At 70.8% G+C, this 56264-nt stretch carries 49 protein-coding genes; 21 read left to right on the top strand and 28 right to left on the bottom strand.

What is annotated here, in order from left to right:
• Positions 1–595 precede the first annotated feature (595 nt).
• Positions 596–1414, top strand: coding sequence for an urease accessory UreF family protein (locus CcI49_RS37805; protein WP_076834437.1), 819 nt, complete (start codon positions 596–598; stop codon positions 1412–1414).
• 11 nt (positions 1415–1425) lie between these two features.
• Here CcI49_RS37805 and CcI49_RS37800 read toward each other — a convergent pair whose 3' ends face one another.
• On the bottom strand, positions 1426–1638 hold the full coding sequence (locus CcI49_RS37800; RefSeq protein ID WP_131831291.1) for a hypothetical protein: 213 nt from the start codon (positions 1636–1638) through the stop codon (positions 1426–1428).
• Between the two features lie 337 nt (positions 1639–1975).
• Between CcI49_RS37800 and ureG the strand changes: the two genes are divergently transcribed.
• Together ureG and CcI49_RS37790 are read left to right on the top strand one after the other, a co-directional pair.
• Entirely contained in the window at positions 1976–2698 is a 723-nt protein-coding gene (ureG, locus tag CcI49_RS37795) for an urease accessory protein UreG (protein WP_116437614.1), read from the top strand.
• 64 nt (positions 2699–2762) lie between these two features.
• Entirely contained in the window at positions 2763–3653 is an 891-nt protein-coding gene (locus CcI49_RS37790; RefSeq protein WP_054564594.1) for an urease accessory protein UreD, read from the top strand.
• A gap of 106 nt (positions 3654–3759) precedes the next feature.
• On the opposite strand, the gene CcI49_RS37785 is transcribed toward CcI49_RS37790, so the two are convergent.
• The 3 genes from CcI49_RS37785 to CcI49_RS37775 form a co-directional block, all read right to left on the bottom strand.
• On the bottom strand, positions 3760–4422 hold the full coding sequence (locus CcI49_RS37785) for a response regulator transcription factor (protein ID WP_054564595.1): 663 nt from the start codon (positions 4420–4422) through the stop codon (positions 3760–3762).
• A 1-nt stretch (position 4423) separates the two neighbouring features.
• On the bottom strand, positions 4424–5875 hold the full coding sequence (locus CcI49_RS37780) for a HAMP domain-containing sensor histidine kinase (protein ID WP_235497545.1): 1452 nt from the start codon (positions 5873–5875) through the stop codon (positions 4424–4426).
• Positions 5876–5996: 121 nt separating this feature from the next.
• Complete coding sequence (locus CcI49_RS37775; protein ID WP_158230882.1) at positions 5997–6542, bottom strand: hypothetical protein; 546 nt, start codon at positions 6540–6542, stop codon at positions 5997–5999.
• A gap of 205 nt (positions 6543–6747) precedes the next feature.
• Between CcI49_RS37775 and CcI49_RS37770 the strand changes: the two genes are divergently transcribed.
• Positions 6748–7446 carry a hypothetical protein gene (locus CcI49_RS37770; RefSeq protein ID WP_076834431.1) on the top strand — a complete coding sequence of 233 codons (699 nt, stop codon included), beginning with the start codon at positions 6748–6750 and terminating at the stop codon, positions 7444–7446.
• 236 nt (positions 7447–7682) lie between these two features.
• The gene (locus CcI49_RS37765; RefSeq protein ID WP_241840500.1) at positions 7683–8252 is read left to right on the top strand and encodes a class F sortase; all 570 of its coding nucleotides are present in this window, start codon (positions 7683–7685) and stop codon (positions 8250–8252) included.
• A gap of 14 nt (positions 8253–8266) precedes the next feature.
• On the opposite strand, the gene CcI49_RS37760 is transcribed toward CcI49_RS37765, so the two are convergent.
• Positions 8267–9730: a glycosyltransferase gene (locus tag CcI49_RS37760; protein WP_076834429.1), complete on the bottom strand. Its 1464-nt coding sequence runs from the start codon at positions 9728–9730 to the stop codon at positions 8267–8269.
• A 403-nt stretch (positions 9731–10133) separates the two neighbouring features.
• On the opposite strand from CcI49_RS37760, the gene CcI49_RS37755 reads away from it, so the two are divergent.
• Positions 10134–11735, top strand: coding sequence for an MDR family MFS transporter (locus CcI49_RS37755; RefSeq protein WP_054564600.1), 1602 nt, complete (start codon positions 10134–10136; stop codon positions 11733–11735).
• Between the two features lie 7 nt (positions 11736–11742).
• The gene (locus CcI49_RS37750; protein ID WP_054564601.1) at positions 11743–12411 is read left to right on the top strand and encodes a TetR family transcriptional regulator; all 669 of its coding nucleotides are present in this window, start codon (positions 11743–11745) and stop codon (positions 12409–12411) included.
• A gap of 84 nt (positions 12412–12495) precedes the next feature.
• Here the strand turns inward: CcI49_RS37750 and CcI49_RS37745 are convergent, their stop codons facing one another.
• Complete coding sequence (locus CcI49_RS37745) at positions 12496–13161, bottom strand: helix-turn-helix domain-containing protein (protein WP_054564602.1); 666 nt, start codon at positions 13159–13161, stop codon at positions 12496–12498.
• 152 nt (positions 13162–13313) lie between these two features.
• On the opposite strand from CcI49_RS37745, the gene CcI49_RS37740 reads away from it, so the two are divergent.
• The 4 genes from CcI49_RS37740 to CcI49_RS37725 are packed head-to-tail and all read left to right on the top strand — an operon-like array spanning position 13314 to position 15675.
• A complete protein-coding gene (locus CcI49_RS37740) occupies positions 13314–14021 on the top strand; it encodes a hypothetical protein (RefSeq protein ID WP_076834427.1) in 708 nt (235 codons plus the stop codon).
• On the top strand, positions 14018–14794 hold the full coding sequence (locus tag CcI49_RS37735) for a hypothetical protein (protein ID WP_054564604.1): 777 nt from the start codon (positions 14018–14020) through the stop codon (positions 14792–14794). Before CcI49_RS37740 ends, CcI49_RS37735 begins: the two co-directional genes overlap by 4 nt.
• Complete coding sequence (locus tag CcI49_RS37730) at positions 14791–15378, top strand: cytochrome c oxidase subunit 3 (RefSeq protein ID WP_076834425.1); 588 nt, start codon at positions 14791–14793, stop codon at positions 15376–15378. The genes CcI49_RS37735 and CcI49_RS37730 overlap by 4 nt, the downstream gene beginning before the upstream one ends.
• Before the next feature lie 3 nt (positions 15379–15381).
• Complete coding sequence (locus CcI49_RS37725; RefSeq protein ID WP_054564606.1) at positions 15382–15675, top strand: cytochrome C oxidase subunit IV family protein; 294 nt, start codon at positions 15382–15384, stop codon at positions 15673–15675.
• A 131-nt stretch (positions 15676–15806) separates the two neighbouring features.
• On the opposite strand, the gene hpnH is transcribed toward CcI49_RS37725, so the two are convergent.
• The 10 genes from hpnH to CcI49_RS37675 form a co-directional block, all read right to left on the bottom strand.
• On the bottom strand, positions 15807–16814 hold the full coding sequence (gene hpnH / locus CcI49_RS37720) for an adenosyl-hopene transferase HpnH (protein ID WP_054564607.1): 1008 nt from the start codon (positions 16812–16814) through the stop codon (positions 15807–15809).
• 517 nt (positions 16815–17331) lie between these two features.
• Complete coding sequence (gene ispH / locus CcI49_RS37715) at positions 17332–19212, bottom strand: 4-hydroxy-3-methylbut-2-enyl diphosphate reductase (protein WP_076834423.1); 1881 nt, start codon at positions 19210–19212, stop codon at positions 17332–17334.
• A complete protein-coding gene (locus CcI49_RS37710) occupies positions 19209–21410 on the bottom strand; it encodes a terpene cyclase/mutase family protein (RefSeq protein ID WP_076834421.1) in 2202 nt (733 codons plus the stop codon). Before CcI49_RS37710 ends, ispH begins: the two co-directional genes overlap by 4 nt.
• A gap of 91 nt (positions 21411–21501) precedes the next feature.
• On the bottom strand, positions 21502–22518 hold the full coding sequence (locus tag CcI49_RS37705) for a polyprenyl synthetase family protein (RefSeq protein ID WP_054564610.1): 1017 nt from the start codon (positions 22516–22518) through the stop codon (positions 21502–21504).
• Complete coding sequence (gene hpnE, locus CcI49_RS37700) at positions 22515–24230, bottom strand: hydroxysqualene dehydroxylase HpnE (RefSeq protein ID WP_063792969.1); 1716 nt, start codon at positions 24228–24230, stop codon at positions 22515–22517. The genes CcI49_RS37705 and hpnE overlap by 4 nt, the downstream gene beginning before the upstream one ends.
• Entirely contained in the window at positions 24227–25129 is a 903-nt protein-coding gene (gene hpnD / locus CcI49_RS37695; protein ID WP_076834418.1) for a presqualene diphosphate synthase HpnD, read from the bottom strand. The genes hpnE and hpnD overlap by 4 nt, the downstream gene beginning before the upstream one ends.
• A complete protein-coding gene (gene hpnC, locus CcI49_RS37690; RefSeq protein ID WP_076834446.1) occupies positions 25126–26250 on the bottom strand; it encodes a squalene synthase HpnC in 1125 nt (374 codons plus the stop codon). The genes hpnD and hpnC overlap by 4 nt, the downstream gene beginning before the upstream one ends.
• 562 nt (positions 26251–26812) lie before the next feature.
• Positions 26813–27541 (bottom strand): SDR family NAD(P)-dependent oxidoreductase, encoded by a 729-nt coding sequence (locus CcI49_RS37685; protein ID WP_054564613.1) that lies wholly within the window; start codon positions 27539–27541, stop codon positions 26813–26815.
• 513 nt (positions 27542–28054) lie between these two features.
• Complete coding sequence (locus CcI49_RS37680; protein WP_235497548.1) at positions 28055–28537, bottom strand: DUF192 domain-containing protein; 483 nt, start codon at positions 28535–28537, stop codon at positions 28055–28057.
• Positions 28538–28651: 114 nt separating this feature from the next.
• A complete protein-coding gene (locus tag CcI49_RS37675) occupies positions 28652–29737 on the bottom strand; it encodes a TetR/AcrR family transcriptional regulator (RefSeq protein ID WP_076834444.1) in 1086 nt (361 codons plus the stop codon).
• A 224-nt stretch (positions 29738–29961) separates the two neighbouring features.
• Between CcI49_RS37675 and CcI49_RS37670 the strand changes: the two genes are divergently transcribed.
• Entirely contained in the window at positions 29962–32199 is a 2238-nt protein-coding gene (locus CcI49_RS37670; protein ID WP_076834416.1) for an MMPL family transporter, read from the top strand.
• Positions 32200–32423: 224 nt separating this feature from the next.
• Complete coding sequence (locus CcI49_RS37665; protein ID WP_076834414.1) at positions 32424–33698, top strand: glycerate kinase; 1275 nt, start codon at positions 32424–32426, stop codon at positions 33696–33698.
• Here the strand turns inward: CcI49_RS37665 and CcI49_RS37660 are convergent.
• Together CcI49_RS37660 and CcI49_RS37655 are read right to left on the bottom strand one after the other, a co-directional pair.
• Positions 33679–34668, bottom strand: a complete 990-nt coding sequence (locus CcI49_RS37660; protein ID WP_076834412.1) for a hypothetical protein — start codon at positions 34666–34668, stop codon at positions 33679–33681. The genes CcI49_RS37665 and CcI49_RS37660 overlap by 20 nt on opposite strands.
• On the bottom strand, positions 34665–35348 hold the full coding sequence (locus CcI49_RS37655; RefSeq protein WP_054564618.1) for a SigE family RNA polymerase sigma factor: 684 nt from the start codon (positions 35346–35348) through the stop codon (positions 34665–34667). Before CcI49_RS37655 ends, CcI49_RS37660 begins: the two co-directional genes overlap by 4 nt.
• 484 nt (positions 35349–35832) lie before the next feature.
• On the opposite strand from CcI49_RS37655, the gene CcI49_RS37650 reads away from it, so the two are divergent.
• Positions 35833–36798, top strand: a complete 966-nt coding sequence (locus CcI49_RS37650) for a phosphatidylinositol-specific phospholipase C domain-containing protein (RefSeq protein WP_116437613.1) — start codon at positions 35833–35835, stop codon at positions 36796–36798.
• Between the two features lie 150 nt (positions 36799–36948).
• On the opposite strand, the gene CcI49_RS37645 is transcribed toward CcI49_RS37650, so the two are convergent.
• Positions 36949–38118 carry an ABC transporter substrate-binding protein gene (locus tag CcI49_RS37645; RefSeq protein ID WP_076834410.1) on the bottom strand — a complete coding sequence of 390 codons (1170 nt, stop codon included), beginning with the start codon at positions 38116–38118 and terminating at the stop codon, positions 36949–36951.
• A gap of 109 nt (positions 38119–38227) precedes the next feature.
• Entirely contained in the window at positions 38228–39016 is a 789-nt protein-coding gene (locus CcI49_RS37640; RefSeq protein ID WP_241840498.1) for an NUDIX hydrolase, read from the bottom strand.
• Positions 39017–39348: 332 nt separating this feature from the next.
• Here CcI49_RS37640 and CcI49_RS37635 point away from each other — a divergent pair, with 332 nt between their 5' ends.
• Positions 39349–40203 (top strand): RNA pseudouridine synthase, encoded by an 855-nt coding sequence (locus CcI49_RS37635; protein WP_063793007.1) that lies wholly within the window; start codon positions 39349–39351, stop codon positions 40201–40203.
• A 338-nt stretch (positions 40204–40541) separates the two neighbouring features.
• Here CcI49_RS37635 and CcI49_RS37630 read toward each other — a convergent pair whose 3' ends face one another.
• Complete coding sequence (locus CcI49_RS37630; protein ID WP_235497551.1) at positions 40542–41033, bottom strand: transcriptional regulator; 492 nt, start codon at positions 41031–41033, stop codon at positions 40542–40544.
• Between the two features lie 454 nt (positions 41034–41487).
• Positions 41488–41823, bottom strand: coding sequence for a YnfA family protein (locus CcI49_RS37625; RefSeq protein WP_054564624.1), 336 nt, complete (start codon positions 41821–41823; stop codon positions 41488–41490).
• 963 nt (positions 41824–42786) lie between these two features.
• Between CcI49_RS37625 and CcI49_RS37620 the strand changes: the two genes are divergently transcribed.
• From CcI49_RS37620 to CcI49_RS37610, 3 genes are all read left to right on the top strand, one after another.
• A complete protein-coding gene (locus tag CcI49_RS37620; RefSeq protein ID WP_235497554.1) occupies positions 42787–44271 on the top strand; it encodes a hypothetical protein in 1485 nt (494 codons plus the stop codon).
• Positions 44272–44372: 101 nt separating this feature from the next.
• On the top strand, positions 44373–45182 hold the full coding sequence (locus CcI49_RS37615; protein WP_054564625.1) for a crotonase/enoyl-CoA hydratase family protein: 810 nt from the start codon (positions 44373–44375) through the stop codon (positions 45180–45182).
• Between the two features lie 150 nt (positions 45183–45332).
• On the top strand, positions 45333–47636 hold the full coding sequence (locus tag CcI49_RS37610; protein WP_076834441.1) for a glycoside hydrolase family 3 C-terminal domain-containing protein: 2304 nt from the start codon (positions 45333–45335) through the stop codon (positions 47634–47636).
• Positions 47637–47677: 41 nt separating this feature from the next.
• On the opposite strand, the gene CcI49_RS41825 is transcribed toward CcI49_RS37610, so the two are convergent.
• Positions 47678–48226 (bottom strand): hypothetical protein, encoded by a 549-nt coding sequence (locus tag CcI49_RS41825; protein WP_152991244.1) that lies wholly within the window; start codon positions 48224–48226, stop codon positions 47678–47680.
• Positions 48227–48646: 420 nt separating this feature from the next.
• Here CcI49_RS41825 and CcI49_RS37605 point away from each other — a divergent pair, with 420 nt between their 5' ends.
• From CcI49_RS37605 to CcI49_RS37595, 3 genes are all read left to right on the top strand, one after another.
• Entirely contained in the window at positions 48647–49003 is a 357-nt protein-coding gene (locus CcI49_RS37605; RefSeq protein ID WP_235497556.1) for a TetR family transcriptional regulator C-terminal domain-containing protein, read from the top strand.
• Positions 49004–49114: 111 nt separating this feature from the next.
• Complete coding sequence (locus CcI49_RS37600; RefSeq protein ID WP_054564627.1) at positions 49115–49321, top strand: AbrB/MazE/SpoVT family DNA-binding domain-containing protein; 207 nt, start codon at positions 49115–49117, stop codon at positions 49319–49321.
• Entirely contained in the window at positions 49318–50025 is a 708-nt protein-coding gene (locus CcI49_RS37595) for a Fic family protein (RefSeq protein ID WP_054564628.1), read from the top strand. Before CcI49_RS37600 ends, CcI49_RS37595 begins: the two co-directional genes overlap by 4 nt.
• A 76-nt stretch (positions 50026–50101) precedes the next feature.
• Here the strand turns inward: CcI49_RS37595 and CcI49_RS37590 are convergent, their stop codons facing one another.
• The 5 genes from CcI49_RS37590 to CcI49_RS37570 all read right to left on the bottom strand — a co-directional run bounded on the left by CcI49_RS37590 (position 50102) and on the right by CcI49_RS37570 (position 55850).
• Positions 50102–50812: a response regulator gene (locus tag CcI49_RS37590; RefSeq protein WP_054564629.1), complete on the bottom strand. Its 711-nt coding sequence runs from the start codon at positions 50810–50812 to the stop codon at positions 50102–50104.
• A gap of 78 nt (positions 50813–50890) precedes the next feature.
• Positions 50891–51787: a potassium-transporting ATPase subunit C gene (locus CcI49_RS37585; protein ID WP_076834406.1), complete on the bottom strand. Its 897-nt coding sequence runs from the start codon at positions 51785–51787 to the stop codon at positions 50891–50893.
• 3 nt (positions 51788–51790) lie between these two features.
• Positions 51791–54052 carry a potassium-transporting ATPase subunit KdpB gene (gene kdpB / locus CcI49_RS37580; protein WP_076834404.1) on the bottom strand — a complete coding sequence of 754 codons (2262 nt, stop codon included), beginning with the start codon at positions 54050–54052 and terminating at the stop codon, positions 51791–51793.
• Positions 54052–55761: a potassium-transporting ATPase subunit KdpA gene (gene kdpA, locus CcI49_RS37575; RefSeq protein ID WP_076834402.1), complete on the bottom strand. Its 1710-nt coding sequence runs from the start codon at positions 55759–55761 to the stop codon at positions 54052–54054. The genes kdpB and kdpA overlap by 1 nt, the downstream gene beginning before the upstream one ends.
• Positions 55761–55850 carry a K+-transporting ATPase gene (locus CcI49_RS37570; protein WP_035953673.1) on the bottom strand — a complete coding sequence of 30 codons (90 nt, stop codon included), beginning with the start codon at positions 55848–55850 and terminating at the stop codon, positions 55761–55763. The genes kdpA and CcI49_RS37570 overlap by 1 nt, the downstream gene beginning before the upstream one ends.
• Positions 55851–56264 lie beyond the last annotated feature (414 nt).

Below are 56264 nucleotides of genomic sequence, written 5' to 3'. Positions count from 1 at the left end.
CCTCGGCCGGCGGCAGGTCACCAGACCCGCACACCCAACGATCACCCGAATCCCCGCCACCAATTTGCTACAGGCTCCCTGACGACCAAAATCCTTCACTCTTGCGACTCGCCAAACCGGGCCACCGAGCTGCCGGGGTCTGGGGGGCCGGGGTCTGGGGGCCGGGCTGCCGGCTATCGGGAGTCCGGCCGCGTTGCCGGCGGTCAGCGCCGCTTCGACGATCGGTGCGAACCACCCGAGCCCGACGATTTCGACGAGCTCGAGCCCGAACTCTTGCGGTCGCACTCCCACTCGTGGTCGTCGTCGTCCCAGTCCGCCACGTAGCCGGCCTTACAGGTCGGCTTCGGCGGACGATCCGAGCAGGCGGCCACTCCCGAGGACACCGCCAGTGCCCCCACCAGGGCCAACGCGACGCGCGCATTTCCGCTGCGGCGCAGGCCCGGACGGTGTCTCTGCTGCATCGACATCGGCCGAGACTGGCATGGCCGGGCGCCGAGCGTGGGCGACATGTCGCAGAAGCGACCTGACGCCGATCCGTCCACGCAGGCCGGGGGCGGGCCGAACGGCCCGAGCGTGGTGGACAAGGATAGGTGGCATGAATGCGGATCCGACCACGACAGGTCACGTAGAGGCACGGGCCGCCTTGCTACTGCTGGCAGACGGTCGACTGCCCGCGGGCGGCCATGCGCATTCCGGCGGGGTGGAGGCCGCCGTGCTCGGTGGCGACATCACCGGGCTCGACGACCTCGCCGAGTTCCTGCGCGGCCGGCTCGCGACCGCGGGCCTGCTCGCCGCCTCCTTCGCCGCAGGGGTCTGCCGCGCGGTCCACGCCGCCGCCTCGGCCGCCGCAGCCGCCTCTGCCGGCCCCGCCAGCCCCGCCGGCCCGGCCAGCCCGGCCCACGCGGCCGGCCCCGCCAACCCGGCCGGCCCCGCCCACGCGGCCGGGACGAAGGGCGTGCCGCTGCTGGATGTCCTGGCGGCGTTCGATGACGAGGTCGACGCCCGCACTCCGTCGCCGGCGCAGCGTGCCGCCAGCCGGGCGCAGGGCCGGGCGCTGATGCGGGTGGCCCGGGCCGCCTGGCCGGTACCCGCCCAGCCGAGCGCACCGCATCACTGTGTGGCGCTCGGCCTGGTCGCCGCCGCCGCCGGCCTCGAACCACGCGACGCGGCCCTCGCCGCCGCCCACGCCTCGGTCAACGGCCCGGCGACGGCGGCCGTCCGGCTCCTCGGCCTCGACCCGCTGGCCGTCACCGGCCTGCTCGCGGAGATCGCCGCCTCGGTGGACAGCACCGCCTTCCAAGCCGACCAGGCGTCCCTCGGCTCCCCCGCCAGCCTTCCCGCCGGCAGCGCACCGCACCTCGACCTGCTCTCCGAACGGCACCGGACAGCCCAGGTCCGCATGTTCACGTCCTGAGAGCCTGGTCTTCAGGTCGGGCCGGGGCTGCCGGACGGTGCGCTCGCGGCGAAGGCGGCCGAGGCCAGCTCGCGGAAGCAACGCAGCGCGTCGTCGCCGTCCCGAGGACCGAGTACAGGACGGTGGCCGACGCGCCGATCGCCGTCGTCACCAGGCCGGGACGGCGCCTGAAGCCGGGACAGGGCGACGCCGGCCGGGATGCAGACATCGCCGCGTGCAGACATCGCCGCGGCACCAGCGTTCGGGCCGCGGGTGCCACCCGAGGGGCTCCCCGTGCTCATCCGGTCGGACGAACACGGCACCGCCGGTGTCCCGAATGCTATTGATCATGTACGCGTGTCCGTCCCCAGGGGCACGTGAGAGAGGCATGTGAGTCGGGCTGGTGCTGGCGGGCGTTACGCTTCGCACGCAGGGCCGGAGCAGGCAGACGGGCAAACACGCAGGCAGGCGGGCCACCCAACGCAGCACACCGAGCACCAGCGGGACACCCGGCACAGGCAGGAACAGGAGCGACGACCGGTGCACCTTGATCACGATCGACGTGGCGCGGTAGGCGGCTCACTGGTCGACGGGGTAGGCCTACCCTCGCCCAGCTCCGCGACCGAGTCGGGGCCACGCTGGCAGAGCCCGCCCGGCACGCCCGCCGGGCCGCCGCCGACCGACCGCGCGCTTCGCGTCGGAGTCGGCGGTCCGGTCGGGAGCGGCAAGACGGCGCTGGTGGCGGCGCTGTGCCGGGTACTGGCAGGCCGGGTCCGCCTCGCGGTGGTGACGAACGACATCTACACCACCGAGGATGCCGACTTCCTGCGCGCCGCCGGGGTCCTCGACCCCGTCCGGATCCGAGCCGTCGAGACGGGCTGCTGCCCGCACACGGCGATCCGGGATGACATCACGGCCAACCTCGACGCGGTCGAGGACCTGGAGGCCGAGCTCGGCCGGCTCGACCTCATCCTGGTCGAGAGCGGCGGTGACAACCTCACCGCGACGTTCAGCTACGGCCTGATCGACCGGCAGATCTTCGTAATCGACGTCGCGGGCGGCGACAAGGTGCCCCGCAAGGGCGGGCCCGGCGTCGCCAACAGTGACCTGCTGGTCATCAACAAGACCGACCTCGCCCCGCTCGTCGGCGCCGACCTGGAGGTCATGGCCCGCGACGCGGCCGCCATGCGCGGCGAGCGCGCGGACCGCCCGGTGCTGTTCACCAACCTCCGCTCCGACACCGGGGCCGCGGACGTCGCCGACTGGGTGCTCGCCCAGCTGCCGTCGCCTGCCCACCCCCGCTGAGCCCGCGCCGGTGACAGCAACGGCGGCGCCAGCGACGGGAACGCCGGCGACGGCGACGGCGAGAGTGACGACGCCCGATCCCGCCCCGACGACCAGGCTGTCGACCCCGTCCCGCACAGCCGTTCGGGCACGCGCGGCCCTGCGCGTCGAGCTGGACGCCGACGGCACCGCCAGGATCGCCGAGCTGCGGTCCGCGGTGCCTGTGATCCTGCGGCGCACCGGCGGGTCGGGGCGAGTGGTGGTGATCCACCTCGTGGGTGGTGCCGGCGGCCCGCTCGCCGGCGACGACCTCGGCCTCGACATCGCCGTGGGCGCGGGGGCGCACCTGGTCGTGCGGTCGGTGGCCGCGACCGTGGCGCTGCCCGGTCACGGCGCCGGTCCGTCGACGTTCGCGGTGCACGCACAGGTCGGCCCGGCGGCGGCGCTGAGCTGGCTCCCCGAGCCGACCGTGGTCGCCGCCGGCGCCCGGCACCGGATGACCACCGAGATCACCCTCACGCCGGACTCGTCGCTGCGCTACCGCGAGGAGATCCTGCTCGGCCGGTTCGGGGAGCCGGGCGGCAGCCTGACGACCTCACTGCGCGTGGACGTCGACGTCGACCGGGAAGCACCCCCGGCACCATCAGTGCACCCGGCGTCTTCGGTGCCGCGGCGGCGGCCGCTGCTGTGCCAGGAGCTCCGGCTGGGCCCGGACCTGCCCGGGGCAGCCGGTCCGGCCGTGCTCGCCGGCGCGCGGGCCATTGGCTCGGTCCTGGTCGCGGGCCCCGCTACCAGCTTCGATTCGGCTGCCGGTTCCGGCTCGGTGGCGGACGGGGTCGCTGCGCTGCGGCTGGCCGGACCGGGTGCGCTCGTCAGCGCGCTGGCAGGCGACGCGGTGACGCTGCGCCGCCGCCTCGACGCACTGGCCGGACCGCTCACCGGCGACCTGGCCGACACCCCCGCCGACACCCGGTAACGCCTACGCCTTGAACTGCCGGCTCCTGGCACTGCCGGCTCCTGGCAGCGCCGGCTCCTGGCAGCGCCAGGACCGGTGGCCGCGACGGGCCCGCGAGCCGGGTCTGTCAGGCTTCCAGCCGGTACCCCATGCCACGCAGGGTGGTGATGCAGCCCGCACCGATCTTGCGGCGGAGGTAGCCGACGTAGACGTCCACGATGTTGCTGCCGGGGTCGTGGTCGTAGCCCCAGACCGCCGAGAGGAGCTGTTCGCGGGCGAGCACCTGGCCCGGGTGGCGCAGGAACATCTCTGCGAGCAGGAACTCTCTGGCCGTCAGGTCGATCGTCCGGCCGCCCACCTGCGCCTGGCGGGTGCGCAGGTCGAGGCTGACATCCCGGACCCGCAGCACGGTCGGCTCCGGCGCCCGGTCGCCCCGCAGCCGCAGCCGGACGCGGGCCAGCAGCTCCTCGAAACGGAACGGCTTGGTCATGTAGTCGTCGGCTCCGCCTTCCAGCGCCGCCACCGTGTCACGCACGCCGTCCCGCGCGGTCAGGACGACCACGGGAGCGGCCACGCCGGCCCCGCGCAGCCGCCGCAGCACCGAGAAGCCGTCGATGTCCGGCAGGCCCAGGTCGAGGACGACCAGGTCGATGCCGCCCTGCAGGACGAGGTCCAGCGTGGACGCCCCGTCGCGGGCGCAGACCGTCAGGAACCCGTTGGCGCGCAGGCCCTTCTCGATGAAGGAGGCGATGCGGGACTCGTCCTCGGCGATCAGTACCCGGTGGGCCACGTCAGTCACCCTCCCGAGCCAGGTCACGCCCCCGGGCGGTACCCACCCGCGCCCCACCGGCCGGCCCCTGGCGAGGCACGGTCAGCTCGAAGGTCGCGCCGTCGCCGGGCTCACCGAGCACGCGGACGTCCCCGCCGTGCGCGATCGCGATGGCGCGCACGATGGCCAGGCCGAGCCCGGCGCCCTCGGACGACCCACGACCGGGCTGACCGCGCGCAAACCGCTCGAAGATCCGCTCCCGGTCCCCGGGCACGACCCCCGGCCCGGTGTCGGTGACCCAGAAGCACACCCCGTCGGCGTACGGGCGGGAGCCGAGGCGCACCTCGTCGCCGGTGTCGGTGTTCTGCACGGCGTTCTGCGCGAGCTGGACGACCGCCTGCGTGACACGGTGGCGGTCCATCACCGCAGTGCCCGGGCACGTCCCCGCCAGTCGCCACCGCCGCGACGCCAACGCGCAGACCCGCGACATCAGGTCATCGGTGAACGCGGTCAGGTCGACCTCCGCGACCTGGAGGAAGTCGGGCCGCCGGGCCTTCGCGAGCGTCAGCAGGTCGTCGACCATGCGGCTCATCCGGTCAAGCTCGTCGGTGACCAGGGCGACGGTCTCCGTGCGTTCCGCCGGGTCGTCGGAGAGCAGTTCCAGATGCCCGCGGATGATCGTGATCGGGGTACGCAGCTCGTGCCCGGCGTCGTCGACGAACGCCCGCTGGGTCGCGAAGGCGTCCTCCAGGCGATCGAGCATGCCGTTGAACGTGCGCGCCAGCTCCGCGATCTCGTCCCGGCCCGCCACGGGGATCCGCCGGGAGAAGTCCGTGTCACTGATGACCTGGGCGGTGCGGCGCAGCTCCCGGACCGGAGCGAGTACCCGGCCCGCCACCAGCCAGCCCCCGGCTCCGGCCAGGGCGAGAGCCGCGAACCCGACGATCGCCAGCACCCGGACCACCTCCCCGACCTCGGCCCGCTCCCGGTCGACGAAGACCGCCGCGGCGAACACTCCCCGCTCCGGCGCGCCCGCCACCTGGACCGGGACCGTGGCGAACCGAACCTCGCCGGCCGGCGTCCGGATCGTCCCGTAGCGCGGCTGCGGGTCCGCGGCGAACGTCGCGACCACCTGCCGGTCGCTGTCCAGGCGATAGACCGGCTCCTCGGCGCTGCGCCGGAACGGCGCGCCGTCGACGAGCGCGAGCATGGTCTCGTTGGGCCCCGGAATCGTGCGCTCCAGATGTGCCTGGAGCAGGTCACGCACGTTCGAGAACGGCTGGGACGTGCGCGGGTCGACGGAGGCCGTCGCGAGCCGGCGCAGCTCGGCGACCTGGCGGGCCAGGCCACGGTCGACCCGCTCGTCCACCCGAGCCAGCAGCACCTCGCGCGAGACCAGCACCGACCCCGCAAGGGCCACGGCCACCAGCAACACCTGCCAGCCGAGGATCCGCAGGCGCGCCGAGGTCGTCACGTGCCGCGTGGCACGGCGTGTCCGGAACGGCCTCACGGCCCACCAGCCTGGTCGAGGCAGCCCTCGGCGCGCATGTGACGCTGATGAGAACTCACTCATCTCCGCGTCGTGAACAGCTCGGTCACGGGGTCGGGCTGGCCGGCGGGGACGGCACCGTGACCGCCGGCTCGGGCCAGGCCGCCGGCTCCGGCGCCGCCGACGGCTCGGGCGCCACGGCGGCCGGCAGCGGACGGACCGTCACCGCCGGGACTCCGCCGAGGGCACCGGCGCGCGCCAGCTCCTCCGTGCCCTGGCGCGACTCGGCCATCTCCGCGAGCCGACGCCGAGCGTCCTCGTCCGGCACGGCGCCGGGCACCGCCTCGGTAGGCATCGGCACCGGCTCGGCGGAGACACCGCCCGGCCCCGGCGTCGGCGTCGGGACGCCCGCGGGCAGCAGGATCGGGCCGCCGAGATCAGGCGGCGGCGGCATGCTGCCGCCGGTGACCGCGACTCCGAACCCGGGTACGACGATCGCCGCCGCGACCACCGCGGCCAGCACGACACCCGGGGCCGCCGTCGGCAGCCTGCGGCGGATCTCCCTGGAGGTGGCACGGACTCGGGTGGCCGGCCGGTGGCGCCCGTCACGCCGAATGCGCCTCATAGCCACAAAGGCTAACGGGATGTTCACAGACGTCTCCACCGCACACGCTTCTCCGGCACCGCGCCGCGGACACTCCGTCAGGGCGCCGCGGACTCGCCGCGCCAGGCGGCCCCGGAGCCGATGAGAAGGCTCTCACCGGGGGCTCACCCCCAACCCACGGTCAGCGACGAGCGTCGTTCCCATGCCGGGGGTCGACGCGGCACGCGGACTATCGAAGCGAGGTCATGACTCGATGGGTCACAACACTGATGCTGACGATCGCGCGGTTCATCGGCGCACCGGCACCGGGCACGGCCGGGGTGCCGCGGGGCGCAGGGTGCCGCGGGCCGGGTCCAGGCTGCTGGGCACGGTCGGGCTGGCCGCGGCGCTGGTCGGTGCCGGCGCTGGTGCCGCACACGCCGCGGGCACCACGGCCGCCCCCAGCCCGGCACCGAGGCCGGCCTCGGTAGCCGGGCCGGCCGCGGCCCCGCCTTCGGTTCCCGCCAGCGCCGGCGACGCGGCTGCCGGGGCCACCACCGTCCCCAGCCCCCGGGCCGAAGCGCCCCTGCCCACGGCGCGAGACGCCGCCCCGGTGCCGACGGAGGTGGCGGTCCCGCCCACCTGCGATCGGGCGGGTGCGGGGGCGTCCCCGGCGGAGCAGGCCGCGGCCCGTCAGCGCTGCGCCGACGCGGCCCTCGACGGCGACTCGGCCCTTCCGGTCGGCGGCATCGACACGGGCGCCGGTGGCACAGCGAGCACGAGCACGGGCACGGCGACCGCACCCGCCACCCTCGCGGCCGGCCGGGCCGGCGCGACCGACGCGGCCGACGCGGCCGGCCAGACAGGTCTCGCACTGGCCGCGGGCGGCACTGGTCTCGGCGCGCTCGCTGCCGTCGGCGCCACGCTCACCGGCCTCGGCCTACGGCGGCGCCGGGCCGGGGCCGCCGACTGATCGTGGCCGGAACGGGAGCCGGGCACGCGCCCCGGGGCGAAAGCTGGGCGCGGCCCCGAGACATGGCCGGGACCGGGCGCGAAAGCCAGAGCGGAACCGGGGGCGGAAGCCGGAACGCGGCGGAACCGGGCCGGCCATGGCGGCGGCGCTGGCTGCCCGCGGCGGCGCTCGCGGCCCTGCTCCCCTGGTCGGTGTGCTGCGGTGCGCGGCCGGCGGAACGGCCGACCGCACCATCGGTGAGCGGGACCGTTCCGGCCAGCCGGCCGGTGCGGGACGCGGCCCCCACCGGCGGCACGCAGGCCGCCGGTGGGGGCCTCACCCCGGGCACAGCCGCACGGACTAGCACGGGCCTGGGCGCGGGTCAGGTCGCCGAACCGGTGCGGGTCCGGATCCCGGCGATCAACGTCTCCGCGCCGGTCGTGTCGCTGACCCTCGACGACAGCGGACGGCTGCGAGCCCCGTCCAGGTTCGAGGAGACCGGGTGGAACGCCGCCGGCCCGGAGCCGGGCGAGCCGGGCACAGCGGTGATCGCCGGCCACGTGGATTCGCGGACCGGCCCGGCGGTGTTCTTCCGCCTGCGGGAGCTCGCCRCCGGTGATCGCGTGGAGGTCGAGCGGGCCGACGGGACGTCCGCGGTCTTCGTGGTGCGCCGGCGGGCCTGGTTCCCGAAGGATGCCCTGCCCGCCGCCGAGGTGTACGGCCCCACCGGCGCGCCGGAGCTGCGGCTGATCACCTGCGGCGGTGTCTTCGACCGGGCCCGGTCAAGCTACCGGGACAACCTGGTGGTGTTCGCCGACCTGCCCTGACCCGGCCGGCCGGGTCAGGGCTCCTCGCCGGTCCGCCGGCCGGCCTCGATGCGATCATCAGCCCGGTCCGGGACGGGGCCGCCCTCAGGCTGCTGCGACGTCCCGGTGTTCTCGGTGTTCTCGGTGCTCTCGGTGTCGTCGTCCGCGCGCTGGCGGACGACGACGTTCCCTGCCTGCGCCGCCGGCTCGGCCCGCTGGCCGGCCCGCTTTCCTTCGGGGGCCGCGTAGGTGCGCCCCTTCCACGCGGCGCCCCGGCCGGCCCGGTGCCGGCGGGCGGAGTCGATGGTCATGGCGAGGTAGAGCGCGGCGGTGAAGGGCAACGCGAGTGCGCTGCGCGCCGGCTGGCCGTAGTACCGCAGCATCGGCGTGTAGGTGGTGATCATGATCGACCAGGCCAGCAGGCCGGCGGCGGCGACCGCGACGTCACCCGCGACGATCCCGACCACGGTCGCGGCCACCGGCGCCACGAAGACCACGGCGAGCCCGAACACGGTGCCGACCAGCAGCAGCGGAGACCAGAAGAGCTGCGCGTAGGCGGTACGCGCCACCATGTCCCACAGGTCCGCCAGACGCGGGTACGGCCGCCGGCTGGACACGTGGTCCGCGAGCCCAAGCCAGGTTCGCCCACGCTTGTTCTTGATCAGCCGAGCGAGCGTGACGTCGTCGATCACGGCGTCCCGGATCGCCTCGATGCCACCGGCCTCGATCAGCGCCCGCCGGCGGACGAGGGAACATCCCCCGGCCGCCGCGGCGACCCGTGATCGCGGATTGTTCGACCACCGGAACGGATAGAGCATCGCGAAGAAATAAACGAAGGCCGGGACGATCAGCTTCTCCCAGCCGGTGCTGACCCGCAGCCTGGCCATCTGCGAGACGAGATCCAGCCGATGGTCGGTCGCCGCCCGGACCAGCGCGCGGACCGAGCCCGGTTCATGGCCGATGTCAGCGTCCGTGAGCAGCAGGAAGTCCGCCGGGCCGGCCGCGGCGACGCCGTGCCGGAGCGCCCAGAGCTTGCCGGTCCAGCCGGCGGGCGGCTCGCTGGACCCGATGACGGTCAGGGTCACCGCGCCCCCCGAGCCGGCATCGTCCGGACCGGCATTGTCCAAGCCGGCACCGTTCAGGCCGGCACCGTTCAGGCCCGCACCGTTCAGGCCCGCACCGTTCAGGCGGTCGGCCGCGGCCTGCGCGGCCAGCTTCTGGGCGATCTCGCCCGTCCCGTCCGTACTGGCGTCGTCCACCAGGACGATGCTCAGCGGGCCTGGGTAATCCTGGGTCAGCAGCGAGGTCAGCGTGAGGGGCAGTACGTCGGCCTCGTCCCGGGCGGGGACCACCGCGACGACCGATGGCCACTCGCCGGACGGTTCCGCCCCGTCGGCACGCGGCAGCCGCTGATCCGTGCGCCAGAAGAACCCCCAGCCCAGCGCCAGAAAGACCCACGAAGCGAGCGAGATCAGCGCGATCACCAGCAGTGGAAGCACGCCAGGCAGGATGCCACACGGCCACGCCCCCCGAACTCGCCAGGACGGATCAGTCCCGCACCGTCCCGGCTGGTGCGCCATGGCGCTGTCACACCCCGCTTCCCCCAGTCCGCCCGGGTTCCGAACGGGCTCCGAACGGGGTTGCGCGAGCGCAAGGTCACACCGAGAAGGGCCCTGATTTTCGGTTTTGGGCTCGCTATCGACTCAGACAGATGCTTTACTAAATTTAGTTGTATGAACCAACCAAGGGAGGTTCGTCACGTCGACCTCGACGACTTCGCCCGACCTGCCGGGCGGCCGCAGCCCCAGCGCGACCAAGCGCGCACCGAAGACCCGCAGGGACACACCGGAGGAGCTGCGCCAGCGGAAAGCCAGCCCGGCCGGGCTGACGCACAGGGAGACCATGCTGGCCCTCACCGGCCTGCTGCTCGCCCTGTTCGTCGCCATGATCTCGTCGACGGTCGTGACGAACGCCCTACCGAAGATCATCTCTGATCTGCACGGCAGCTCGACCAGCTACACCTGGGTGGTCACGGCGACGCTGCTCGCGATGACCGCCACCACACCTATCTGGGGCAAGCTGGCGGACCTGTTCAACCGCAAGCTCCTGGTCCAGACCGCACTCACGATCTTCGTCCTGGGCTCGGTGCTCGCCGGGATCTCGACGTCCACCACCATGCTCATCTCCTTCCGGGTGGTGCAGGGCATCGGCGTCGGCGGGCTGTCCGCTCTGGTGCAGATCGCGATGGCCGGCATGATCGCCCCGCGGGAGCGGGGCCGCTACAGCGGCTACCTGGGCGCGACGTTCGCCGTCGCCACCATCAGCGGCCCGCTGATCGGCGGCGTGATCGTCGACGTCCCCGGGCTGGGCTGGCGTGCCTGCTTCTACCTGGGCCTGCCCATCGCCGTGGTCGCGTTCGTGGTGCTCCAGCGCACGCTGCAGCTGCCGTCCGTGCGCCGCGACGTCTCGATCGACTACCTCGGCGCGACGCTGATCGCCGCCGGCGTCAGCTGCCTGCTCATCTGGACGTCGCTGGCGGGATCGAGCTTCGGCTGGGTCTCGGGTGAGTCCGCGCTCCTGCTCGGCGGCGGTCTGGCCCTGCTCGCGGTCGCCGTGGCGGTCGAGGCGCGGGCGAAGGAGCCGATCGTCCCGCTGCGGCTCTTCCGCGACCGGACCATCGTTCTCACGATCATCGCCAGCGCCTGCGTCGGCACCGTGATGTACAGCGCCAACCTGCTGTTCAGCCAGTACTTCCAGCTGGGCCGGGGCAAGAGCCCGACGCTGTCGGGTCTGCTCACCATCCCGATGGTCGGCGGCCTGGCGATCGCCTCCCTGATCGCGGGGCGCATCATCACCGAGACCGGCCGCTGGAAGCGCCTCCTGGTCCTGGGCACGATCCTCATCGGCGCGGGCCTGGGCCTGCTAGGCACGGTCAGCGACCACACGCCGCTGGTGACGGTGTCACTGTTCGCCTGCCTGATGGGCGCGGGGCTCGGAATGGTGCAGCAGAACCTGGTGCTCGCCGCCCAGAACTCCGCCTCCGCGGAGGATCTGGGGTCCACGAGCTCGGCCGTGGCGTTCTTCCGCAGCCTCGGTGGTTCGGCCGGTGTGGCGGCCCTCGGCGCGGTGCTCAGCACCCACGTCAGCAACGCCACGATCTCCGGGCTGCGCGCAAACGGTCTGCCCGCCGACACTCTTGGGGACGGACGCTCCGTACCCGACCCGTCCAGGCTGCCCGACGCGGTGGCCTCGGTCGTGCATCACGCCTACGGCCTGGGCGTCGCGGATGTCTTCCTGATCTGCGTCCCGCTGGCTGTGTTGGCGCTGCTCACGGTCCTGTTCATCCCCGAGGTGCAGCTGAGGTCCGGCGCGGGGGTTGAGAAGGTCGAACGTGTAATGACGAAGCTGCCGGCCCGCGACCGCCACGACGACGGTCTCGATCCGGATGTGGAACTGGCCGCCTGGCGGCCGACGGCCGGTGCATCGCCAGAACCTGCACCATAATCAAGGGGTGACACGCAGCCGTCGGCCCGAACAGACGGGCGATACCCGTCAGGTACTGCTGGCTGCGGCCCGCCGCAGGTTCGCCGAACAGGGCTATGCCGCCACCGGCACCGAAGAGATAGTCGCGGACGCACGGGTCACCCGAGGAGCGCTGTACCACCACTTCCGGGACAAGGCCGACCTGTTCCGGACCGTGATGGAACAGGTCGCCATGGAGGTCGCCGAGCAGCTTGTCGCGGGTGAGCTCGCCCGCGGTGCCGAGCTGCCCAGCGACGCCTGGACGCAGCTGCGCACGGGCTTCCAGTCCCTGCTCGACATCTCGACCACGGACAGTGACTTCCAGCGCATCGTGCTCATCGACGGCCCGGCGGTCCTCGGCAACGACGCCTGGGACCAGCTGGTCGAGCAGCACGGCTACCGGCTGCTCTCCGAGTGGCTCGAGCGGGCGGCGGCCGAGGGCCGCATCGATCCGCTGCCGGTCGCTCCGCTCACCCGACTGGTCGCGGCGCTGCTGTCCGAGGCGAGCCTCTACACCGCGCGGGCCGCGGATCCCGACCGGGCCCGAACCGAGGTCGGGATCGTGCTGGACCGCCTGCTGCGCGGTCTCGGTCGCCGTGGCGGCGACCTGGCCGACCAGCCAGCGGTCAGCGCCGGCGCCCCACATGGCCACGTCTGATGCCTGACGACTGACTCCCACCGACGACCGACCCCCCACCCGGGCGGGGTTCGGCCGGTCGGGTGCCTGCGTCCGCCGAGCGGCTCAGTCGGGCAGGTTCAGCAGGCGGCAGGCGTAGCGGAAGACCTGTTCCCGCAGGATCCGCGGATCGATCGCGGCGAGGCCGGGCTGGCCGACCGCGGTGATGACCCCAACCAGTATCGCGGCGGGGATGCGCGAGTCGTTCTCGCGCTCCTCGCCGTCCACGCCGGCGCGGTCGGCGCGGTCGGCGCGGTCGGCGCCGGCGTCCACGCCGCCCGCGCCGGCGTCCTCGTTGACGAGCAGCGTGTAGATGCGCTCCGTCAGCCCGCGGAACGGCTCATGCTTCATGAGGATCCGCGTCATCACCGGGTCACCGCGCCACGCGCTGACCCCCGCGCGGTTTCGCACCGCGAAGTCGATCAGCTGCTGTAGCAGCACTCGACGCGCCTCGACCCGGTCCTGCGCCGCCTCGGCCCGCTCGACGGCGGCCTCGAGCGGGACCGAATGGTAATCGGCCGTGGCGATGACGATCTCTTCCTTGGTCCTGAACTGGTGGTAGATCGCCGCCTTCGTGACCCCCATCCGGTCGGCGATCATCTGCAGCGTGGTGCCGGCGACCCCGTTGTCGGCAAAGAGGTCGAGGGCGGCGGTGAGGACGCGGACCTGCGCCGGGCTGTAGCTGATCTCAGCCAGGCGGAGGGCGGGCCGGGCCGTGGTGGTCGGGCGCATCGCCCCAGGCTAGTTGCCCGGCGAAACAGCTGGATAGCCGGTCAGCTAGTCGACTGCCCCAGGACCGGTGACCTGCATTTGTTGCCGGCTACCCGGGCCGGATAGCCGATCAGCTAGACAGCTGGATAGCCGATCGACTACTCTGCCGCCCCATGAGACCTGTGAACGGCGAGCGGATCATCTTATGGACGCTGCCCGCAGCTGCGGTCCTGTGGGTCGCCGCGTTTTTCCTCTTCCCCGGTTTCCTACCGCCGATGTCGCCGCGCTCCTCGGCCGACGAGGTCGCGGCCTTCTACCGCGAGAACACCGCCCGCGTCCGCTACAGCATGATTGTTTTCAACTGGTTCTGCGTGGCGCTGATCCCGATCCTGATGCTGATCGTGGAGCGGATGCGCGGTATGGCGCAGCGAACCCCGGTCCTGCGCTACTGCATGATCGGCTGCGCCGGCGCCGCACCCATCGCCTTTCTCACCGCGAGCGTGTTCTGGCTCCTGGCTGCCTTCCGGCCCGAGCGCGCACCGGAGCTCACCCACCTCTACAACGACCTCGCCTGGATCACACTGACCTGCGGAGTTCCTTTTCTGGTGGCGCAGAGCCTTTTCCTGGCGGTCGCCATCTACCTGGATCGGCAGGAGACCCCGGTCTTCCGGACATGGATCGCGCATTTCAACATCGCGGTCGCAGTCGCGCTTGTTCCGGCGGGTTTCGCGGRCCTGGCGCACAACGGCGTTTTCGCCTGGGACGGATTCCTGTCGTTCTGGGTCCGGAACAGTGCCATCGCACTCTGGATCATCGTGATGTCGGTCGTTCTGGCCCGGGCGGTACCGCGTGACGGCGCCGCGGCCGAGGCCACCGCATGAGGCCCTTCGCCCGGGGCGACAACCCGAAGCGTGAGCTCTGGCTGATGTGGTTCGCGGTCCTCGCGTTCTACCAGCTGTACACAGTCGTCTTCTTCGTGCTCACCCGCACCCAGCCACCCGGCAGCCCGTCGTACACCGCGGCCGAGGTCCCCGGCTGGTTCGCGAGCCATCATGACGGGCTGCTCGTGGGGCTCGCGCTGATCTTCGTTCTCGGCGGCCTCTCGGCGACGTCCATCGCCCTGATCACCTACACGATCCGGCGGATGTCGGTCAGCCGCGCGTTCGCCTACTCCTACCTGATTCTCTACTCGGTGAGCGCGGTCCCGGGCTTCCTGTTCATCTGCGTGGCGCTGACCGCCGGAGCCATGCGGCCGGAACGCGACCCGCGGTTGCAGCAGTGGCTCTACGACCTCGGATTCCTGTCGTTCTCCGGCACCATGGGCGTCTTCCTCGTCGGCTCCCTGATATGGATGGCGGCGATCCTCCTCGACCGCAACCGGGTCTTCCCGAAGTGGTTCGGCTACCTGAACCTCTGCAACGCCGTCACCGAGGTCGTCGTCGCACCGGCCTGGATCTTCGACCGCGGTGTCTTCGCCTGGAACGGGCTGATCGCCTGGTGGATCAATGTGGTCGTCTTCGGGATCTACACCGGCGTCTTCATCAACCTGCTGCGAAACGTGATCATCCGCGAGGACTTCGGTACCGGCCCGCTGCCCGACCTCCCGCCCAGGCGGGCCCGCCGGAACACGGCGGCGGCGGAGGCGGCCTCATGACGACCACGCAGGCGCCGCCAACCGAGGCGGCGAAGGCGCGGCGGGTGCCCGGCCAGCCGGACATGTGGGTCCTCGTTCTCGTCGAGTCCCTCATCTTCACGTCCTACTTCGGCGTGTACCTCTTCTACCGTGCCCAGCACGAGGCGGCCTTTCTCCAGGAGCAGGCGCACCTCGACCTCTGGCTCGGGATCATCGACACCATCGTCCTGCTGACAAGCTCGTGGTCGGTCGCCCGCTGCGTCCAGAACGCACGCGCGGGCCGTTACCAGGCGGCCGTGCGGGACGCCTGTGTCACCGCCGCGCTGGGTCTGCTCTTCCTCGCCCTCAAGATCGCGGAGTGGGCCGGGCACATCACCGCGGGCCACACCCTGACCAGCGGCGAGTTCTTCACGCACTACTTCTTCCTCACCGCGATCCACGCCGTCCACCTGCTGATCGGGCTCGTCGTCGTCGGCATCGTGGTCCGTCAGCTCGCCGATCCCCGGCGACGCGACCAGCAGGTGGTCGAGACCTGCGCCACCTACTGGCACACGGTCGACTTCCTCTGGGTCCTGATCTTCGCACTGCTCTACGTCGCGAGGTGATCCGTGCTCAGCGCATCGAACAAGAGGCTTTTCGCCGCCTGGATCGTCCTGTCAGCCATCACGGCCGCCTACCTGTGGATCGATCATTCCGCGGACGATCACGGCACCCCGGTCGCGAGCACCTCGGCCACGGTCGGCGCGATCGTCCTCGCCCTGGTCAAGGTTCGCATCATCATGCGTGAGTTCATGGAGGTCCGGCACGCGCCGCGCCTGCTGTGCCGGCTCACCGATCTGTGGGTGGTACTCATGGCGGCCGGGTTGCTCGGCATGTACTTCGCGGGCAAAGCCGTCGCCTGACCCGCGCCCCCCGAAAAGAGCGATGCCGCCCCGACCCTGGACGGGTCGAGGCGGCATCGTCACTTCACGGTCTGCGGCGCACCGGCCTCATTACGCCAGCGCTGACGCCGTTACGCCGTTTCGTTCGAGGCTCAGGCGCCCATCCGCGCGGCGCGGATCGACTCCTTGAGCGAGCCCATGGTGGCCAGCACGGCGGAGGTCTCGTAGCCACAGTGCGCCATGCAGTTGGCGCAACGCGGGTCCTTGCCCCGGCCGTAGGCCTCCCAGTCGGTCGTCTCGACGAGCTCCTTGTAGGAGCTCACGTAGCCGTCCGACATGAGGTAGCACGGCTTCTGCCAGCCGAAGAGCGAGTAGCTCGGAATTCCCCACGCGGTGCAGGACAGTTCCTTCTTCCCCTCAAGGAAGTCCAGGAACACCGGTGAGTGGTTCAGACGCCACCGCTTGCGACGGCCGTCGCCGAAGACCTTGGAGAACATCTGGCGGGTCTCCTCGACCGCCAGGAAGTGCTCCTGGTCCGGCGCCTTCTCGTAGGCGTAGCCCGGCGAGAGCTGGATCTGGTCGACCTTGAGCTCGTCGTTCAGGAAGTTGATGACGTCGATGACGTCCTGCGGGCTGTCGTTGTTGAAGAAGGTCGAGTTGCTGCCGACCTGGAAGCCGGCGGCCTTCGCGGCCTTGAAGGCAGCGACGCACTCGTCGAAGGTGCCGGGCTTCTCGACGATCGCGTCGTGCCGATCCTTCAGGCCGTCGATGTGCAGCACGAAGGTGAAGTACGGCGACGGAGTGAAGTTCTTCAGCTTCTTCTGCAACAGCAACCCGTTGGTGCAGAGGATGACGAACTTCTTCCGCTTCACGAGCTCGTTGACGATCTCGTGCATCTGCGGGTGCATCAGCGGCTCGCCGCCGGCGATGGCGACGACCGGAGCGCCGCACTCCTCGACCGCCGCCAGCGCGTCCTCAACGCTCATGCGCTGCTTCAGGACGGATGCGGGGTGCTGGATCTTGCCACAACCCGTGCAGGACAGGTTGCAGGCGAACAGTGGTTCGAGCTCCAGAACGAGCGGAAAGTGCTTCCGGCGGAGCAGCTTCTGCTTCGCCAGATACGTTCCAACGCGGAGTGAGTACCGCCAGGCGACAGCCACGGCTCACGCCCCCCTTTCATCGGCCGCATCAGTAGCGACCCGAGGTCTTGGAACGACCATACAGGTTGTACGTACAGCCTGCATGTCGATCACGGAATGAGGCCCGGCACACACGTGGGCAAAAGCTGTCGCAGCCGCTCACGGGGACACCGGAAGGCCCGACCAGCCACTTTGACAGTCCATCGGCAATGCTGGAACGACGCAAGGTCACTCGGGGTAGTCAACCGCCGGCGTTTTGAATCACGATGGTCACCCTGCGCTATTCGGATCCGGGTGACGCGGAGCATCCGGCGCGGCCTGACAAATTCATGACACAGACATCTGCGGCACCTTCGTGAACGCATCTCGCGAGAACACACTGTGGCCTGTGGCCCACCCGGGCGCCAGTCAGGCGGGAGAACACGTCGGCGGCCCGGGTACAGGTTCATACCCGGGCCGCCGATGGTGCTTCGGTAGCCGATGACGCTTCGGTAACGGTGCCGATGGCGCGCGGGAGCCGCAACTCCGCGCGCCGACGTCACTTCCGTTCTGAAAGCGGTCGGCGGACCTCCTTCGGCAGGTGGAAGGAGATCGACTCCGTCCCCACCGAACGGACCGTCACCGAGGCCGAGCCGAGCCCGGACAACGCGGCCGTCAGCTCCTCGACGAGCAGCGGCGGCGCCGACGCCCCGGCCGAGATGCCGATGGTGCGCGCCCCACGCAGCCATTCCAGCTGGACGTCACCGACGCTCTCCACCAGATGGGCCGCCACCCCGTCGCGCTCGCTGACCTCGACCAGCCGCTTGGAGTTCGAGCTGTTCTCCGAACCCACGACCAGGACGAGATCGGCCTCGGCCGCGACCCGGCGCACCGCGTTCTGCCGGTTGGACGTGGCGTAGCAGATGTCCGCCGAGCCCGGGCCGACCACCGCGGGGAAGCGGACCCGCAGGGCGTCCACGACCTCCTCCGCCTCGTCCACGGCCAGTGTGGTCTGCATGAGGTAGGTGACCCGTTCGGGGTCCTCGACCTGCAGGTCCTTGACCGCCTCGGGTGACTCGACCAGCTGGATCCGGCCCGGTACCTCGCCGAGGGTGCCCTCGACCTCCTCATGGCCGGAGTGCCCGATGAGCAGCACCGTGTCACCCCGGGCGGTGAACCGGCGCGCCTCCGCATGCACCTTCTCCACCAGCGGGCAGGTCGCGTCGATGACGTCGAGCCCACGGTCACCGGCCTGGTCCCAGACCGCGGGTGCCACACCGTGCGCGGAGAACACGACGGTGGCCCCGGCCGGGACCTCGTCCAGTTCCTCGACGAAGATCGCACCCCGGCTGGCCAGGTCGGCGACCACATGGGTGTTGTGCACGATCTGCTTGCGCACGTAGACCGGCGCGCCGTGCAGCTCCAGCGCGCGTTCCACGACCTCGATGGCCCGCTCGACCCCGGCGCAGAACGCGCGCGGCTCGGCGAGCAGCAGGCGGCGGTTGGCCACGGCGTCGACCCAGGCGCGCAGGGCCGGGCCGAGCGCGCTGATCGTGCGCAGACCGGTCACCCCACGCCGGAACAGGTCCAGCTTGCCCAGCGGTTCGGCGGGGGTGTCCACGATCACCCGGACCGCCGCGATCGGCCGGTCTCCCGCGCCGGGCGCGAGAGTCGCGGATTCCATATCCACCGCGATGGCCCCGGTCGCGGCCAGTTCGGTCCGGGCCGCGCCGGTCGCCACCTTCTCGACCGAGACCATCGGGCCGACGTGCACCCGCAGGCCACCGCGCCGCAGCTCACCGGCGAGCAGCGGCGCTGTCGGGCAGGTGGCGACCACCGTTCCGTCAGCGAGGCGCAGCTCGCTGGCGACGACGACGTCGCCGGGCCGGGTCTCGTCGGTCAGCCCGCCGGCCAGACCGACGATCGCCAGTGCATCCGGCCGAGCCTCCCGCACCACCCGGTTCGCGCGGTGCGCGCGGTCCGGCCCCATCCCGGTCCGCACGATGGTGGTTCCCTCGGGCAGATCGGCCCGGCTGATCGCGAAGGCCTCCAGCCGGAGGGCGGCCGCGACCACGAGCCGCTGCGCGCGGGGGGCCGGCTGTACGGGCGACCCCTTGGCACCCGCCGCGCCCGCCGCTCCCGCCGGGCTCGATCCAGGCGCGTCGGGATCCGCCGGAAGCGACAGCTCCGAGACGGTGTCCGGTGCCTCGACCCAGCGGGCGAGCGCCAGCGGTGAGGCGATGCCGGCCCGCGACGGGCCACCCGCCGGCGGAACGGCACCGGCCTGCTCGGGGATCGACGCCCGCGGCGTCGCACCCCGCGGCGTGACCGTGGTCGGCCCCGGGTTCGTCACCTGGCTGTCACGGTCACGTGAGCTCGCGGAACGCGCGCCGCCGCCGTGCTCGGCCGCGCCGCCGCTGTCCGCTGCCGGGATGCTCATCGCGTCGCCCTCCCGGTGAGGCTCACGTACCGGCCGAGGGCTGTCACCGGGAAGACCAGCCGGTACAGGTGGTAGTTGATGGAGAAGTCCCAGGGGAAGCCCGTCCCGGTGAACTGCGGCTCGTCCCAGGTGCCGTCCGCGCGCTGCGTGTCGCACAGCCAGCGGATGCCGCGTTCGATCGACTCCCACTCGACGCTGCCGCGCTCCGGCTCCATGGCCAGCAGTGCCAGCAGCGCCCAGGCGGTCTGCGAGGCGGTCGGCTCGCCGCGTCCGATCCACGAGTCCTCGCGGTAGGAGCGCAGGTCCTCGCCCCAGCCACCGTCGGATGTCTGGTGCTCGACCAGCCAGTGCGCGGCGGCGAGGATCGCCGGGTGGCTCGCGCTGACTCCCGCGGAGATCAGCGCCGGCACCACGGCACCCGTGCCGTACACGTGGTTGACACCCCAGCGGCCGAACCAGGATCCGCCGGCCTCCTGGTTGTCCAGCAGCCAACGGACGGCCCGCTGGGTCATCGGGTGATCGGCCCGGCCGAGCAGCGCGAGCATCTCGACCATGTGCGCCGTGACGTCCGCCGACGGCGGGTCGACGACCTCACCGAAGTCACAGAACGGGATCTTCGTGACCAGGGTGCGGACGTTGTCCGCGTCGAAGGCGCCCCAGGCTCCGTTCGACGAGCGCATCCCCACCGACCAGTCGACGCCCCGCTCCGCGGCGGCACGCAGCTCACGGGCGAGCTCCGGGTCGGCGGCGGCGATGGTGCCGGCCGCGGCGGACCCGGCCGAAGCCGCCGCGGCGGCCGCGGCCGCTGCCGCCGATCCGGGCCCGGAGCCGTCCGAATGATCCACCGGGCCGTGCCCGTCCCCGAGCAGGCGGTGGATGGCGATGACCACCTCGGCGGTGTCGTCGACGTCCGGGTAGAAGTCGTTGTCGAACTCGAAGGCCCAGCCGCCCGGAGCGAGGGTGGGGCGGCGGATCGCCCAGTCACCGGCGACCCGGACCTCCTCGTCCGCGAGCCAGCGACCAGCCCGCACCATGGCCGGGTCGTCGCCGGGCACGCCGGCGTCGGACAGCGCGACGACCGCGAGCGCGGTGTCCCAGACCGGTGACTGGCACGCCTCGATGCGGCGGACCATCCCGTCCGGGGTCTGCTCACGGATCGTGAACCGGTCGAGGGCGCGGAACGCCATCGAGATCACCGGGTGGTTGAGCGGGTAGCCCATCAGGTGCAGGGCCATGATCGAGTAGACCATGGGCGGCTGGATCCCGCCCCAGCAGCCGTCCGCCTCCTGCCGGGCGATCACCCACTCGGCCGCGCGGCGCAGCGCGAGGCGGCGCAGCGGCTGGAAGGGCCGCTTCTCGTAGCGGTGCAGCACCACGTCGAGCCGCTCGAACGCCCCGGCCCAGCTGCGCAGCGGGGACTTCACCGGCTTCGGAGCCGGGACCCGCAGCTCGTCCAGCGTGAAGCCGAGCGAGCGCACCGGCCGCAGCGAGCCGACGATCGTCAGCGCGACCACGGTCTGGCGGGCCCAACAGGCGAAGTCGTAGATGTTCAGCGGGAACCAGGGCGGCAGGAAGGACAGCTCCGCGGGCAGCACCGGGATGTCGTCCCAGGACCATTCACCGAACAGGGCCAGCCAGATCCGGGTGAACACCCGGGACGCGGCGATGCCGCCGGCGGCACGCACCCACTCGGCCGCGGACCGCATGTGCGGGGCCTGCGGATCGTCACCGGCGAGTCGGAGCGCGACGTAGGCCTCGATGGTCGTCGAGATGTCGGACGGGCCGCCGTAGAAGGTGGCCCAGCCGCCGTCGGGGAGCTGCTGGGAACGGATCCAGCGTCCGGTCTCCTGCGCCGTCGCCGGCGTGAGGATGCCGAGGAACTGCCGAAGCATGAGGTCCTCGGCGTCCATGGTGACGTTGGTTTCCAGCTCGCCCTTCCACCAGCCTTCGTCGGCCTGGAGGGAGAGCAGGTGGTCGCGTCCGCGCGCCAGGGTGTCGACCACCGGGTCACGGTGGGCGTCGGCGGGCTGCGGCTGTGGCTGTGGTGCGCCGGTCAGTACCGCGGTCCCGGCCTCGAACGGCCCGGCCTCCTCCATCGGCGCCGCCGTCGACGGGGCCGGAACCTGCGGGGCCGGAACCTGCGGGGTCGGGTGCGCGGCCGTTGGGGCAGCCGAGGACTGGTCCGAAGTCAGGCTCATCGACGACTCCCCTCGTCGTACAGATGCAGGTACAGGTCGTGCGAATGACCGCCGGGCGACCGGCGGGCGGGTACTGCCACCTCGCTCCCCCTCAGCGATCTCGTTCGGTCACGAAACGCGCCATGGCCAGCAGCTCCGCCTCGGCCGACGCCGGGATCGAGATCGAACGCAGCGCGTTCTCACACGCCTTGAGCTGACGGTCCGCCTCGGCCGTCGTCCAGTCGCGGCCGCCGGCGCGCTCCACGAGAGCGGCGATGTGCTGCAGCTCGGCCTCGGACGACTCGCCCTCACCGGTGAGGAAGGCACGAAGCTCTTCGGCATCGTTTCCACCGGCCTCCAGCGCCACCACGACCGGCACCGACTTCTTGCGCGAACGCAGGTCGTTCAGCACCGGCTTGCCGGTCACCGCGGGGTCGCCCCAGATGCCCAGCAGGTCGTCGATGAGCTGGAACGCGGTGCCGAGCCGGGAGCCGTACTCGGCCAGCCCGTCCACCACCTCACCGGGGGCACCGGCGAGCACCGCACCGAGGGAGGCGGAGCAGGCGAGCAGCGCGCCGGTCTTCCCGTCCTCCATGTGCAGCGTCTCGGCCACCGAGACATCCGAGCGGGATTCGAACAGGAGGTCCTCCGCCTGCCCGCGGACGAGGTCCTGGACGCCGGCGCCGAGGATGACCGCGGCGCGGCGGCCCGGTTCGCCCTCGACCTCCAGCAGGACCTGGGTGGCCAGGCCGAGCAGCGCGTCACCGGCGAGGATCGCGCCGTCGGCGCCGAAGACCGTCCACGCCGTGGCGCGGTGGCGGCGTTCGGTGTCGCCGTCCATCAGGTCGTCGTGCAGCAGCGAGAAGTCGTGCACCAGCTCGACCGCGACCGCGGCCGGCAGGCCGACCTCGGCCGGCGCACCGGCGGCCTCGGCGGAGAGCAGGGCGAGTGCGGGCCGGACGAGCTTGCCGCCGTTGCCGGGCACCGGGTCGCCTGCGGCGTCAACCCAGCCGCGGTGGTAGGCGACGACGTGGCGCAGCCGGGGGTGGAGCCGGTCCACCGTGGCGCGCAAGGCGGGCACCGTCAGGGCGCGCCCGCGCTCGATCGCTTCCGGAACCGTTGTGGTCATACCGGGAATCCCCCCGTGGACTTGGATGTCACTTTCTGGGTCGTCGCTGTGTGTGCTGTCGACGAGTCAGCTGCTGCCATGGACTGGGTCGGCACCTCGCCCTGCGACGCACTGTCGTGCGACTCGCCGCCCTGCGACTCACTGCCCTGCAGCTCACTGCTCGCCGTGGGCGGAACGTGATCGGCCGCGGGCAGTGTGCTCCCCGATACCCCCATGCCGGCGAGCGTCTCACGGGCAGCAGCGATTCCGCTACGCACGGCACCTTCCATGGTCGCCGGCCAGCCGGTGTCCGTCCAGGTACCCGCGAGCGCGAACCCGGGCAGAGCGGTCGCCTGATCCGGGCGCAACCGCAGCGAGCCGGGCGCCTGGTCGAAGGTCGCGGTGCGTTCCCTGGTCACGAAGACCTCGAGCAGCTCCGCCTCGCGCGCGGCCGGGAACAGCCGGCGCATCTCCTCGACGAACAGCGCCCGCAGATCATTGGCGGGCTGGTCGATCCACTCCTGCGCCGCCGACTGGGACAGCGCCAGGTACTGCGCCCCGGGCGGCCCCACCTTCGCCAGCCCGGAGGAGACCGTCCGGTCGAAGATCCACTGGATGGGTGAGCCGACCACAGCGAGCATCGGACTGTCCAGCACCGGCCGGTCGTAGATCATGTGAATGTTGATGATGGGCGAGACACCCAGCTCACGCAGCCGGTCCCGGTCGACGCCCGAGCCCTCCGGGAGCAGATCGGCGGCGGCCGGCGGCGGCACGGCGAGCACCACCCCGTCCGCCCGCAGGACCTCTCCCCCGTCGAGGGTGACCTCCCAGCCGGTGGAGGTGCGGACGATGGCCCTGGCCTTGGTGCCCGTCCGCACGGTGCCGCCCGCGGCCGTCAGCGCGCGCACGGCCGCGTCGCCGTGGAGCTGCTGCAACGGGGCTTCAGGCCAGCCCAGGTCACCCGCATCGGCCCCGTCGAGCAGACCGGTGCGGACCACCTTGGCGGCCAGGCCAAGCGACGCCTCGGCGGCCGGGGCGTTCAGGGTCGCGACGGTGAGCAGCTCCCACAGCGCCTCGGTGGCCGCGGCGCTCTGGCCGTGCCGCTGAAGCCATCCGCCGAACGAGTCTCCGTCCACCTTCGGGTCACGCTGGTTCAACCGACCGATCTGGAACGCGGCCAGCGCGGCCCGGAGGCGGTCGGCGAGCGGCAGCGCCCGGTATCCCAGCAGCGCCGGCGCGAGGTGCAGCGGCGCGGGCAGCGGCACCCGGGTCCGGCGCAGCCTGGTCCGGGTCAGCGAGCCCGCGATCAGCACCTCGACGTCCAGCCGCTGCTGCAGGGTGGTCAGGTGGGTGACGCCGAGCCGGGCCAGCAGCCCGCGATAGGCGGTGCAGCACCGCATGAAGACGTGCTGGCCGGTGTCGATCCACAGCGAGCCGTCCTGGAACTTGCGCTGGAACGACGTGGTCTGGCCGCCCAGGCGCGGCCGGCCCTCCAGCAGCACCGGCCGGGCGCCCTCGTCCGCGGCGACCAGCGCCGCCGCGATACCGGCGAGCCCGCCGCCGATGACGACGACCCGGCCCCGCCCCGCGTCCCGGCTCTGCCCCGCGGACCGGCTCTGCCCCGCGGACCGGCCCTGCCCCTCCGACCGGCCCTGCTCGGTGCCGGCGTGGGCGCCGAGCGAGCCCGCGCCCTCCGACCAGTGGGCCGGTGGCGTGTCCCCCTGTGCGCTCATGCCGCCCTGGCTTCCGATCGGCCCGCGAGGCTTCGTGCCGCCACGACGGCCTTCTCCCAGCCGGGCAGCGACAGCCGGCGTTCCAGGACCGCGGTCGGGTCCTGCCGGATGCGCCGGTTCAGCCGCAGGTAGATGCCGGCCATCGCGCCGCAGCAGGCCGCGCTGCGGCGGTCCAGCAGGCCGAGCAGGGCCAGGCCACGCGTGTACCACTCGTCGGCCCGGACCGCACAGTCGCGCAGATAGTCCACCAGCGCGTCCTCCGGGGCCCCGAGCCGCCCGGCGGCGTCCACCGTCAGCGTGACACCGGCCTTCTCCAGCTCGGTCGACGGCAGGTAGATCCGCCCGTTGAGCAGGTCCTCGCGAACATCGCGCAGGATGTTGGTCTGCTKCAGCGCCACGCCGAGGGCGTCGGCGATCTCGGCCGCCCGGGCGTCACCGGCCGAGCCCTCCACGCCGAAGATGCCCAGCGAAAGCCGGCCGATCGTGCCCGCGACCAGGCGGCAGTAGCCGACCATGTCCTCGAACGTCTCGTACGTCGCGCCATGGACGTCGCTCTCGACGCCGTCCGTGAGCTCGATGAAGGCCTCGATCGGGATGGGGAAGCGCCGCGCGGTGTCCGCGAGGGCGACCATCACCGGGTCGGAGCTGTTCGTGTCCAGCGCGCGGATGTCGGCGCGCACCTTCGCCAGGCCGGCGAGCTTCTCCTCGGCCGGCAGATCGCCGTCACCGATGTCGTCGAGCCGGCGGGCGAGGGCGTAGACCGCCGACAGCGCGCCGCGCTTCTCCGCGGGCAGCAGGCGGATGCCGTAGCTGAAGTTCCGCGCCGCCTCCCGCGTCAGTGCCTCGCAGGAGGCGTAGGCCTCGGCAACTGTGGAACTGCCCGGTGCACCCGCGCTCATCTGACCCCCTCGGTGCCGTCAACATCTGTTACGGCGGACGCCGGAGCACCCATGCTGTCCGTTCCGGTGACCTCACCCGATCCGGTGACTGCTGGCCTGGTGGCACCGGGCCCGGCGGCACCGGGAGCGGCCCCACCGGCCCGGGCGACGCCGAGCCTGGTGGCCCCTGGCCCGGTGACCTCGGTGGCCGCGTTCCCGGCAGCCCTGGCGGTGGCTGCCGCGCCGGGCAGCCACCAACGCGCCCACGCGGTCGCGGCGAAGGCCGCGACCCGGGGCTTGGGAGCCTTCGGCGCGCCGCCGAGCATGTCGTAGTCGGCGCGCCGGATGGCGTCGAGGGCGGCCCGGCCGCCGCCGACGAAGCCGGCCATCGCCAGCCGCAGCCGGCCCCCGACCAGACCCACCAGCGGTGCGCCCGAGTCGAGCAGGGTCCTGGCCCGAGCCACCTCGAACGCCATCAGGTGCCGCACCGCCGGCGACGCGCTCGGCGCCGCCAGGTCGGCCTCGGTCACCCCGAAGGCCTCCAGGTCCTCCAGCGGCACGTAGATCCGGCCGGCGGCGAGATCCTCCGCCACGTCCTGGAAGTGCTCGGCCAGCTGCAGCGCGGTGCAGATCCGGTCCGACAGCGCGACCCGGGCCGGGGTCGCCAGGCCGAAGACACCGAGGACCATCCGGCCGATCGGATCAGCCGAGAGCGTGCAGTAACGCACCAGGTCGTCGTAGGTGTCGTAGCGGGTGACCACCTGGTCCTGCCGGTTCGCCTGCACGAGCCGGCGGAACGGCTCGGCGGGCAGGTCACAGGCCCGCACGGTCCGAGCGAGCGTCTGGTGCACCGGCAGCCTCGGCTGCCCGCCCGACCAGATCAGCTCGAGGTCCTCGCCGAGCTCGTCCAGCAGTGCCAGGCGGTCGCCGGGGGCTTCGTCGCCGATGTCGTCGACAAGCCGCCCGAAGACGTAGAGGGCGTTCAGGTGCTCCCGCAGGCGTGCCGGAAGCAGCCTCGACGCAACCGGGAAGTTCTCCGCGGACGCGGCCAGCAGCACCTGGTCGGTGGGTGTGGTCAGGTCGGTCGCGCCGAGAGGGGCAGACGGACGCGGTGGGCCGGTTCGGGCGTCGATTGCGGTCATACGCCTCTCCTTAACGTGGCGCTGCGCGCTCCGGGTGCGCGGTGCGGTGTGCGTCCTGTGCGTCGTCCGGCCGGGCGAGCGCGATGCGTCGCCGAYCGCGATGGTGCCGGTCATGGTGCGTGCCAGATCGCCGGAACCGCTACCGCTGGCCGGAGGGGTGCTGGCCAGATCTCCGCCGGGCCCACCGCGGCAGGCGCCGGTCCGGCACTGGTTGGCCTGGTCGTGGGCAACGTCCGGGCCATCCGGTCAGCAGGGGTCAGGTCGGTCAGGGGCAGGCGGTGCGTGACGCCCAGGCGGCGGTGGGACCGCCCGGACGTCACGCCATGGGATCACAAGCGCCGTGCCGCACGTTCACTGCCTGGCACGGCCGGGGACACCGCCGATCAGGCCGTGCCCCCCGCAGCCACCTCGTCACCGGTGCTGCCACCGGTGACGACTGAGCCCTTCCCATCGCCGACTCGGGCCCGCGACATCCCTGGCCGTTCGCCGTGAGATGGAAAAGACTCACTGGAGTAGTCCGCTGCGCGCACTCACCTCCCGGGCCGGCGGTCGGATCCGGAACTCATCCGAAGACACCGGCCAGGCGGCGGTACAGCGACGGAGCCGCGCCGTGAACGCGCGCGGCGGCGGACAGCCATCGGGGCACCCACACTTCGGCGTCTCCCCGGCCGGTGCCGGCGAGCATCCGCTGCGCCACCAGACCCGCAGGGATGGGACGCGGCCACCGGCGCACGTACGGTGCACCACGCCGGTGGAAGAAGGGGGTGTCCACAGCTCCCGGTAAACACAACGTAACGCTAATGCCACGTCCTGCGACTTCGGAGCGAAGCGCGTCGGCGAACCCCACCATCGCGGCCTTCGAAGCCGAGTACGCGACCTCGCCACGAACGCCCAACGCGCCCGCGACGCTGCCGACCAGCAGGATTCGACCCTGGCCCCGCTCCAGCATCGCCGGCAGCATGGCCCGGACGAGCAACATCGGGGCCAGGACGTTGACCGCGATGAGATCATTGATGGTTGACGGAGGCATCACGTCGAACGGCCCGGCCGCGCCGAGACCCGCCGAGCAGATCAGCAGATCCACCTCGCCGAGCAGCTCCGCGGCACGGGATGCCACCGCGACCTCGCCACCGGGGCGCGCCAGGTCCACCGCGATCCGGTGGCCCTGCGTCGCCGCGGCGACCTCGTCAAGAGCCGCGCCATTGCGGCCCACCAACAGCGAACGACAGTTCTGATCAGCGAGCAGGAGGGCCGCCTCCCGACCGATACCGGAGCTGGCTCCGGTCACCACGGCAGTGCGTGGCGGCCATCCGCCCGTCGAGGCGGTTCGCGCGCCGCTGGACGCGACAGGCAGGCTCCCTTCGCGGGCAGCCGCGCGAGGCCGAACGATCACGGCCCACCACCTCGGGTCACACGGTCCCCCCCGTGGTCCCGTTCCGGCACAGGTTTCACGTCACCTACTGCTTCCGTTTATGTCGCCCTCCACCATCGGCGTTCCACGTGCGACGGGATCAGACCTGCACTCCCGCCCACCGCCGGCTCGCTTCGAGCGGCTCCACCATTTCATCGTCCAGAGGCCAGGTCGTCCATCGTCAGATGTACGACATCGGACCCTGCTCCCTTACCACACATTCGGTGAGGCGAACGGAGGACCAGATCCGTATTCACCCCGCCGAAGCTTCAGCGGAATTGCCTTCGTGTTTTCCGAACGGAATGACACAACATTGACATCTACCGGACATCGAGACGTAGCTCACGCCCGCGCGAGTCACCGCACCTGCCGACCATCGGCTACACCCTGCCGTCAGTCCGAACCAATCGCCACCGGATCACCGGCGACGACCTCGGCGAAGGTGCGCGCCGGCGCCTCCACCGCATGGGTGTATGCCCCATCCGGGTAGTAGACGGGACAGCTCGACGGATCATCACTCGGGCACGGCGTCATCTCCCGCACGCCGACAACCCTACCGTCCCGGACAAACATGATCGAAAGGGGCAGCAACGTGCGGAACATGTAGAAGCCGGACGTCGTCTCACCGGCAAATTCGAAGATCATCCCGCGCCCCGGAGGAAGGTCGGTCCGATACATCAGGCCTCGGCGCCGCTCGGTGTCACTGTCGGCAACCTCGGCCACGATAGTCAGGCCGCGAACCCGGACGGTGACAGTCGCACCATCACCCGAACCCGCATTTCCTCCGGAACCCGCAATGCCACTACAGGCCGCGACGAACACCGTCGCGGCGGCGGCGCCCAGGGCGCCGGCCAGTCGGGGGACGGACGGGCTCACACCGCACAACCCGGTACCGGGCAGTCCCTCGGCGGGCCACCCGGACACAGCCCCCCACTACGCCAGCCGCCACTGCGCCAACCATCGTCGGGCCAACGGCTGCTATACCAGCGGCTACTGCGCCAACGGCTCCACGGCCTGCTCTGGTCCGAGCGCGGCAAGGGCGGCCTCCACGATCAGACGCTGAAGTTCTTCGGACAACAGCGGCGCGAACGGAGACAGCGTGCCGGCAGCCGCCGACGCGCAGTCACCCGCGGCGGTCGCATCAGCACCCACCGCCGGGTACGCCGGGCGAGCATCGTCGGCCGCCCCGACACCCGCCGCCGCGGCGGTGCCCAGCGAGATCTCCGGTGCCACCGCGTCGGCGGTGCCATCCGCACCGCTGTCTCCAGTAAATCCGGTCAGGCTCCGAATGCCCGTTGGACTCCCCACGCGAGTGGTGGTGATCCAGGTCGCCGTGCCACCGCGGTCGGCCGCGCCGCGATGCCCGCCGCCAGCCGTGCCGTACCGACCGCCGTCAGCCGGGTGCGCGGCACCGCCGCCGGGCCGCCCGGCCGCCGCCGTCGATCCGCCGGCCGTCACCCCGACCGACGCCGATCCGACTGACGCTGATCCGACAGGCGATGCTCCGCCGGCCTCGGATTCGCTCGCCTCGGATTCGCTCGCCTCGGTTTCGTCGCTCGCGGCAACATTCCGCCAGCGCGCGCGGCCCATCGCATCGCCCATTACGCCGCTCTGGACACAGCCGACCGCGCAGCGGGCCCGCATGATCCGGGCCACCGTGGGCCGCGGCCCGGCAAGAGCACGGATGATCAGCTCGTACTGGGAAATGATGTCCTCCTTGCCGATCCGATGGTGCAGCACCGAGGGATCGTTCGCGAAGGCGCAGAGGACGGCACCGGTCTCCACCAGCAGTGACGTGAGTGCCTCGAGGATCGCCCGCGGTGGCGGCGGAGGGTCACGACGGGCCAACTCGACCAACTGTGCGAACCCGGACTCGAAGGGCGAAATCAGCGCTTCGAGAATCATCTCCTTGGACGAGAAGTGATAGTAGAGCGCGGCCTTCGTCACGCCGAGTCGTTCAGCGATGTCACGGACCGAGGTGCCCGCATACCCTCGTTCCACGAAGAGCTGCACGGCCGCCTCGAGGATCCGCGTGCGGGTGTCGGCTCCCTGCGCGCGCGTGCGTCCTATGACCACCAGCACTCACCCCCACAGGACGGTCAGCCGCGAATGCTACTCTTGCACTCACTTACTGAACGATCGGTAAGCAAATTGAGCGATCGGTAAGCGAAGCGCCTGGCGGGAGGCCTGCCGGCGGCACCACGGTCACCGGTGGTGGCGTCGATCAGTGCCGATCAGTTGGGCCGTCAGCAGGTCACGGACAGCGACAGACGACCAACCAGCACCTCCGAGGGGAAACGATGGCAAAGCTCGCTCGCTGGTGCTTCCAGCACCGCTGGCTCGTCCTGGGCCTTTGGGTCGCGGCTCTTGTCGGGCTGGCAGCGCTCGGCCGGGCCACGGGCGACGACTACAAGGACACCTTCTCCCTGCCTGGGACGGACTCCCAGAAGGCAATCGACATCCTCGAACGTGACTTCCCGGCGCAGTCGGGCGACAGCGCGACCGTCGTCCTGCACGCCCGTACCGGCACGCTGACCGACCCAGCGATCAAGGCGCAGGTCACCGACATGATGGGGCAGCTCGCCAAGCTGCCGCACGTCGCCGAGGTGATCAGCCCGTTCAGCGCCGACGGCAAGGGCCAGATCAACGAGGCCGGCACCACCGCGTTCGCCACCATCGCCCTCGACCTGCCCGGCAACGAGCTGCAGATCTCCGACATCGAGCACGTCGTCGACACCGCCCGCGGCTACGACAAGGGCGCGCTCCAGGTCGAGGCGACCGGGCAGGTCGTCGCCAACACCGAGCAGACGACCAGCTCCACCGAGCTCATCGGCATCATCGCGGCGGCGATCATTCTGTTCGTCGCGTTCGGTTCACTGCTCGCGGTCACGCTGCCGCTGATCACCGCGCTGGCCGCGCTCGGCGTGGGCCTCAGCCTCATCATCCAGGTCTCCCACCTGACCTCGGTGGCCGAGTTCAGCACCATGCTGGCGACGCTGATCGGCCTGGGCGTCGGCATCGACTACGCGCTGTTCATCGTGAACCGCCACCGCATCGGCCTGCGGGCCGGGCGCTCCCCCGAGGAGGCCGCGGTCAACGCGGTCAACACCTCCGGCCGCGCCGTTCTCTTCGCCGGCGCGACGGTCTGCATCGCCCTGCTCGGCCTGTTCGCCCTCGGCGTGACCTTCCTCTACGGTGTCGCGCTCGCCGCGGCGTTGACGGTCGCGATGACCATGCTGTCGTCGGTCACCCTGCTGCCAGCGCTGCTCGGCTTCTACGGGCAGAAGGTGCTGAGCCGCCGCGAACGCCGCCGGATCGCCCAGCACGGCCCCGAGCCGGAGGCGCCGTCCGGCTTCTGGTGGCGGTGGGCCAAGGGCGTCGAACGCCGCCCGGCCATCCTCGCCGTGCTCAGTGCCGTCGCGATCGCCGTGATCGCGATCCCGTTCTTCTCACTGCGGCTCGGTTCGTCCGACCTGGGCAACGGTTCGGAGGACAAGACCACGAAGCGTGGCTACGACCTGCTCGCCGAAGGCTTCGGCCCCGGCTTCAACGGGCCGTTCTCCCTGGTCACCGACCTTTCCTCCGGCGCGGGCCTGCAGGCGCTGAACCAGGCGGTCGCCGCGGCACGCGACACCCCCGGCGTCGCCTCCGTGACCGAGCCACGGCAGAGCCCGAACGGCCGGGCGGCGATCGCCACCCTCTACCCGACGTCGAGCCCGCAGTCGCCGGAGACGGCCGAGCTGCTCGACCGCCTACGCGACGACGTCCTCCCGACCGCGACCGCGGGCGCCGCCGCGCCGGTGTACGTCGGCGGGATCACCGCGATCTTCGAGGACTTCGCCGGCGTCCTGTCGGACAAGCTGCCCCTGTTCATCGGGATCGTCGTGGTCCTCGCGTTCATCCTGCTGGTCGTGGTCTTCCGCAGCCTGCTCATCCCCCTGACGGCCTCGGTGATGAACCTGCTGGCAGTCGGTGCCGCGTTCGGTGCGGTGGTGGCGGTGTTCCAGTGGGGCTGGCTGTCCGACCTGTTCGGCCTCAGCCCCGGGCCGATCGAGGCGTTCCTGCCGGTCATGCTGTTCGCGATCCTGTTCGGCCTGTCCATGGACTACGAGGTCTTCCTGGTCAGCCGCATGCATGAGGAGTGGACCGCCAGGCGGGACAACCGCATCGCGGTGTCGCTCGGCCAGGCCGAGACCGGCCGGGTGATCTCCGCCGCGGGCGCCATCATGACCCTGGTGTTCGCCGCGTTCATCCTGGGTGACGAACGAGTGATCAAGCTCTTCGGGCTTGGCCTGGCCCTCGCCATCGCCATCGACGCCTTCGTGATCCGCACGATTCTGGTGCCGGCGCTCATGCACCTGTTCGGGCGCGCGAACTGGTGGCTGCCGCGTGGTCTGGACCGGGTCCTGCCGCGGGTCTCGGTCGAGACCTCCGACGATCTCGCCGAAGCCCACCAGGTGCCGGTTCCGGCCGGCGACTTCCGCGACGGTGTGCCGGCGCAGCCGCACGAACCGGCGGAGTCCGAGCGGACCCACTGAGCCACGCGGTCATCGACCGCTGACGATCGACCGCTGGAGCTCGACGCCCGGCCGGCAGCCCCACAGCGGGCCACCGGCCGGGCGTGGTCGTTTCCGGCCAGCCGCCCTCAGGGCTCGCGGGCGGCCCGATACGGTCGGTGACAGGCCGCCCGTCAGCGACGACGCGATGAGACGACGACGACGCGAGGAGGCTACGAGGCGACGACGCGAGGACAGGGGTTCCGATGTCCGCTCCCGTTCCAGGGCCCGTCCGGGTCCCCGGACGTCCACTGCGCGTGGTGATCGCGCCCGATTCGTTCAAGGGATCGGTCTCGGCGACCGAGGCCGCGGCAGCCCTGGCTTCCGGGTGGTCGGCGACCCGCCCGGACGACGTCGTGGTGACCATCCCGATCGCCGACGGCGGCGAGGGAACACTGGACAGCTTCGCCGCCGCCGTGCCGGGCACACGCCGCCACGAGCTGGACGTCACCGGGCCGGACGGGCGTCCCGCCACCGGCGCCGCGTGGCTGGAGCTCCCCGACGGATCAGCGCTCGTCGAGCTGGCCCAGGCCAGCGGCCTGCCGCTGATGAGCGCACCGGACCCGCTCAACGCGCACACCTTCGGCCTCGGAGAGCTGGTGGGGGCGGCCCTGGACAGTGGTGCCCGCAGAGTTCTGGTGGCGCTCGGCGGATCGGCGTCCACCGACGGGGGGACCGGCCTGCTGGCTGCCCTCGGAGCCCGCTTCCTGAACGCCGCCGGGCAGCCACTTGCGCCGGGCGGCGGAGCGCTGGCCGACCTCGCGGCCGTCGACCTGCACGACCTGCGGCCCGGGCCGCCGGAGGGCATCCACTGCCTGGTCGACGTCACGGCGCCGCTGCTCGGCCCCCTCGGGGCGGCGGCGGTCTTCGGGCCGCAGAAGGGCGCCGGGCCCGCCGAGATCGACCGGTTGGAGACCGGCCTCGCCCGGCTGGCCGAACTCATGCCAGGCCTCGGCGCTGCCGGCCAGGGCACCTCCGGGTCAGCCGGTGTCGGGTCGGGCAGCGTCGGGTCGGGCAGCGTCGGGTCGGGCAGCGTCGGGTCGGGCAGCGCTGGCTCCGTTCTCGCCGAGCAGCCCGGCACCGGGGCGGCCGGTGGCACGGCCTACGGTCTGGCCGCCGCCCTCGGAGCGACACTCGTGCCCGGTGCCCGCAGCATCGCCGAGCACACCGGGCTGCCGGCCGCGCTGGCCGAGGCCGACCTGGTGATCACCGGGGAGGGACGGTTCGACCGGACGTCGCTGGGCGGCAAGGTCGTCGGCGGAGTGGTCACGATGGCGCAGGCGGCCGGTGTTCCCGTGCTGCTCGTCGCGGGCCAGATCGACGGGCCGGTGCCCGCGGCCGTGCGCGACGCGCTCGCGCTCGTCGACCTGGCCGGTGACCGGGCCCACGCCATCGCGCGGCCCGGTCACTGGCTGACGCTCGCCGGAGCGCGCCTGGCCGAGAGACCGGGCGCGCCGCGGATCAGCTCGGTGCCGGGCTGATCTCCGGGCCGAGCTGTGAATGCTCGTCCCAGGTACCCAGAACCCTGCCGTCGCTGTCGTAGGCACGGATCACCGCGAGATTCCCGATAATCCACCCCTCCCATGACTTCTCCCACGCCTTCATCTCAGGCGTGTCGTACTGGGCGCTCAGCTCAGCCTCGTCGGGCTCCGCACCTGCTTCCAATTCTGGTTCCGGCCAGACAACCTTGTCCTCCAGCTCCTTCAGGGCGGGCGGCATTTCCGCCGAAACCCTGATCACGGCCCGGCCGTCCTTGACGGGAACCTCGATCACCCGGTCGGAGACCGTCGCGGTGACCCGGCTGACCCGCGCGGAGACCTGTGCCACGCTGACGGTGACCTGGGAATTGTTTTCCAGCCCGTCCGCAGTCAGCCCACCGCCCACAGGATGGGTTGACAGAAAACTGGTCAACGTGAGGTCGGGGCTCACAATCTTCGGTTCAGCGGTCTGGTCGAACAGGCCGGCCAGGCCGTAGAAGAGCCCACCGGACGAATCCGCTGGAACATCGCATTCCACGAACATCGAGCCGTCAGTCAGGACGATGCTCGCGCCGAGTGAGTCCCGCGCCCCCGCCCACACCCGCAGATCCTCCACCCGCGGCGCCGGCTGGCCCTCCGTCGACGAATAGGTCTGCCGGCACGCGGACACGACCCGTGTCTCCTCGGCGTCGGTGAAGGTCATCGACTGCAGGCGGGTCACCGCGGGACTTCCCTGCAGGTCGGCCGGGGTGATCGACGCCCGTGACTGGCCTCCGCCCAAGGTCAGCCCGGCGGCGACCGCCGCCACGGCGACGGCGCACGCCACCGCGGGCGCGGCCCAGCGAGCGACCCGGCGGAACCRCTCCCGGGGAAGCCTGCCGCGCACCGCGGGCCACAGGTCGCCCGACGGTGCGACGGTCACCGCCTGCGCCAGGTCACGAAGATGTCCGGCGATCTGCTCGTCGGTGGTCATGCGGCACCCCCTCGTACCTCGTCGGGTTGCCCGACTTCGAGACTGCTGGGCTGAGCCCGATCGGCCCCGCCTCCATCCGCCGGTCTCGTCTCGGCCCAGCCCCCACCGTTCGACTCCGCGCTCCCCGCGACCGCACCGGACGCACCGGACGCACCGCCGGCTGCCGGGACCCAGCTGGCTGCCGCCGCGGCCAGAGACGGATCCGCGCGCAGGCGCGCGAGCCCCCGGGAGGCGTGCGTCTTCACCGTTCCGGTGGAGCAGCCGAGAATCTCCGCGACCCGCGCCTCCGGCAGGTCCTCGCAGTAACGCAGCACGACGACGGCGCGTTGCCGGGCCGGTAACACGGCGAGCGCCCGAGCGAGCCCGGCCCTGTCCTCGACCGCCGCCAGTTCGGCGGCGGAGGACCTGGCCTCCTGCTCCGGCACGGCCGCCATCGGCGACTCGGGAACGCGGCGCCGGAAGCGGCGCCGATTGGCGTTCACCAGAATGCGGCGCACGTAGGCGTCCGGGGAGTCGCTTTCGCGGACCCGCCGCCAGGCCACCAGAGTCCGGGCCAGCGCTGTCTGCGCCAGGTCCTCCGCCTCGGCCGGCTCGCCGGTCAGCAGATATGCCAGCCGCAGCAGCTCCGGAAGCCGCGCGGTGAAATACGCCCGGAACTCGCCCTGTAGTTCTTCGTCCATCCTGCCTCCCTCCCCCCTACAGAGCCCACTTGGGACCACACAGGTTGACAGCGCTCCACCGCGACGCGCCCGGGAGAAGGACCCGTCCCGGGCCACCCTGGGCCGAGGTGTTCGGACGGTCAGCAGAACGGACGGGCCACCGGTCGCACGGCCCTCCGAAGCGGTCCCGCGGAGAGGCGGGCTCCCCTCGGAGTAGACGTCCCGATCGGGGAGTAGACGTCCCGATCGGATGGTCAGGGCGCGAGCGATGAACGCCCGCGGAGCGCGCGGTGCACGGCGGCCGGAATCCACACCGCACACGGAATCGACACCGCACAATGCGCCGCGCTTGGCCGCATGGTTCGGGCGCGTTCATCCTGATCGACTTGGATTACCTCCGCACAGCCGGCACGACGCCGGCCTGCCCTGGGAGGTAATCGTGCGCAGATCCCTGACCCGAGGTGCCGTGGCGGCACTCGCCGTGATCGTCGCAGTGTTCGCCGGAATGGCACCGGCCTTCGCCGCGGGTTCCGGTAGCCGTGTTTCGCAGACCACCACGGTCGGTATCCACAACACCTACGACCCGAGCACCTTCACCTATCTCGCGCAGGCGCTCGATCTGCGCCCAGGGCTGATCGAGCTGGATGTCTGGCCGAACATCATCACCCGGGAGTGGAAGGTCAGCCACTCCAACCCGCTGGGGAACTCGAACAACTGCGTGGCTGCCACGACCGCCGCGGGGCTTTACACCGGGGGTACCAACAAGAACCTGGAGTACTGCCTCGACGACATCCGGCTGTGGCTGGGCGCGCACCCGGACGCCGGGCCGCTGATTCTCAAGCTGGAGCTGAAGACCGGTTTCAGCGCCCGGACGAACCAGGGCCCGGCCCAGCTCGACGCAGCGATCGCGGCACATCTGGGATCCGCCGTGTTCAAGCCCGCAGACCTGCTCGGCTCCTACGCCAGCCTGGACGACGCCGCGAAGGCGAACGCCTGGCCGACCCGTGCCCAGCTGACCGGCAAGGTCATCATCGACGTGATCCCGGGGACGGTCGAGGAGGCGAACCCGACCGACACCCTGCGCACGGACGTCGAATACGCCCAGTACCTCAACGGTCTCAAGGCCGCCGGCACCCTCGGCAAGGCACAGATCTTCCCGGTCGTGCACAACGCCCAGGCCGGCGATCCGCGCTCGCGCTACTCCGACACGACACTGCGGCCCTGGTTCGTGTTGTTCGACGGCGACGCGAGCACGTACGCCGGCGGCAGCGTCGACACCTCCTGGTACGACACCAACCACTACCTGCTGGTCATGACAGACGTCCAGACCATCGCACCGGCCGTCGCCGCCGGTGACCTCGCCGCCGCCCAGGCACGGGTGACGCAGGTTGCGGGCCTGCACGCGAGCGTGGCGTCGTCCGACTGGGCGAGCATGCCGTCGGTGAACGCCACACTGCTCGACCGCGGCTGACAACCGCCTGGTTGACCCACGCGGATCAGCGGACCGTGCGGATCAGCGGACCGCGCGGATCAGGCGGACCACGCGGATCAGGCGGATCAGGCGGATCAGGCGGATCAGGCGGACCGCGCGGGTCAACCAGGCCTGGCTGGGCCCGGCGGGTCAGGCGCCGCCGGGGTTCAGTGGCACCTCGACCGGCTCGAAGCTCTCGCCGGTCACATCGACGTCGGCGGCGCGCAGGTTCGCCAACGCGGCCTGGGTGAACTCGTTGGTGTAGGCCAGCCCGACCGGGTCACCACGCAGGACCGTCTGCCCGTGCGCGTTGCGGGTGCCGCGGGCGATCTCGACCGTGCGCGCCCAGGCCGCCTCGTCGACGACGCCTATTCCCTCCGGCGACGGCCAGATGAGCTTGTTGACCTCGTTCATCTGCCACAGCTGATGGCTCGCGCCAAGCTGGGAGCCGGCCGCGACGACCAGGTCCCGGCATTCCTCGGCGTTGTCCCGGCAGTACGCCCAGCCGCGCATCGAGGCTTCCAGGAATCTCGTGGTCGTCAGACGGTAGGCGGCGTCGCTTTCCAGCCGCGAGGTGGAGGCCCAGACGGCGTCCTGCAGCATGGCCGTGCCGACCTCGTTCCAGTCGATGACGCTGAGATCCCGGGAGGTGTAAAGCCTGCCGGTCTTCGGGTTCACCGCCTCGAGAATCTGCGCGTACTCGTTGTAGCTCATCGCCGCGCCGGCATCGATGGCACCGGAGAGCAACGCCTTCACGTCGAAATCCTGCTGCACCAGGGTGACGTCCGCCCCCGGGTCGAGGCCGGCACCGGTGATACCGGCGAACAGCTCGTACTCGTTACCGAAACCCCAGGTCCCGACACGGCGGCCGCGCAGGTCCGCCGGTTTCTCGATCCCCGTGTCGGCGAAGCTCACCTGCCAGCTTCCCGAGCGTTGGAAGATCTGGCCGACCTCGGTGATCCGGGCACCCTGCTCCCGTGAGGCGAGGGCCTTGGGGACCCAGGCCACCGCGAAGTCGGCCCTGCCTTCGGCCAGCACCGTCTGCGGAACGATCTCGGTACCGCCCTGGAGGATCTCGACGGCCAGGCCGACATCCGTGTAGAAGCCCTTGTCCCGGGCCGCGATGTACCCGGCGAACTGCGCCTGGGTGAACCACTGCAACTGCAGGCGCACCTGGGTGAGACCGCCGGCGACGCCCTCGCCGTTCCCGCTGCCCTGACCACCCTTGCCGTGCCGGCTGGCACGGTCGGGCCCGCAGGCCGCGATCAGGACCGCGGCGACCAGCGCGGCGGCGACTCCCGCCGCAAGACGTCTTCCCATCGAGCCCGCCCCTCCGCACGCACCGAATGGAAACGGCTCAGTCTCCCCGAAAGCACCCGGGCGGCGTGCGGACGGCGTCCGCTCGACTCGACGGCCCGCCGAGATCCGCTCAGTCGGTCGCTTCGGTGCGCTGCGCGGCACCCGCCGGAGCCGAGGAGACCGCAGGTGCAGCGGGCGTCAGATAGCCGTGTTCGAGATAGCCGGCTCCGCCGTGCCCCGCCCGCAGACCGGCCGCCGCCCGCACCCGGCGCGCATGCAGGACGGGAAGCTTCTCCCCCACGTCCGACAGCGGCGTGAAGGCGCAGTTGATGATCTCGTTCATGTCCAGCCGGATCCGCTCCCGCCAGTCGGACGGAAGCAGACCTCCGTCAAAGACGAAAAGCAGCATGTCCCCGGTGTGCTCGTCCGAGGCCCAGTCCACCACGAGCAGTGAACCGATCGGCGGCACAATGCCGATCTCCTCCTCGACCTCGCGGACGCAGGCCGCGTACGGCGATTCACCGGGCTCGATGAACCCCCCGGGAATGTCCCACCCGGGCTTGTAGGAGGGTTCCACCAGCAACACGCGGCCCTCCTCGTCGAAGAAGAGCGCGCCGGCGGCCGCCCGGGGCCGGGCCATCGGCGGGCCGACGTTCTCGTTCTCGCCGGCCACGAACCAGTCGACGCTCTCGGCGGGCGCCACGACCTCGGCCGAGGGAACGACCTCGATCGAGGGCACGGCCTCGGTCGACGGCGCGGCATCCATCGACGGCGCGGCGTCGCCGGCAGCGTTGCGGGCACCCGCCGTCGGGATGCGGCTCGGCCTGGTGGCAGGCGCCCGTCCCTCGATCTCCGCGGACGACGCCACCGGCTGGTAGGGCACCGAGGCGGTCAACCCCGGCGCACGCGAAGCACTCACCGAAGGTGACGAGTCGTCTGCTTGGCGGGAGCCGGCAGTCATGATGGTCCCTTCTGCCGCTACGGGCGAACTAGCTGGTACTGCGCTTACTACACGAATCGGCCAACGATTTCCGACATCAGGTCACGCGCAGTCGGCCCGGAGTGTCGGGCCCGGCCCCACTCCAGCTCCATGCTCGGCGTAGTCGCCCAGCCCTCCGCTCGCTCGGGAAACATCGGCAGCCCATGCCAGTCAGAGTGGAACTCCTCCTTCCAGCAGGTTCCCGTTCGCCGAGTTGCCGTGTGGCGAATACTTGAATTGTGAGCATCAGCACTGTGGGGATGGGCGGTCGCGTGACGGAGTGGACAACGATCCGGGAGGAGCACAAGATCTTCGAGGACGAGGCCGTGCTCGCGCTGGACAAGCCGGTCGGTGTGGCCGTCATGGGTGAGCGCCACGACACGGATCTGGTGTCCATGGCCCGGGAGGCCGGCGAGGAGCTGTTCCCCGCCCACCGCATCGACAAGGTCACCTCGGGCGTCGTCCTGTTCGCCAAGCAGCTGCGCCACCACGGCGACCTCACCCGGCAGTTCAACCGGCGCACGGTGGACAAGACCTACCTCGCGCTGACCCGTACCCATGGCATCCCAGCCTCGGCGACGATCGACCTGCCGCTCAGCGTCGGCCGCAAGAACCGGGTGCGGATCGCCGCCAACCGCGCCGACATCGTCACCGTCACGGCGGACGCCGGCCCGGCCGACACCGCCGGGGCCGACACCGCCGGGGCCAGCACAGCCGCGGCGGCACCCGGCCCCGAGTCCGCCCCCTGGCTGTGGACGGTGCCGGCGGCCAAGACGTTCCCGCACGTGCGGACCTATCCGTCGGTCACCCACCTCGCGCGGCTGTGGGAGGGCACCGAGCACACGTTGGTCGCGGCGCATCCGGTCAGCGGCCGGCGGCATCAGATCCGCGTCCACCTCGCCTGGGTCGGGCATCCCATCGAGGGAGATCCGCTCTTCGAGCGCGCGCCGACGACCCGCACCTTCCTGCACGCCTGGCGCCTCGCCTTCGACGCGGGCTGGGATGGTGGCCGCCGGATGGTCGTCGAGGCCGTACCAGGCCCGGACTTCTGGCGCTCGCTCGACGGCGAGGATGCCGCCGTCGCCGCGGCGAGCCTCACCGGGTTCAACGCTCCGGCCACGTTCTGACGCCTCGGGCAGCCCGGATGCCGGCTCCTCGACGGAGCAGAGCCGGGCGCGCGGCGAACGGAGCCGGGAGGCGCGGGTGGCGGGCCGGCAGCACCGCCTGACGTCCTCGCTCCCGGGCTTTCAGCGCTCTCACCAGTCCTGATGGTCTCCACGGTGGCGGCGTCGCGCAGCAGGCAGCTCAGCCGGACGAGCGGTCGGGCGGTCGGGCGCTCGGGCGGTCGGGCGGTCGGGCGCTCGGCGCACGATGAGCAGGCCCGGCCGGCGTCTGCGGAGATGCCGGCCGCCGGGCCCGGCTCCCCCCTCCTGGAGGCCGGGCCCGGCGGCGTGGTGGGCAGCGGTCAGCGCACGCTGATCTTCGCGCCCAGGTTCCTGAGCTGCGCGCTCGGAGCGGCGACCGGCTTGACGCCCTTCCGGAAGGTGATGGTGACGCTGTTGCCGGACACCGTCGAACCCTTCCCGCCCACGACCACTCGAACCGTGCCGAGGTTGGCCGGCTTCTTCGCGTTCACCGCGCTCAGTGCGGAGACGTCCAGCGTGGTGCCGACCGGAACCGTCACCACGATGTGAGTGGCGGTCTTCTGGTTCAGCGTGTAGACGCCCACGTTGGCGCCGGTGGTCACGTTCTTGACCAGAATCGCCCGGGCGCCGGCCGGCACGGCGCTCTGCGCGATGGTGATGTCGAGCCGGACGTTGGCCTTGACCGGTGCGGCCTGCGCGGTCACGGCCGCCTTGGCCGGGAGCGCCGTCGTGGCGGCGCTCGCCGGCAGCGCAAGGGAGACGGCGGCCGCCGAGCCGGCCATCGCGACGGCAATGCTACGGCGCACATTCATCGAAACTCGCATCGACTTCAGACCTCCATTGTCTGGAACGAATTCCGACCGACTGCCGGAAATCATGTCGCCGATGGCGCCGAATCGTCCCGTTATTCAAGGACCGGCCTTTCCATCCCGCGACGGTCGTCACGCTAGTTTTCGATTCTGTGTGCTCTCGATGGCGAACCTTTGACAAAGCTGTGTCGGCCCGAAATGTGTTTGTGGTCACCGGCCCAGCCCAAGAATATCGGTTGAACGTGAGGAGGTGGGCACCCAACGAAGGTAAGCAAGTTCGTCGCGCACCCACCCGGTCACCGGTGTGGCCCATACCGCCGCACAGCGCCAGCAGTTCGCCACAAGGAGGGCGGAGGGTGCGCAGAGTCACCTGACGACCAGCAAGAAGTGAGGATTTCGGTCGTCAGGAGGACCGAAATCCTTCACTCTTCGGACTCTCCCAACCGGGCCACCGCACTCAGCCGCCGCGCGGCGCGTACATGATGATCGCCATACCGACCAGGCAGACGGCGGCACCGGCGAGATCAAAACGGTCCGGGCGGTAGCCGTCAGCGACGATCCCCCACCCGATCGAGCCGGCGACGAAGATCCCTCCGTAGGCGGCGAGGATGCGGCCGAACTCGCCGTCCGGCTGCAGCGTGGCAACGAACCCGTAGAGCCCGAGCGCGATGACACCGGCACCCACCCACAGCAGGCCACGGTGCTCGCGGGTCCCCTGCCACACGAGCCAGGCACCACCGATCTCGAACAGCGCGGCGACGACGAACAGGGCGACGGAGCGGGCGACAGTCACGGGCGCTCTGTTCTCCTCGTGCTCGGGGACCCGCCCCGACCATAACGGCCGCACGCCGACCAACCGACGAACGGACAGCAGTTCAGCAGTTCAGCAGTTCAGCGCAGCGCAGGTCAGCAGTCAGTAGGCCAGCTGGCCCATCGTCACGCTCATGACACGTGGCGTAACCACCGGGGAAACGTTCGCGGTCACCGCGACCAGCCAGCCGCATGTGCCGCCCTTTCGGGCATGGAGGCGACGACGTGACATGCACGTCTACCGATACCCACGGGATGAAGCTCACGTTGGTGGTCGACCTCGACCCCCCGCTTTTCCGGAAGGTCCCGCCACCCCACACCGGCAGGCGGCACCAAACCTTACCAAAAATTGTGATCACCATCACATGCCATTCAACTCGTAGCTCTCCGTTAATCTCGCCCATTGCACTGGACGGGCCGCACAGCCCACTCACAGGTAGACATATGCAGGTCAGCGACCATCCGCAGCAGACCAGCCCGGATGGATCGCCCCGGCAAAGCCTCCCGCCGCCCCTATACGGCCCGTTACCTACATCGGCAAAATGGCACACGTTCCCTCGCTTGCGCAGGGAACGGCACACCGATATGTTCCCGGTGTTCGATCGCGCCTCGGTCGAATACTCCGCCATTCGGGACCTGAGGCCGGCTGTTCTGCGGCGAGAGGCCACGCGACCGTACCCATAAGGGACTGCCTGATGGTCGGCCTGCTTTCACGCGCTCCGCGGCTCACCGACCGGTCACGTTCGAACCCAGCTGTAACCGGTGCCACCTCTCCAACCGCCCTCGTGGTCGGCGGGAACAGCGAGCCTTTTCCATCCCACGGTGCATGGTGAGGGATACCGAAGGGCGAAGCCGGCGACGGAATATGCCCGGTCTCCGCGGGCGCTTCGCAGGGTTGTGGAACGTGCGCGCCGTCCGGGGGCATTTTTCGTTTCTCGTCTTACTGGTGGCCGCGACGGCAGTCCGGCTCGCCGCGGTGACGGGGTGTCGCCCGGCGCTCTGGTTCAACGACAGCTACGAATACGTGGCAGGCGCACTGCGCCCGGAGCCCTATGTGGTCCGGCCGTCGGGTTACAGCTTCTTCCTCCGCGCCCTCGAGCCCTTTCACAGCTTCGAGCTGGTGGTTCTCCTCCAACATGCCCTTGGCCTCGCGGTCGGCGTCGCGGTCTATGCGCTCCTGCTCAGGCTGGGCGCGCCCGCCTGGGCCGCGGCGATCGGGGCCGCTCCCCAACTGCTGGACGCCTATCAGATCGAGCTCGAGCATCTGGTGCTCTCGGAGACGGTCTTCACCGCGCTCCTGGTGACGGCGGTGCTCTGCCTGCTCTGGCAGCGATCGATCAGCGTGCCGGCCGCGGCGGTGGCGGGGATCGCGCTGGCACTGGCGGCGGTGACTCGGTCGGTGGGCCTTCCGCTCGCCCTGGCCGCCACGATCTGGCTGCTCGCCCGACGACCTGCGTGGAAAAGCATGGCCGCGTTCGGGCTGACGCTCGCCGTGCCGGTGCTCGCCTACTGCTCCTGGCATCGGGCCGAGCACGGGAGTTTCGCGACCTCGGGTAGCACCGGTGTCTTCCTCTACAGCCGGACCGCCACCTTTGCCGACTGTGCCGTGATGAAGCCTCCCGCCGAGCTCCGGCCGTTATGCCCCACCGAGCCGACCGACCAGCGAAATCCCCCGTCGGACTACATCTGGCATGGTGACAGCCCGCTGGCCGGCATCCCTGGCCCCATCTTCGACCCGGCGAAGGAGGAGCTCGCCCGGGATTTCGCCGTCCACGCCGTTCTCGCCCAGCCGCTGGACTACCTGGATGTGGTCGGGCGGGATTTCATGCGGACGTTCGAGTCCCGGCTGGAGGACTACCCCAGCCGTTCGGTCGCCGAGCGGTACCTTTTCGGCTCCCCGACCCCGTCGATGACGCGCAAGGACCGCGAGGCGGCGGACCTGCGAGCCTATGAGCACGGCGAGTTCGCGACGACCGCGCACGAGCCGATGGCCGGCTGGCTGGTGACCTACCAGCGTCATGCGGCGCTGCCCGCGCCCGCCCTGGGCCTGCTGCTCGTCCTCGGTCTGGTCGGGACGGCCTGCGCGTTTCTCCGGGTCCGGTCGCTTGCCGCCCCGCTCCTGCTCCTCAGCGGCCTGGCCACCCTGACTCTGCTGTTACCGCCCGCCACCGCCGGTTTCGACTATCGCTACGTCCCACCCGCGTTTCCGTTTCTCGGAGCGGCGGCGGTCGCCGCCGGCCTCTGCCTGGTCAGGCTGGTCAGGCGCGGGGGCAGCGTCGTCGGAGAAACCACTGCGCAGCCGGACGAACCCGCTCGGCCTGAGCAGCCCGAGCAGCCCACGCCGGGGGAAGAGCCCACGCGGCCGGACGAACCGGTCGACGGCGGCGCGCGGCCCGGTCCGATCCCCAGCACCGGCATACCTGTCTCCTGACCGGCTCCTGTCCGGCTCCTGTCCGGCTCCTGTCCGGGGCATCGCGGGGTACAGCGGGGTATAACTGAAATCGACGTCAACATCGCATCCTGGAGTCATCTGTGGCTGAGCGCGTTGTGGTCGAGATCCGGGACGGTGTCGCCGACGTCCGCCTGAACCGCCCGGAGAAGCTCAACGCGCTCGACGGGCCCATGTATCGGGCCCTCGTCGACACGTGCGAGGAGATCCGGAAGCAGCCGGCGGTACGCGTCGTCGTGCTGTCGGGTGAAGGACGAGGTTTCTGCGCGGGCCTCGACTTCGCGGCGTTCCAGACCATGGCGGGCGACCGTGCGGCCAGCTCGGCGATGGCCGAGAACGTCGCCTCGAAAAAAGGCGCGAACATCGGCCAGCGGGCCGTCGCGGGCTGGTCCGAGCTGGCCGTTCCGGTCATCGCGGCGATCCACGGGCCCTGCCTCGGCGGCGGCCTGCAGCTCGCGCTCGGTGCCGACATCCGCCTCGTCGCGCCCGACGCCTCGCTGTCGGCCATGGAGGTCCGCTGGGGGCTCGTGCCGGACATGGGAGGAAGTCTCGCTCTCGCCCGCCTGGTCCGTCCCGACGTCGCCAAGGAGCTCGTCTGGACCGGGCGCACGGTGTCCGGAGCGGAGGCCGTCCACCTCGGGCTGGCGACGAGGCAGGAGGCCGACCCACTCGCCGCGTCCCTCGAACTGGCCGCACGGATCGCGGCCCGCAGCCCCGACGCCGTGCGCGCGGGCAAGCGGCTCCTGACCGACGCCGTCGGCCGCACGCCGGACGAGCAGATGGCCCTCGAACGTCAGGAGAGCAGCGCGCTGGTCGGCACCGCCAACCAGATCGAGGCGGTGACAGCCTCCTTCGGGAAGCGCCCCCCGCTCTTCCGGGACGACCCCGCCTAGAAACCGGCGGCACGGCGACATTCCGGACCGCCGGTAACGACTACCGGCCGACGAAGCGGGATTTCCTCCTCGACCGCTTACAGTCCCATCAGCCGCCGTAGGTCACGGGCCTGCGACTCCGTCGCCGACACATCCTCGAGAGGTCAGATGATGCCGTCGATCGATCCCGCCGGCCTGCCCCTGGAACAGAAGGTGTCGCTGCTGTCGGGTCGTGACTTCTGGACGACCAGACCCGTCGAGGCGGCTGGAATTCCGTCGATCGTGCTCACCGACGGCCCGCACGGCGTCCGCCTCCAACGCGACGGCGCCGATCACCTGGACTTCTACGACAGCCTCCCCGCCACCTGCCTGCCACCCGCCGTCGCCGTGGGGTCGAGCTGGGATGTCGGGGTGGCGCGGCGGCTGGGCGCGGCGGTCGGCCGCGAGGCCCGCGCTCTCGGTGTCACGGTCGTCCTCGGGCCCGGCGTCAACATCAAACGCTCGCCGCTGTGCGGGCGGAACTTCGAGTACTACTCGGAGGACCCGCTGCTGGCCGGCATGCTCGGCGCCGCGCATGTCCGCGGGCTGCAGGCTCAGGGGGTGGGCGCGTCGGTGAAGCACTTCGCGGCCAACAACCAGGAGACCGACCGGATGCGGGTCAGCGCGGACGTCGACGAGCGGACCCTGCGGGAGATCTACCTCGCCGCCTTCGAACGGATTGTCACCGAAGCGCGGCCGGCGACCGTGATGACGTCCTACAACCGGATCAACGGGACGCCCGCGTCCCAGCACCGCTGGCTGCTGACCGACGTCCTGCGCGGAGAATGGGGCTTCACGGGCGTTGTCGTCTCCGACTGGGGCGGAGTCAACGACCGCGTCGCCGCCCTGGCGGCGGGGCTGGACCTGCAGATGCCCGGCACGGGCGGCGCCAGCGACGCGGAGATCGCGCGTGCCGTCCGCGCCGGAACCCTCGACGAGGCCCAGGTGGATGCAAGCGCACGCCGCGTCGCCGCCCTCTCCGGCCTGGTCGCCGAATCCTCCAGCCTGCCGGCCGGGGCGGACGGCGAGGTTTCCGAGGTTCCTGTCGACGAGCACCATGCCCTGGCCCGGGAGCTGGCCGCCGACTGCGCCGTCCTGCTCCGGAACACCGGCGGTGTTCTTCCCCTCGCCCGGCAGTCCCGCATCGCGGTCATCGGCGACCTGGCCACCAGCCCCCGGTTCCAGGGCGGCGGCAGCTCGCGCATCAACCCGACCAGGATCGACATCCCGCTGGACGCCATCCGCGCGCTGGGCGAATCGGTGACCTACGCGCGGGGCTACTCCGCTGACGGCACCGATGACGATCAGCAGGCGGGGTCCCGAAGCGGGAGCGACGCGGTCGGGGGCGACGGTCGAGAGGCATTGCTCACGCAGGCCGTGCGGACGGCCGCGGCGGCCGAAGTGGCGATCGTGTTCGCCGGGCTCGACAAGGAGACCGAGGGCATCGACCGGGAGCACCTCGACCTGCCAGCCGAGCAGTTGACCCTCATCCGCGCGGTCGCCGCGGCGGCACCGCGCACCGTCGTCGTGCTGGCCGGCGGCGGCGTCGTCTCGCTGGAGGGCTGGCACGACGACGTCGACGCGATCCTCGCCGGCTGGCTGCTCGGCCAGGCCGCGGGCGGCGCGATCGCCGATCTCCTGTTCGGCGTCGCCAATCCGTCCGGGCATCTCGCGGAGACCATCCCGCTGCGTCTCGCGGACACTCCCAGCTATCTCAACTTCCCGGGCGAGGCCGGTCATGTCCGCTACGGCGAAGGCGTGATGGTCGGCTACCGCTATTACCAGACCGTCGAACGCGCCGTGCGCTATCCGTTCGGGCACGGCCTGAGCTACACCACCTTCACCACCGACGCTCTCGACGTCACCCTGGCCGGAGACGACACCGCCACCGCCCGCGTGACCGTGACGGTGACGAACACCGGCGCCCGGGCCGGCCGGCACGTCGTCCAGGTCTACGTCGCCACCGCCGCGGGGCCGGTCCGCCGCCCCGCCCGGGAGCTGCGCACGTTCACGAAGATCACCCTGCGGCCGGGCGAGACCCGCACCGTCGGCCTCGATCTGGATCGGCGTGCCTTCGCCTACTACGACATCGAACTTCACCGGTGGGTGGTCGCCCCCGGCGACTACACGATCCAGATCGGCGAGAACGCCGCGCACATCGTCGCCGAGCAGACCATCACCCTCACCGGCGACTCCGGCCACCGGCCGCTGAGCCTCGACTCCCCGTTCGGCGACTGGCTGCACCACCCGGTCGTCGGCCCGCAGCTGCGGCGCTCCCTCGGCGGAGGAATGACCGAACAGTCCCGCAAAGCCCTCGAGCAGAACCCGGACCTGCTCGAATCGATCTCCACCATGCCGATCCGCCAGGTCCTGAGCATGGCCGGCACCAGATTCCGGGACGAGGAGCTCGCCCGCCTGATGGAGCTGAGCCGATAACGAGGCAGGCGCGCCCGCGCATAACAGAGGGCGACGCGGCGTTACTCCAGTTCGAGGAGCGAGTTCACGATCAACTCCCGGTGCGACTGCATTTCGGGAATCTCCAGCGCGCTCGACAGGACATATTTGGCACGCCCCTTAAGTGCCGACTGATGATACCCACAGCAGTAGATCAAATCTACGCAGGTGACGCGAATTTGTGAACTACTTGAAGTCTCCAGCAGTTCACAAAAGAACGGGAATGCCAGTGAAATCTCCCCGATACATTCCTCGATACTGACAGGCCCTAGGCCCTGGTCTTCGGGCTCGTGGACATATCCACCAGATATTTGCGCCAGCAGTTCAAGCGCATAATCAAGGGCGGGAACCGAGAGTTGCGTCAGTGACTGAACCACGCAGGCCGCGACTGGCACAGTAGCCTGCGTAAGACAGCCGTCTACCAGGGCAACACTATCGATTCGCCAGTAAGCAGACCTCGCAGCCTCCTTATCAGTCGCTCCAGCGAGGTCACGGATAGCATCGGGCAGAGCAGCCGAGTCCGCGAAGCTTCGCAGACCAGCCCAGTCGTGTCTCGCTAGTTCGATCTCCATGGATCCCCCTGCAGAACCGTCCGATCGGAGCCCCGCCTCTGCGTGCTCCACTCAGACGGTCAAGTCGATGATGCGAATCTATCAGAATGAAGCGAAGAAGTCCGACTGGAACGTATTTGCTCGCTGCACAAATGACGATCGTTCAGGCGCTTTCAACCGTCATCGAGCACCTGGGGATCCAGCCTTCCCGCGAGGGCCGGCGGAGGTCGAACTACCCAATCCGTCGGCCCCACCGGTATCGGAACGCGGGCGGGCAGCAGCCGAGAGCTGCCCGCCTACCACTTCGGATCCAAGGAAGCGCTGATCGACCGGCTCACCGCACGCGCCCCGGAACAGGCGATCGCGGCGACCTCCGCCGCCCTCGAACGAGCCCAGCGCGACCGTGCGGAGCTCACCGCGCTGGCGATCCTGTGCGTCACGATGGACACCTATCTCGGGCTGTTCGCCGCCGCCGACGCGGAAGCCCGCGCCGTCGTGGTGCTCTGGGGTGCCAGCTTCGCCACGGAATCCGATCTGCCCGCCGTCCGCGAAGCGGCCCGCCTGCGGCACCGTGAGCTGACAGGCCAGATCCGGGCCGGCCAGCAGGACAGGTCCATCCGCGCCGACATCGACCCTGCCGCGGCGGCCGTCGTCGTCATGGGCATGGTCCGCGGCGCCGCCGCACTGTCCCTGGCCGAGCCTGACGCCGCCGACCCGAACCAGGTTCGGAAGCTGTGCGGCGACGCCATCAAGACGCTCCTTCGCGACAACGGCGGAACCATCACCAGCCCGGCATAGCGCGACGGTGATGATCGCACTCCACAACGACGGGTCGAGGGCATATTGACCGACCCGTTGCAGAGACCAGCAGCCCTCTCCGCATGTTCGTACGAGACGTACGCTGTTCGTATGCGCAAGAAGGTCGTCACGATCGGGAACTCGGCGGGCATCACGATCAGCCCGGCCGAACTGCGCGCCCTGGGCGTCAGCCCCGGAGACTCCGTCGAGGTGACCATCCGCGCCGGGGTCCTGGAGGCCCGCGCCGTCAGCCAGTACGAGGACACTCCCCTACCCGACCTGATGGCCGTGATCAATGCCGCACGGACCAGGCCATGACCTGGACGCGGCCGGAGTTCCTGGCCGAGATCGCCCGCACCGGGATCCTGTCGCCGGAATACGCCGAGGACGTGCTCGTGCGGCTGGCGCATCACTCCACCGCGATCGAGGGCAACACCCTCACCCTGGCCGACACCATCACCCTGCTGGTCGACGAACGGGTGCCGGTGGCCGGGACACCGGTACGCGAGCTGTACGAGGTCACCAACCACTACCAGGCTCTCGCCCGCCTCCTGACCGCCGTAGCCGACGGCGAACCCCTGACCACCGAACTCGTCCGCGATCTGCACGCCGCGCTGATGGACCATCTGACCCACGACCGCGGCCAGTACAAGACGTCCAGCAACATCGTCACCGGCGCCTCCTGGCGGCCCACGTCCCCTGAACGCGTCCCGGAACTCATGCTCCAGTGGGCCGACCAGGCCGAATGGCAGACCGCCAACCTCGACAACGAGGCTCTGCTGGAAGCGATAGCCCGCGCGCACATCGCCGTCGAGCGCATCCACCCGTTCTCCGACGGAAACGGCCGCACCGGGCGCGCGATCATCGCCTACCAGACCATTCGCAGGTTCGGGTTTCCCGCCATCATCCAGGTCGCCCAGCGATCCGGGTACATCGCCATGCTCGACGCCCAGGACACGCCCGCCCTGACCCGTCTGCTCGCGGTCTCACTCGCCGACGAGGCAGGCCGCGCGCAGCCGTAGCCACCCATGGTCGCCAGGACGGCGAAAGGCCTCAGATGCTCGAACCCGCCGGCATTGTCGCCCTCCGTGGACGCGGCTACGGCTGGTAGCGGTAGCCCATCCCCGGTTCGGTGGTGAGGTGGCGGGGGCGGGTGGGGTCGGGTTCGAGCTTGCGTCGCAGCCGGTTGATGTAAAGGCGCAGGGAGGATGTGTCGTCCGCATAGGACTTTCCCCAGACCTGGGTGACCAGGGCCCGGCTGCTGATGAGCATGCCCGGGTTGCGCAGCAGTGCTTCGAGCAGCCGCCACTCGGTCGGGGTGAGATGAACGGGTCCGCGACCGCCGTTCCGGGAGGTGATGGACTTCGCCACGAAATCGACGTGGTAGTCCCCCACCTCGGCTACCGGGGCCACCCGGGCACCGGCCCCTCGCCGGCTGACGGCACGCAGCCGGGCGAGGAGCTCCTCCACGGAGAACGGTTTGGTGATGTAGTCGTCGGCTCCGGCATCCAGGGACGCGATCTTGTCGTGCCCGGAGGTGCGGCCAGAAAGAACGATAATCGGGATGTTGGTCCAGTCCCGCAGGCCGCGGATGACGTCGATGCCGTCCATGTCCGGCAGCCCCAGGTCGAGCACGACGATGTCGGGTGGATGGGCGGCGGCCTCGGCCAGGGCGTGCCTGCCGTCGACCGCCGTACGGACCTCGTATCCCCTGGCGTGCAGGGTGATCCGCATCGCCCGCAGGAGCTGTGGTTCGTCCTCGACGAACAGCACCCGGCTACCGTGATGTGGATCAGGTCCGCTACCCATCAGCCAGCTCCTATCCGCAGGCGGTGTGCGTTTCCCCGCGGGTCTCCCCGCACGTCGCCCACCGAGCTCCCGGCCGGTTCACGGGGCGGCCGTGGCTCGGTCGAGGTCGAGGTTCAGTTCCAGGACGTTGACGGTCGGCTCGCCGAGGAAGCCCAGCGCCCGGCCGGTGGTGTGCCTGTCGACGAGGTCGCGCACCTGGTCGAGGGGCATGTCGCGTTCCCGGGCTATCCGGGGAACCTGCAGCTCGGCGTAGGCCGGGCTGATGCCGGGGTCGAGGCCACTGGCGCTGGCGGTCACGGCGTCGGCGGGCACGGCCGGCTTCTCCGGGGCGTCGCCGCGGACGAGGACCCGCTCACCGGCGGCGATGTCATCGCCGGGCGTACGGCACTCGACGGCCACGCCCTGGTAGCTGGCGAGGAACGGGGTGGCGGGGCACGCCTCGTTGACGCTGACGACGCGGGTGATGGCGCCGTCGAACCCGGGGCCGGCGTGGTAGACGGCGAGGACGGCGCCGACGCCGGAGGCGGTGCAGTACTTACGGCTGCCGTCGACCCCTTCCCGCTCGCCGATCGCCAGGCTGCGTGCGCAGACCTGGGTGAGCAGGCTCTGCCCGCTCTCGTCCTCGTCGGGGGTGGCGGGGTCGTCGATGCCGTCGACGACGTCCTCTGGGCCGAGGTTGGACGCCGAGGTGGACGTCGGGTCATAGCCGTCACCCGCGGCGGACGGCCGGCTCTGAAAATAGGTGAGCAGTGCGTTTCCGTCGGTGTCGGTGAACGACTGGCCGATCAGCGACGAGCCGACACGCTGGCCTTCGGCGTTGGTGACGAAGGATCCGTCGGCGTTGTCCTTCAGGCCTGGGATCTGCGCGATGGCCAGGATCGCCAGCGGGTAGGCGAGGCCGACGAGCACGGTGAGGACGAGCAGTGCCCGCAGCGCCGCCAGGTGCTGGCGGATCCAGGATGGAAGCGTTGACATGGTTCAGCCCACTCCCGGGACGAACTGCACAAGCAGGTCGATGAGCTTGATGCCGATGAACGGGACGACGATCCCACCGAGGCCGTAGATGTACAGGTTGCGACTGAGCAGCTTCGACGCACTCGCCGGCGTGTACCGAACACCCCGCAACGCGAGCGGGATGAGCGCGATGATGACCAGCGCGTTGAAGATGACGGCGGAGRGAATCGCCGACTCGGGGCTGGCGAGCCGCATGATGTTCAGCTTGTCCAGGCCGCCGTAGACGCCGGCGAACATCGCCGGGATGATCGCGAAGTACTTCGCGACGTCGTTGGCGATGGAGAACGTCGTGAGCGCTCCGCGGGTGATGAGGAGCTGCTTGCCGATCTCGACGATCTCGATGAGCTTCGTCGGGTTGCTGTCGAGATCGACCATGTTGCCGGCTTCTTTGGCCGCCGAGGTGCCGGTGTTCATCGCCACCCCGACATCGGCCTGGGCCAGCGCGGGCGCGTCGTTCGTCCCGTCACCGGTCATCGCGACGAGCTTGCCGCCGGCCTGCTCCCTGCGGATCAGCGCGAGCTTGTCCTCCGGGGTGGCCTCGGCGAGGAAGTCGTCGACGCCGGCCTCGTCCGCGATCGCTTTCGCGGTGAGCGGGTTGTCACCGGTGATCATGATGGTGCGGATGCCCATCCGCCGCATCGCGTCGAAGCGCTCCCGCATGCCGGACTTCACGACGTCCTTGAGCTGGATGACCCCGAGCACCCGCGCGACCGGGCCCGACGGGGTCCCGATGACCTCGCCGACGACCAGCGGGGTGCCACCGGACGCGGAGATGCCGTCGACCACCTCACCGGCCTGGGTCGGAACCACGCCCCCGTTCTCGCGCACCCACCGGGTGACCGCGCTGGCCGCACCCTTGCGCACCTGCCGGCTGACCGCCGCCCCGGCGGGCTCGCTGTTCGCCGCGGCACCGTGCACCGCAAAACCGTGCACCGCAGCACCGTGCTCCGCGGCGAGGTCGACGCCGGACATCCGGGTCTGTGCGGTGAAGTGCACGAAGGTCGCGTGCCGCAGCTCGCCCGGGGTGCGTTCGCGCAGGCCGTACTTCTCCTTGGCGAACACGACGACGGAGCGCCCCTCGGGGGTCTCGTCCGCCAGGGAGGACAGCTGGGCGGCGTCGGCCAGCTCGGCCTCGCTCACACCCCCGACCGGGATGAAGGCGTTCGCCTGCCGGTTGCCGAGGGTGATCGTTCCGGTCTTGTCGAGCAGCAGGGTGTTGACGTCGCCCGCCGCCTCCACGGCCCGCCCGCTCATCGCCAGCACGTTGCGCTGGACGAGCCGATCCATCCCGGCGATGCCGATCGCGGACAGCAGCGCCCCGATCGTCGTCGGAATCAGACAGACCAGCAGGGACGCGAGCACGATGCCGGTGATCCCGTCACCGGTCAGGGTCGAGGTGTCCGGCAGCGCGGGCTGCTGCGCCTTCGAGTAGATCGCCAGCGGCTGCAGGGTGGCGACGGCCAACAGGAAGATGACGGTGAGCGCGGCCAACAGGATGTTCAGCGCGATCTCGTTCGGCGTCTTCCGCCGGTTCGCCCCCTCGACCAGGGCGATCATCCGGTCGATGAAACTCTCGCCGGGCTTCTGGGTGATCCGCACGACGATGCGGTCGGAGAGCACCTTCGTCCCGCCGGTGACCGAGCAGCGGTCCCCGCCGGACTCGCGGATCACCGGCGCCGACTCGCCGGTGATCGCCGACTCGTCCACGCTGGCGATGCCGTCGACGATGTCGCCGTCGCCGGGGATGAACTCCCCCGCCTCGACGACCACGACATCGTTCTGGGCCAGCCGGGGAGCGGGAACCAGTTCCTCGGCCGCGGCCTCGGCAGGCTGGCCCGGCCGCCAGTCGACCAGCCGGCGGGCCTGGGTGTCGGTCTTCGCCCGGCGCAGCGCCTGGGCCTGGGCCTTTCCGCGGCCTTCCGCCACGGCCTCGGCCAGGTTGGCGAACACGACGGTAAGCCACAGCCACACGGTGATCAGCCAGCCGAACACCGACGGGTCCGCGATCGCGAGGATCGTGGTGAACGCCGCGCCGACCTCGACGATCAGCATCACCGGGTTGCGCCACAGCGTGCGGGGATCGAGCTTGCGCAGCGCGCTGGGCAGCGACTTCCACATCTGCCTCGGGTCGAGCAGGCCTCCGCCGACACGGCGTGGCTGCTCGGGGAGAGGCTGCTGCCGGTCGCCCGCGGCGTCCGCCCGCGTGGCGAGAGTGGTGGTGCTCATCAGTGAATCCCTTCCGCGAACGGCCCGAGAGCCAGCGCGGGGAAGAAGGTCAGCGCAACGATGATCAGCGTGACGCCGGCGAGCATTCCGACGAACTGAGGCCGATGCGTCGGCAACGTCCCGGCGGTGACCGGAACCGGCGCCTGCCGGGCCAGCGAGCCCGCCAGGCCGAGCACGAAAAGCATCGGGAGGAATCGCCCGAACATCATCGCCAGGCCCAGCGCCGTGTTGTACCAGGTCGTGTTCACCGTGATCCCGGCGAACGCGGAGCCGTTGTTGTTACCGGCCGAGGTGAAGGCGTAGAGAACCTCCGACAGGCCGTGCGCTCCGCTGTTGAGCATGCCGGCTCGCTGACCCGGCATCGCCATCGCCACCCCGGTACCCAACAACACGATGATCGGCGTCGTCAGGAAGTACAGCGACGCGAACTTCATCTCCCGCGCGCCGATCTTCTTACCGACATACTCCGGAGTCCGGCCGATCATCAGGCCGGCCACGAACACCGTCACCACGGCGAGGACGAGCATTCCGTAGAGGCCCGATCCGACGCCGCCCGGTGCCACCTCGCCGAGCATCATGTTGAACAACAGCGTGGCGCCGCCGAGGCTGGTGTAGGAATCGTGGAAGGAATTCACCGCGCCGGTCGAGGTCAGGGTCGTCGCGGTGGCGAACAACGCCGAGTTCGCGACGCCGAAACGAGCGTCCGTGCCCTCGGTCGCAGCACCGACCGCCTCAGGGACGGTGCCGTGGTGCGCGCCCTGGAAAGCCAGGTTCACCGCGAGGCTGCCCAGCGCGATGACCGCCATCGCCGAGACAATCGCCAGGCCCTGCCGGCGGTCGCCCACCATGCGGCCGAAGGTGCGGGGAAGCGAGAAACCGATCATGAGCAGGAGGTAGATCTCGAACAGGTTCGTCCACGTCGTCGGGTTCTCGAACGGATGCGCCGAGTTGACGTTGTAGAAGCCGCCGCCGTTCGTGCCGAGCTCCTTGATGACCTCCTGGCTGGCCACCGGCCCGCCGGTGATCGCCTGCTCACCGCCCGTCAGCGTCGACAGCGGCCGGGTGCCGTGCAGGTTCTGGATCGCTCCGCCGGCGATCAGCACGATGGCCCCGAGGACGCAGATCGGGAGCAGGATCCGCACGATCGTCCTGGTCAGATCGACCCAGAAGTTGCCGATCTCGTCACCGGTGCCCACGACGGAGTCCATGCTGCCCGGCCCGGAGGCGACCGGTGCCCGCCGCCGCGCGAAACCGCGCACCACCGCGATCGCCACCGAGATCCCGACCGCGGCCGAGGCGAAGTTCTGCACCGCGAGGCCGACCATCTGGGTGAAGTGCGACATCGTCGACTCACCGGAGTAGGCCTGCCAGTTGGTGTTGGTGGTGAAGCTGACGGCCGTGTTCCAGGCCAGCGCCGGCGAGACCCCGGAGAAGCCCAGGTTCCAGGGCAGATGGTCCTGGACCCGCTGCATCAGGTACAGGAAGAGCACCGACACGGCGGAGAACGCCAGCACGCTGCGGGCGTAGACGGTCCACCGCTGGCCCACGTTCGGATTCACGCCGGTCAGCCGGTAGATCGCCCGCTCCACCGGCAGGTGCTTCTCACTCGAATACACCCGGTACATGTAGTCACCGAAAGGCCGATACGTCGCCACCAGTGCGGCGACCAACAGCACGACGACCAGGATTCCCGCGGCCGTGGTCGACACTAGAAACGCTCCGGGAACAGCAAAGCCGCGATCATGAGGATGCCCAGCCCTATCGCCAGAACGAGACCGGCGATGTTCTCAGCGGTCACAGCCGCTCGACCCCCCGCAGAACGAGCGCCAGCAGCGCGAAACACCCAAGTGTCAGCGCGACGTACACCACGTCGAGCACGAGTCCTCCCTCTCCAGCAACGAAAGCCGTTCCCTCCCGTGCCGCCGTGTACGGACAGCAGGGGCGGGCAGCGTCGCCAGTAAAGCGCGATCGATACCGGTTCCGGCGATCACTCACAGGTTTCTAACGGGGACCCGGCACTTTCTAACAGAACACTAACGGCGATCATGAAAATTGCCGGACGCGGATGCCTCAGGGCCTTCCGGCGCGGTGTCGCCGACCGCAGGATGGGCGGGTGACACGAGGGACACTGCGGATCTATCTGGGTGCCGCACCAGGCGTCGGCAAGACCTACGCGGCACTCGACGAGGCCCACCGGCGAGCCGAACGAGGC

The organism is Frankia sp. CcI49, from assembly GCF_001983215.1.
Classification (GTDB): domain Bacteria; phylum Actinomycetota; class Actinomycetes; order Frankiales; family Frankiaceae; genus Parafrankia; species Parafrankia irregularis.
Note: the sequence above shows the minus strand (reverse complement) of the source record. Positions and strands in the feature narration are given on the sequence as shown.

Excerpts from the sequence above, each read along its gene's own strand:
- CcI49_RS37645 (WP_076834410.1), bottom strand. The coding sequence starts at position 38,118 with ATGGGAAGACGTCTTGCGGCGGGAGTCGCCGCCGCGCTGGTCGCCGCG.
- CcI49_RS37735 (WP_054564604.1), top strand. The coding sequence starts at position 14,018 with ATGAGGCCCTTCGCCCGGGGCGACAACCCGAAGCGTGAGCTCTGGCTG.
- CcI49_RS37595 (WP_054564628.1), top strand. The coding sequence starts at position 49,318 with ATGACCTGGACGCGGCCGGAGTTCCTGGCCGAGATCGCCCGCACCGGG.
- CcI49_RS37665 (WP_076834414.1), top strand. The coding sequence starts at position 32,424 with ATGTCCGCTCCCGTTCCAGGGCCCGTCCGGGTCCCCGGACGTCCACTG.
- CcI49_RS37585 (WP_076834406.1), bottom strand. The coding sequence starts at position 51,787 with ATGTCAACGCTTCCATCCTGGATCCGCCAGCACCTGGCGGCGCTGCGG.
- CcI49_RS37590 (WP_054564629.1), bottom strand. The coding sequence starts at position 50,812 with ATGGGTAGCGGACCTGATCCACATCACGGTAGCCGGGTGCTGTTCGTC.
- CcI49_RS37705 (WP_054564610.1), bottom strand. The coding sequence starts at position 22,518 with ATGACCACAACGGTTCCGGAAGCGATCGAGCGCGGGCGCGCCCTGACG.
- CcI49_RS37610 (WP_076834441.1), top strand. The coding sequence starts at position 45,333 with ATGCCGTCGATCGATCCCGCCGGCCTGCCCCTGGAACAGAAGGTGTCG.
- CcI49_RS37805 (WP_076834437.1), top strand. The coding sequence starts at position 596 with ATGAATGCGGATCCGACCACGACAGGTCACGTAGAGGCACGGGCCGCC.
- CcI49_RS37655 (WP_054564618.1), bottom strand. The coding sequence starts at position 35,348 with ATGGACGAAGAACTACAGGGCGAGTTCCGGGCGTATTTCACCGCGCGG.
- CcI49_RS37670 (WP_076834416.1), top strand. The coding sequence starts at position 29,962 with ATGGCAAAGCTCGCTCGCTGGTGCTTCCAGCACCGCTGGCTCGTCCTG.
- CcI49_RS37745 (WP_054564602.1), bottom strand. The coding sequence starts at position 13,161 with ATGCGCCCGACCACCACGGCCCGGCCCGCCCTCCGCCTGGCTGAGATC.
- CcI49_RS37800 (WP_131831291.1), bottom strand. The coding sequence starts at position 1,638 with ATGTCTGCACGCGGCGATGTCTGCATCCCGGCCGGCGTCGCCCTGTCC.
- CcI49_RS37710 (WP_076834421.1), bottom strand. The coding sequence starts at position 21,410 with ATGAGCCTGACTTCGGACCAGTCCTCGGCTGCCCCAACGGCCGCGCAC.
- ispH (WP_076834423.1), bottom strand. The coding sequence starts at position 19,212 with ATGAGCATCCCGGCAGCGGACAGCGGCGGCGCGGCCGAGCACGGCGGC.
- CcI49_RS37630 (WP_235497551.1), bottom strand. The coding sequence starts at position 41,033 with ATGAATGTGCGCCGTAGCATTGCCGTCGCGATGGCCGGCTCGGCGGCC.
- CcI49_RS37770 (WP_076834431.1), top strand. The coding sequence starts at position 6,748 with ATGGGTCACAACACTGATGCTGACGATCGCGCGGTTCATCGGCGCACC.
- CcI49_RS37730 (WP_076834425.1), top strand. The coding sequence starts at position 14,791 with ATGACGACCACGCAGGCGCCGCCAACCGAGGCGGCGAAGGCGCGGCGG.
- hpnC (WP_076834446.1), bottom strand. The coding sequence starts at position 26,250 with ATGACCGCAATCGACGCCCGAACCGGCCCACCGCGTCCGTCTGCCCCT.
- CcI49_RS37605 (WP_235497556.1), top strand. The coding sequence starts at position 48,647 with ATGGACACCTATCTCGGGCTGTTCGCCGCCGCCGACGCGGAAGCCCGC.
- CcI49_RS37755 (WP_054564600.1), top strand. The coding sequence starts at position 10,134 with ATGCTGGCCCTCACCGGCCTGCTGCTCGCCCTGTTCGTCGCCATGATC.
- CcI49_RS41825 (WP_152991244.1), bottom strand. The coding sequence starts at position 48,226 with ATGGAGATCGAACTAGCGAGACACGACTGGGCTGGTCTGCGAAGCTTC.
- CcI49_RS37600 (WP_054564627.1), top strand. The coding sequence starts at position 49,115 with ATGCGCAAGAAGGTCGTCACGATCGGGAACTCGGCGGGCATCACGATC.
- hpnE (WP_063792969.1), bottom strand. The coding sequence starts at position 24,230 with ATGAGCGCACAGGGGGACACGCCACCGGCCCACTGGTCGGAGGGCGCG.
- CcI49_RS37650 (WP_116437613.1), top strand. The coding sequence starts at position 35,833 with ATGGCACCGGCCTTCGCCGCGGGTTCCGGTAGCCGTGTTTCGCAGACC.